Raw genomic sequence first — 57,671 nt, forward strand, 5'->3', positions numbered from 1 at the left:
CTTTTACGATTTCTAATGGTGGTGTATTTGGTAGTATGCTATCTACTCCAATCATTAATCCACCGCAAAGCGGTATTTTAGGAATGCATAATATTGTTGAGAGACCAGTTGCTATAGATGGACAAGTAGTAATAAGACCTATTATGTATGTTGCTTTATCTTATGATCATAGAATTATTGATGGTAAAGAAAGTGTAGGGTTTTTAGTAGCTGTAAAAGAAGCTTTAGAGAATCCTCAAGAATTATTAATGGATAATGACATTAAAAAAGCTTTAGAATTATAAAACATAAAATTTTAGATGATCAAAAAGGCGTAATTTAATTACGCCTTTTTTATTCATAATAAACTAACTAAAATATTAAAAGAAATTACAATTATAACAATTGTAATTAGTCCAATTAATAATACCTTGTTTTTTAAAGTATTTTTATCTTCCATTAATGGTTATATGCTGTTGAAAAATAACTACCAAAAAGAAAAAACCCCGAGCCCTACCTCAGGGTTTTTATATCCCTCTTTATTTAAAAGATAATTAATTAATAGCTATGTAAATATCATCATTAAAGTAATACCAAACAATACGTAGGGCTACGTATATGTTATTTTTTTAATTTTAAAGTATTGATAGTCAATTGTTTAAATTTTAGTTTTTTTTCAAAAAAACTAAAATTTAAGGTTTTATAGTATTAAATTTTTGAATAAGAGTTAAATTAAAGTATAAAACTAAAAGAAATCTTGATTTTCTTTTGCCCAAATAAGAAGTGTATTCGGTTTATGAGTAAGGTTTAATTTTTTTATAATATTACTTCTATGTTTTTCAATAGTTCTAATAGAAACTTCTTGAAGTTCTGCAATCTCTGCTGCAGTTTGGTTTTTAGAGATTAATTCTATTATCCTTTTTTCAGTTCCGGTTAAGAGCTCAAAACCTTTAGGGATGTTAAGGGATTCTAAATGTTTCATAAGCTCTGGACTAAAATAGGGGGTGTCTAATAATATAGATTTAATACATTTTTCAATTTCAACCAGTGCAAATTCTTTTAAAATATACCCATAAACTCCTAAATTGATAGCTTCATAATAAAGTTCAGCACTTTTCTCAAAAGTGATTACAGCAATTTTTGTATTAATGCCTTTTACTTTACAAGCTTTAGCTATTTCTAAACCGGTCATTAAAGGCATTCTAATATCAAGAATAGCAATATCTGGGCGGTGTTTTAATATGAGTTCGAAAGCAGCTTTACCATCTGTTGCGCTATCTATGATATCAAATTTTTTTTCGATTAGAAAATCATGGAGACCTTTTAAAATGAGAGGATGGTCATCCGCGATAATTATGGATGGTTGCATAGGGATGTATTAATTTGCTATTACGGCTTAAGATATAAATATTTTTTATGATAATCTATAATAGCCTTTCCTTTTTTTAAAATATCAGCTCCAATAATTCCATTAACAGAATCTGACCCGTGATTTGTTAGTGCTGTATTTACATGAACAAGATTAAATAAAACTAAAGTCACTTTTTCTTGTTTCCATTTACCAATAGTAATTTTGTTTTTTTTAGATACTTGCGTATGCATATCTGTAGCACCAGCTCCAGCAGCTTTAATTTTAGAATCTTGCACATTCAACTTAAAGTTTTCTATAGCTTCAAATCCAACACAAGAAGCAGAAGCTCCGGTATCTAATATAAAACGTCCTTTTGTACCATTGATAATAGCTTTTACTTCAAAATGATTGGTTTTAATAAGCTTTAATTTAATTCTAATATATCCTTTCTCAGATAGAAAATCTTTTAACACGATTAATTTTATTTTTTTCAAATATAGGAATCAAAGCTTACTTTTGCTAGATGATAATTACAGATACTCACACTCATTTATATAGTGAAGCTTTTGATGAAGATAGAGATAAGATAATGGCCCGTGCTATTAAAGAAAATATAACACGTTTTTTTATCCCTGCAATCGATTCGACATATACAGAAGCCATGATGCAGTTGGAAAAAGATTATCCGGATAATGTATTTTTAATGACTGGATTACACCCCACACATGTTAAAGAAAACTATGAAGAGGAATTACACCACGTAGAAAACTTATTGACTAAACGCTCATTTATTGGAATTGGAGAAATAGGAATAGATTTGTACTGGGATAAAACAACATTAGCAATCCAAAAAAGTGCATTTCGTCATCAAATACGATTAGCCAAAAAGTTTAAATTACCTATAGTTATACATTGTAGAAATGCTTTTGATGAAGTTTTTGAAGTGTTAGAGGAAGAAAAAGGAGAAGGGCTATTTGGGATTTTTCATTGTTTTACCGGAACAATTGAGCAAGCACATCAAGCAATCTCTTATAATATGAAACTAGGGATTGGAGGAGTAGTAACTTTTAAAAATGGAAAAATAGATCAATTTTTAAATCAAATTGATTTGAAGCATATCGTTTTAGAAACAGATTCACCTTATTTAGCTCCAGTTCCATATAGAGGGAAAAGAAATGAAAGTAGTTATATAATTAATGTGTTAGAAAAGTTGTCCTATATATATAATTGCTCTAAAGAAAAAATTGCCGAAATTACCACGGCAAATTCAAAAACTGTATTTGGAATTTAATTATGAGTAAATCAAACATCTTATTAATATATACTGGAGGTACTATTGGTATGATAAAAGATTCGGGAACAGGAGCTTTACGTTCTTTTGATTTTGATAATTTATTATTAAAAATTCCTGAGTTAAAACTTTTAGACTGTAACATTACAACGTTTTCGTTTAACGAGCCTATAGATTCTTCAAATATGAGCCCTGAATATTGGAAGGAGATAGCGGAAATTATTGAAAATAATTATAATACCAGTGATGGCTTTGTAGTTTTACACGGAAGTGATACGATGAGTTATACAGCTTCAGCATTAAGTTTTATGTTAGAAAACTTGGCTAAACCTGTTGTATTTACAGGATCTCAGTTGCCAATAGGAGATTTGCGTACCGATGCTAAAGAAAATTTAATTACATCTATACAAATAGCAGCATTACAGAAGAGAAATAAACCAGTTATTAGAGAAGTTGCTATATATTTTGAGTTTAAATTATATCGTGCGAATCGAACTACTAAAATAAATGCAGAACATTTTGAAGCATTTGCTTCACCTAATTACCCAGCTCTAGTTGAGTCAGGTGTGCATTTAAAGATAAATGAAGATTATCTTTTTAAACCAAATACTAGAAAGAAATTAAAAGTTCATAAAAAATTAAATACCAATATTGTTATTGTTAAGCTCTTTCCTGGAATTTCTGAAACAATTATAAAAGCAATACTATCAATGCCAAAATTAGAAGGAGTAGTTTTGGAAACTTTTGGAGCAGGTAATACAACAACAAGTAAATGGTTTGTAGATTTATTAAATAATGCTATAGAGAATGGTACACATATTGTGAATGTAACTCAATGTTCAGGAGGAAGTGTTATAATGGGGCAATATGAAACGAGTACGTTGTTAAAAAAAATAGGTGTAATTTCTGGAAATGATATTACTACTGAAGCAGCAATTACAAAATTGATGTACTTATTAAATGAGAATTTACCTAAAAAGACATTTAAAATTGCTTACGAAACAGCTCTAAGAGGAGAGTTGGGTTAAAATTAACAAACAAAATTTTAAGGATTAAACTTTTTTTTGTTAATTCCCCGTCTGTAAAAAAAATTAGATTTACAGAGAGGTGGCCGAGCGGTCGAAGGCGCACGCCTGGAAAGTGTGTATACGTTAAAAGCGTATCGAGGGTTCGAATCCCTTCCTCTCTGCTGAACATTTTGAGTTATAAATTATATTTTTTTTATATCTTTAACGCTTTAACTAATTAAAATTAAGATTAAGAACAATGAAAAGATTATTTTCTATTCTAGCCATCGCATTACTAATGGCATTCGGAAACGCAAATGCTACTAATGCGAACACAACTACAATTGTTAATACAGTTGTTAATACAACAATACAAGATGATGCTGCTCCAGCAGAATCTGTTGGATTTCATCAAGAATTAAAAAAGAGATTTATTGAAGGAGGTCCTGGATTTATGGGTATTGTATTGTTATGTTTAATTCTAGGTTTAGCAATTGCTATTGAAAGAATTATCTTTTTAAACTTATCAACTACAAACTCAAAAAAATTAACTCAAAATGTTGAAGACGCACTTTCTTCTGGAGGTGTTGAAGCAGCTAAAGAGGTTTGTAGAAATACAAAAGGTCCTGTAGCTTCTATTTTCTATCAAGGTTTAGATAGAGCAGAAGAAGATATTGATGCTGCCGAAAAAGCTGTTGTAGCTTATGGAGGTGTACAAATGGGACAATTAGAAAAGAATGTATCTTGGATATCATTGTTTATCGCATTAGCACCAATGTTAGGATTTATGGGAACAGTAATTGGTATGATCCAAGCATTCGATAAAATTGAAGCTGCAGGTGATATGCAACCTTCACTTGTTGCAGGTGGTATTAAAGTAGCACTTTTAACAACAGTATTTGGTTTAATTGTTGCAATTATTCTTCAAATATTTTATAACTATATCATTGCTAAAATTGATAGTATTGTAAATGATATGGAAGATGCATCTATTTCTTTGATGGATCTATTAGTAAAACACAAGAAGTAATAATTACACAATTTTAAATCATAAACGATTATGAAATTACAAAAAATATTAACCATAGTAGCTGCAATTGTAGGCGTTCTAGCTATAATCTTTCTAGTTAGAATAGTAGGAGCTGGTGATGATGCAATTGAAGCAGCTGCAGAAAATGGTGATACAAGTTTAATTAACCCATTTATGTTAATTGCTTATGTAGTATTAGGAATTACTTTAGCTGCTGTAGTACTATTTAGTTTAATAAATATAGTATCTAATACAGCATCACTTAAAAGTACATTAATTGGTGTAGGAGCTTTTGCTTTGATTGCATTAATATGTTATTTTGGTTTCGCTAAAGGTGTAGAAACACCGTTAAGAGATGGTGGTATATTAACAGTTGGACAATCTCAACTAATTGGAGCTGGTTTATACATGTTCTATGCGTTGGCAATTATTGCAGGAGGAGCCATGCTGTTTACAGGAGTTAAAAAAATGATTAAATAATTTAGATTATGGCAAGAAGAGGTTCACCAGAAGTAAATGCTGGTTCTATGGCAGATATAGCCTTCTTATTATTAATATTCTTCTTGGTTACAACAACTATTGAATCGGATTCAGGATTAAATAGGAAGTTACCACCAATAGATGAAACTGAACCGCCCGTTATTAAGCAGAAAAATATTTTCACTGTATTAATGAATGGTAATGATCAGTTATTTGTAGAAGATGAGTTGATGGAGATAAAAGATATTAGAGCTGCAGCTATCGAGTTTTTAGATAATGGAGCTGATGTTGATGCAGATGGAAACGCATGTGATTATTGTAAAGGAAAAAAAGACCCAACATCTTCAGATCACCCTAATAAGGCAATTATCTCTTTAAAAAATGAAAGAGAAACTAGTTACGGAGCTTTTATATCTGTTCAGAATGAACTTTATGCTGCTTATAATGAGTTAAGAAATAGAAGAGCTCAGGAACTTTATGGGGAATCATTTATTCAAATGGAAAAAAACTATAAAGATGTAAAATGGGTTGGGAATAAAGAAACTTTAAAAGAAAAAATTGAAAGGATAAAACTTGAATATCCTCAAAAGTTATCAGAAGTATTATAGTAATTTATAGAAAACAGATAAAATATGTCTAAATTTAAAAAGAAAAAAGGAGGAGAAATACCAGCAGTAAATACTGCATCCTTACCAGATATCGTTTTTATGTTGTTATTTTTCTTTATGGTTGCTACTGTGTTGAGAGAAGATACTCTTAAAATTGAAAATCAACTACCTTTTGCAGATCAGATTGAAAAACTAGATAAGAAAAATCCTGTAAGTTACATTTATATAGGAAAACCTAGTGAGAACTATAAACAATTTGGGAAAGAAGCTAGAATACAGCTTAATGATCAATTTGCTGCGGTAAAAGATGTTGTGCCATTTGTTAACGCAGAAAGAGCTTTGTTAAGAGAGGAATTAGTTCCATTTTTAACCATGTCTTTAAAAGTAGATCATAAATCTAATATGGGAATTGTAGGAGATGTAAAGCAAGAACTTAGAAAAGCTAACGCTTTAAAAATTAACTACACCACTAGACAAGGAGAATCTTCTAAAAATAATAATTAGAAAATTAATATTCGTCTTACATAAAAAGAAAAGAGCGTCCCCTAAGGATGCTCTTTTCTTTTTATAACCAATAATTAAATAAAATTAGTTGAGGAATAAATCCAATAAAAAAACCTATTATTAACTCTGCAGGAGTATGTGCTTTTAAATATAACCTAGAAGATGCTATTGCTCCTGATATTAAAAAAAGTAAAGCAATAACAAGATTACTGTTTTTACTAAAATGAATACTAATACCAATAAAAAACATTAGTACTCCAGAAATTGCAATCATATGAATACTTGCTTTAAATTTTGATAAAACTAAAACAAGGCATACAATTGTAGATAGGAATGCTCCTACAAAAAAGAAATAGAGTTCATAAAAATCATTAACGGTAAATATTCTTCTTAATATTAAAATTATTATAATAGCATTAAGGACTAAAGGGAAAATACGTTCTTGTGTAGTCTCTAAATTAATCGTTTTTACTTTATTTAAAGATTTTAGTAAGAAGTAAATAAGTATAGGCAATATAATTGTTAATAATACTAATGCTAATAATTTAGCTTTTATGACAGGATCAGGAAAATGCCTAGGTGTTTTTTTAAAATAATAAAGAGCCCCCAAAAGAGGCATAAATATAGGGTGAAAAATATACGATATACTCTTTAAAAGTGTATTCACGTTTAAATTTGTTTTCTAAGCCTAGCAACTGGAATATCTAATTGTTCTCTGTATTTAGCAACAGTTCTTCTGGCAATTGGATAGCCTTTTTCTTTTAATAAAGAAGCTAATTTCTCATCTGTTAAGGGTTTCTTTTTGTTTTCGTCTTCGATAACAGTTTCAAGAATCTTTTTTATTTCACGGGTAGAAACATCTTCACCTTGATCGTTTTTCATCGATTCACTAAAAAACTCCTTTATAAGTTTTGTACCGTATGGAGTATCTACATATTTACTATTTGCAACACGAGAAACTGTAGAAACATCCATCTCAATCTCATCAGCAATATCTTTTAAAATCATAGGCTTTAAATTTCTTTCATCACCAGATAAAAAATATTCTTTTTGATAATTCATAATGGAACTCATCGTTATGAATAAAGTTTGTTGCCTTTGTTTAATAGCTTCAATAAACCATTTGGCGCCATCCAATTTTTGCTTTATAAATAAAACAGCATCTTTTTGAGATTTAGACTTTTCTTTAGTCTCTTTATACCCCTTAAGCATATTGTTATACTCACGCGAAATATGTAACTCAGGTGCATTTCTACCATTAAGAATTAATTCCAATTTCCCTTCAACAATTTTAATAGTAAAATCAGGAACAATATGTTCAATAATTTTAGTGTTTCCAGAATAAGAACTTCCAGGTTTTGGATTTAAACGTTCAATTTCTAAAATGGCGTCTTTTAATTGAATTTCATTTACATCAAACTTTTGAAGCAACCTTTGATAATGTTTTTTTGTGAACTGTTCAAATGCTTTTTCAATAATTTCAATTGCAAGTTCAATATTTGAATTTTGAGATTTTCGCTGTAATTGAATAAGTAAACATTCTTGTAAATTTCTTGCTCCTACACCAGCTGGATCTAACTGTTGTACAATTTTTAAAATGCTTTCAATTTTTTCTTCAGTAGTAAATACATTTTGAGTAAATGCAAGATCATCCATAATATCAGTTAACGAACGTCTTATATAACCACTATTATCTACACTGCCAACTAAAAATTCTGCAATTTGAAATTCTTCTTTATCTAATATGTAAGTACTTAATTGATTTTTTAAATGTTGATTAAAAGAAACTCCAGAAGCATAAGGAATACTCTTATCTTCATCATCGATGCTATAGTTGTTAGCTTGCATGCGATACTCAGGGATTTCATCATCGCTTAAATAATCATCAACATTTATGTCTTCAGCATTTATAGATTCGTTATCGTTAAATTCATCTCCAGTATTATCAAAATCATCTTGAAACTCATCTCCTTTATCTTTACCACTTTCTAATGCTGGATTTTCTTCAAGTTCTTGTTTTAAACGTTGCTCAAAAGCTTGTGTAGGCAACTGTATTAGCTTCATCAACTGAATTTGTTGAGGTGATAGCTTTTGAGATAATTTAAATTGTAAATACTGTTTAAGCATTAATTACTTTTACTTTAGTTTATATATAAACAAACGAAAAAAAACAGTTTAGAGTTTTTTCAAGAATGAATGTAATTTACGATTTTTAAAATTCAGCATTTTGAGGTGTTCTAGGATAAGGGATAACATCTCTAATATTACTCATTCCTGTAGTAAACATAACTAAACGTTCAAACCCTAATCCAAAGCCAGAATGTATTGCTGTTCCATATTTGCGAAGATCTAAATACCACCATAACTCTTCTTCTGGGATGTTTAAATCGGCCATTTTTGATTTTAAAACATCTAGACGTTCTTCCCTTTGAGATCCTCCAACCATTTCTCCAATCCCAGGAAATAATATATCCATAGCTCGAACTGTCTTCCCATCTTCATTTAAACGCATATAAAATGCTTTAATATTTGCAGGGTAATCAAATAAAATCACAGGACATTTAAAATGCTTTTCTACTAAAAAACGCTCATGTTCACTTTGTAAGTCTGCGCCCCAAGCATCTATGGGGTATTTAAACTTTTTCTTTTTATTAGGTTTAGAATTTCGTAAAATATCTATTGCTTCAGTATAACTAACACGCTTAAAATTGTTGTCTACTACAAATCTTAGTTTTTCTGTTAGTGTCATTTCACTACGTTCTGCCTGTGGTTTGCCTTTGTCTTCTTGTATTAAACGACCTTCTAAAAATTGTAAATCGTCTTTATTATGTTCTAAAATATAATTAATAACATATTTCATAAAGCTTTCAGCTAAATCCATATTGCCATCCAAATCTAGAAAAGCAACTTCAGGTTCAATCATCCAAAACTCAGATAAATGCCGAGAAGTATTTGAGTTTTCTGCTCTAAAAGTTGGTCCAAATGTATAAACTTTACCAAGAGACATCGCAAAGGTTTCTGCTTCTAATTGTCCAGAAACAGTTAAGTTTGTTTCTTTACCAAAAAAATCTTGACTATAATCAATATCTCCATTATCTGTAAGCGGAGGGTTTTTTGCATCTAAAGAGCTTACACGAAACATTTCTCCTGCACCTTCAGCATCACTACCAGTAATAATTGGTGTATGCATATAGTAAAATCCATTTTGATTAAAATAACTGTGAATTGCAAAAGACAAAGAAGAACGTAAACGCATAACAGCACTAAATGTATTAGTGCGAGTGCGTAGATGTGCATTTTCTCTTAAAAATTCAAAAGAGTGTTTCTTGGGTTGAATTGGAAATGTTTCAGCATCTGAATCACCTAAAATCTCAATAAAATTTACTTGAATTTCTAATGATTGTCCTTTTCCTTGACTCTCTTCTAAAACTCCTTTTATATGAACTGCTGCTCCTGTAGTAATACGTTTTAAAATTGAAGGATCTGTATTCTCAAAATCAATAACACATTGTATATTATTTATAGTAGACCCATCGTTTAAAGCAATAAATCGATTCGCTCTAAATGTTCTTACCCATCCCTTTATTTCAACTTCTGTATGTGTTTTGCCTTGAGATAATAATTCAGCAATTGTACTATGCATTCTTAGATATTTAATTTAAGAATCAAAGATAATAGTTTCACTTTAATAAATTAGAATCACCTTTATCTTCTTCTGGGATAATTTTAAAGTTAGGCTCTTTTAAAACTTCTTTGTTTGCTATACTACGTTCTAAAGATAAAAGTAAAGATGGCAATAATAGTAAATTTGCTAACATTGCAAATAAAAGTGTTGCAGAAACTAAAGCTCCTAATGCTACTGTACCACCAAAACTTGAGATGATAAAAACTGAAAACCCAAAGAATAATACAATTGATGTATAAAACATGCTTACCCCAGTTTCTTTTAGAGCAGCGTACACAGATTTTTTTATTTTCCAGTTATTAGCTAGTAGTTCTTGCCTGTATTTAGCTAAGAAATGTATGGTATCGTCTACAGATATACCAAAAGCAATACTAAACACTAATATAGTTGATGGTTTTATGGGAACTCCTAAGTAACCCATTAATCCAGCTGTAATTAAAAGAGGTAATAGGTTAGGGATTAATGATACTATAATCATTTTAAATGACCGAAACATATAAGCCATAAATAATGATATTAATAGTATGGCTAATGATAGTGATAAAATCAAGTTATTAACTAAGTATTTGGTTCCTTTTTGAAATAAATAAGCTTTTCCGGTGAGAGATACTTCATAAGTATCGTTAGGTAGCACTTTTTCAATTTTATTTAAAAGTGTTTCCTCAATTCGATCCATGTTATCTGTACCAATATCTTTCATGAAAGTTGTTATTCTTGCATATTGCCCAGTAGAATCCACAAAGTTTTTAAGCAAATCAACATCAGAAGAAGAATTTCTTATATAGGAAGAAATGAATAAATTTTCCTGACTCGTAGGTAATTGATAGTATTTAGGATTTCCATTGGTATATGCTTGCTTAGAATATTTCACCAATCCTACCACAGAAATAGGTTTTGAAAGTTCAGGAATCTCTACTATTAGATCTTCAAGCTCATTCATACGCTTTAAAGTAGTTAGTTTTGTAACACCTTTTTTACGCTTGGTATCTATCATTATTTCTAATGGCATAATACCATTAAATTCTTTTTCGAAAAAACGAATATCTTTGAAGAATTCTGCATTTTGAGGCATATCTTCAATAAGGCTTCCAGATATTTTTATCTGATAAATACCTATAATACTACCTATTAAAAGAATTAAAGAAGTAATATATATAGTTATTTTTCTATGCTTTACCATACGTTCCATCCAATTTACAAAAGATGTAATCCAGCGTTTATTTAAATGTTCTAAATGTTTCTCTTTAGGCATTGGCATAAAACTGTAAATGATTGGAATAATAAGAATTGCTAAAATAAAAATAGCTAAGATGCTTAATGATGCTACGATTCCAAACTCTGTTAGAAGTTTACTCTCGGTAATTATAAATGTAGCAAATCCCGATGCAGTAGTAACATTAGTCATTAAAGTGGCATTTCCTATTTTTGAAATAACACGCTGTAGAGATTTTGCTTTATTACCATGTTGATTAACTTCATGTTGATATTTATTAATTAAGAAAATACAATTAGGTATTCCTATAACAATGATTAATGGGGGAATTAACGCTGTAAGCACAGTGATTTCATATTCTAATAACCCTAAAATCCCGAAAGTCCACATTACACCAATGCATACGACAATTAATGAAATAAATGTGGCGCGAAATGATCTAAAAAAGAAAAAGAAAATTAATGAAGTTATGAATAGTGCTGCTATTACAAATTGCCCAATTTCGTCGATAATATTTTGAGAATTTAATGTTCGTATGTATGGCATCCCAGAAACGTGAACATTTAGATTATATTTTTCTTCAAAAGTTTCAATTTTAGGGATAAGTATATCTGTAATAAAATCTTTTCTAGCAGAAGTATTAACAATATTCTTATCTAAATAAATTGCAGAGCGTATCGTTTTTGTTTTTGAATTAAATAGAAAATTATCATAAAATGGATATTTTTCGAATAATTGCTTTTGCAAAGTAATTAACTCACTTGTGGAACCAATAGAATCCTTAATAAATGGTTTTAAATCAAATCTTTCTTCAGTTTCATTTTTAACGAGTTCCTGAAGATTATTAATAGAGATTATAGTTTCAACTTCAGCGTAAGATTTAAACTTAGCAGAAAGAGTATTCCATGCATTCAACTTTTCAACAGTAAAAAGAGAAGAATCTTTAACTCCAAGAACAATTAAATTACCTTCTTCTCCAAAAGTTTCTAGAAAAGCATTATACTCTAAATTTACTTCGTGCTCATCAGGTAAAAGATTAGCTTCAGTATAAGTAAATCGCATTTTATCCCATTGCTGACCAAAGAAAAAAGTAGCAATAATTATGGCAATTATAATTCCAATCCTATTGCGGAGAATTAATCTTGCAACAGTTCCCCAAAATCCAGCTGTAAGTAATTTTGCCATATATAAAATTAATGGCGCAAAGGTAGGTAAATCAAAGAGATTATTAAATTAAATAAAAACACTTAACAACGATAAAAAAAGTAGAATGTGTATTTTTTAAACAGTCATTATTTCTTTTTCTTTTGCAGTAAAAACTTCATCAATTTTTTTCACAAAAGAATCTGTAATACCTTGAACGTCAACTTCAGAGTTTTTCTTTTGATCATCAGAAATGTCTTCTAGCTTTTTAATTTCGTTATTAGCATCTTTACGAGCATTTCTGACTCTTATCTTAGCTTCTTCAGCTTCAGCTTTCGCTTGTTTTGCAAGCTCACGACGCCTTTCTTCTGTAAGAGGTGGTACATTAATAATAATAGTTTCTCCGTTATTCATAGGGTTAAAACCAATATTAGCGATCATAATGCCTCTCTCTATTTCTTGAAGCATATTTTTTTCCCAAGGCTGAACTGTAATTGTTCTTCCATCTGGAGTATTAACATTAGCAACTTGACTTAATGGTGTTTGAGAACCATAATAATCTACAGTAACACTACCGAGCATTGCAGGACTAGCTTTTCCTGCTCTAATATTTACAAACTGTTTTTCTAAATGCGTAATAGCATTTTCCATAGCTTCTTTTGCAGTGTCAAAAATAAATTCTAAATCTTCCATTGTAAATTTTATTTAATATACTATAATTATTTAAGTCAAATATGTCCTTATAAGTTTACAGTTGTTCCTATGTTTTCTCCTTTAATTACTTTAAAAAGATTCCCTTGTGTATTCATGTCAAAAACGATGATCGGAAGTTTGTTTTCCTGGCTTAAAGTAAAAGCAGTAGTATCCATTACTTTTAGACCTTTTTTTAATACATCATCAAAGCTAATATGGTCAAATTTAACAGCATCAATATTTTTTTCTGGATCTGAAGTATAAATCCCATCTACACGAGTTCCTTTTAAAATAACATCGGCTTCAATTTCAATGGCTCTTAATACGGCTGCAGAATCTGTTGTAAAATATGGATTACCTGTTCCTCCACCGAAGATTACTACACGTCCTTTTTCGAGGTGACGCATCGCTTTTCTACGAATAAAAGGTTCTGCAACTTCATTAATTTTTATTGCAGTTTGTAGGCGTGTAGGTACATTAGCATCTTCTAAAGCACTCTGTAGTGCTAATCCATTTATTACAGTTGCTAACATTCCCATATGGTCTCCTTGTACACGATCCATGCCATTACTTGCTCCAGCAAGGCCTCTAAAAATATTTCCGCCTCCAATAACGATAGCTACTTCTACACCTAAACTAATAATTTCTTTAATATCTTGAGCATATTCAGCTAAACGATCAGGGTCAATCCCATATTGTCTATTCCCCATAAGGGCTTCTCCAGATAATTTTAAAAGAATTCTTTTATATTTCATTTATTGGTTTGTTCTTTTATTGGTAATTTATTATAATATTTCTATTTATGAAGAAACAAGAGTTTAGCAAAACTACATATTTTTTTGTGGTTTAACGAAAACCCATTTATCAAAATACACTTGTATAATAAATTTAAATTTTAGAGATAAAAAAAGCCTCTCAATTTTGAGAAGCTTTTTTAAATTTCTATTTATATAAAGGTGTTATCCTAAAGATACACGTTTAAACGCTGATATAGCAACATCTCCATAAGATGCTACATATTTAGCAACATTAATTTTGTCATCTTTTATAAACCCTTGATCTAATAGGCATTGCTCTAAATCCAATGTAGTATTGTCTGAAATGAAACGTTCCATTTTTCCAGGAAGAATTCTATCCCAGATCTGTTCTGGCTTACCTTCAGCTTTTAATTCTGCTTTGGCATCTTCTTCCGCTTGAACTAAAACTTCTGGAGTTAATTGAGACATAGAAATATATTTAGGAACATTTTTAAGAGTTTTCCCTAAACGACCTAATTCAATATTATCTTTTTCAATTACTGCAATCCTAGCTTCTGTTTCTGATGCTACGTATGCAGGATCAAAATCTTTATAAGATAAACTTGTAGCTCCCATAGATGCTATTTGCATTGATACGTCTTTTGCCAAAACATCAACATTATCTACTTTAGCAGATAAACCAACTAATGCAGCAATTTTGTTAATATGTACATATGTACCAACATAAGGTGCTTCTAATCTTGCAAAATCTTTAATTTCTAGTTTCTCTCCTACAACACCAGTTTGTTCAATTAGCTTTTCTGAAACTGACATTCCACCAAAATCTGCTGCTAAAAGCTCTTCTTTAGAATTATAGTTAAGGGCAATTTCAGCTAATTGGTTTGCTAGATTAACAAAATTTTCATTTTTCCCAACAAAATCAGTTTCACAACCTAAAACGATAGCGATACCTACAGTATTGTCAGCATTGATTTTTGAAACTGCCGCTCCTTCAGAAGAATCACGATCGGCTCTTTTTTCAGCTACTTTTTGACCTTTTTTACGTAATACGTCAATTGCTTTATCAAAATCTCCTTCTGCTTCTACTAGGGCTTTTTTACAGTCCATCATACCAGCACCAGTTGCTTGTCTTAGTTTGTTTACTTCTGCGGCTGTTACTTTTGTCATAATTTCTATGATTTATAAGTGTTATAAAATGAAAGTCGTTTAATTTTTTATAAGAAAAGAACTAAACGACTTAAATATGTTATATAATAAATTTGTTTATTCTTCTTCTTGAGATGCTACTACTGGAGCTGGAGCTTCAGCTTTTTTTGCAGCTGCTGCAGTAGTATCACTATCACTACCTTCAGCTTTAGCCTCTTTTCCTGCTTTACGATCTGCTAATCCTCCTGCAATAGAATTTGTAACATGAGTTAAAATCTTATCGATAGATTTAGAAGCATCATCATTTGCTGGAATAACATAATCTACCTGTCTTGGGTCAGAATTAGTGTCAACCATTGCAAAAATTGGAATGTTTAATTTTTGTGCTTCTTTAATTGCGATGTGCTCACGTTTAATATCTACAACAAATAATGCTCCTGGTAAGCGAGTCATATCAGAAATAGAACCTAAATTCTTTTCTAATTTTGCTCTTAAACGATCAACTTGTAAACGCTCTTTTTTAGAAAGTGTCATAAATGTTCCATCTTTCTTCATTCTATCAATAGAAGCCATTTTCTTAACAGCTTTCCTAATAGTAACAAAGTTAGTTAACATTCCACCTGGCCATCTTTCTGTGATGTAAGGCATATTTACATTTCCTGCTTTATCAGAAACAATGTCTTTTGCTTGTTTTTTGGTAGCTACGAATAATATTTTTCTACCTGAAGCTGCTATTTTGCTTAAAGCTTCTGAAGCTTCTTCTAATTTTGCAGCTGTTTTATAAAGGTTAATGATATGGATACCATTGCGCTCCATATAAATGTAAGGAGCCATATTTGGATCCCATTTTCTGGTAAGGTGACCGAAGTGTACACCTCCGTCAAGTAAATCTTTTACTTCTACTTTTGCCATTTTGTAATAGTTTACGTTCTGTTGAATTAGCAATGATTAAGTGGCGATTGTACGGCCTTAATCATTTAGATGCTAAACTAAATCCTAATTTTAAAAATTATGGACAACAATAACTGGTTTAAATTTTATTATTGAATAAGATTTGAATCTTAATAAAAGATAACAAACCAATAATATTCTGGATATTAACGTTTTGAGAATTGGAATTTTTTACGCGCTTTTTTCTGTCCGAATTTTTTACGCTCTACCATTCTTGGATCTCTTGTTAATAAACCTTCTGGTTTTAAGATGCCTCTGTTTTCTTCATTTAACTCGCACATAGCACGAGAAATTGCTAAACGTACAGCTTCTGCTTGACCTGTAACACCTCCTCCAAAAACATTTACTTTAATATCAAAGTTACCTTCATTGTTAGTTAGTGCTAACGGTTGGTTTACTTTGTATTGTAAAGTAGCAGTTGGAAAGTAAGTATTTACATCTTTTTTGTTCACTGTAATATTTCCTTTTCCTTCTGAAATATATACACGAGCAACAGCCGTTTTTCTACGACCAATTTTGTGAATCACTTCCATTATTTGAATTCGTTTAAGTTAATTGCTTTTGGCTTTTGAGCTTCGTGAGCATGCTCAGCACCTACAACAACATTTAAATTACGGAATAATGCTGCACCTAATTTGTTTTTAGGTAACATTCCTTTTACTGATTTTTCTACTAATCGTGCTGGATCTTTTCCAAACATTTCTGTAGCAGATAAAGTTCTTTGACCACCTGGATAACCGGTATGACGCACATAAGTTTTGTCGTTCCATTTGTTACCTGTTAAGTTGATTTTTTCTGCATTTATAACAATAACGTTATCTCCGCAATCAACGTGTGGTGTGAAGTTAGGTTTGTGTTTGCCTCTTAAAAGTATTGCTACTTTTGAAGCTAACCGACCTAAAGTTTGACCTTCAGCATCAACTAAAACCCACTGTTTATTTACAGTAGCTTTGTTTGCTGAAATCGTTTTGTAGCTTAATGTATCCACACTAAATTATTTTTCTAATTAAACATTCCTCTCTCAAAAAGAGTTTGCAAATTTACAATTATATATTTGATTAGCAAACAGTAGGCAATGTTTATTTTTGCGTCAAAATTTAGATGAATTTTAAACCTATATGAGATAAACACATAATATTTTCGATTTATTTTTTTAAACTAAAACGACGCACATATCCAAAACTAAGTTCGGTAAAATCGGCTTGACCAAGATTAGCATTAATATGTACTCCTATAAATAGATTATGTTTTGGAGCTTTATTATTTGATAGCATATAATATTTTAATCCTAATCTACTAGATATCGTACGTTTAATTTCAAAATATGAATCTAATTCACCTAAAACTACTACTGTTTCATTATTTGAATTTTGAAACGAGAATCCCTCAGTGAGTTGATAAGCAATTCTATAAAAAGGTTTGAAAATATTCACTCCAAGATCAAGTTCAAATCCAAAATGATCTATGAGTATTTCGGCAGTCCCAAAAACTCCATAATTAGTAGCATAATTATAAGGGTTATCTTCAAAAAAAGGAAATTGCTCTTGAACTAATGCTTCTCCGTTTCTAATGTAATCGTAATAATGTTCATAAAAACGATAGTAAATGCCACCTCCAAACTTAAAAGTCTTATTAATAATTTTCCCTGCTGAAATAGCAAGAGAATAAACTTCTTTTTTGTCATTAAAAATTTCAGAAAGTACGTTCTGTCCAACCCCAGTTCTGATAGAAAAATAAGTTTGTTTTGTATTTGATTTTTTAGATTCTTCTAATAAAAAACCTTTTTTTTCTTTATTTGAATTAATCTTAGTAGAAATACTTGCTAATAAAGAATTTAATCCTTGATTAGGTAATCGAGTATGCCCATTAGAGTGATGAATATAACCCAGCCCAAACCTCCAATCTATATTTCGATTTTTTAAAAAATCATAATAAATAAATGAACGAAAAGACCAGTTTATTTTTGTTGTTATAGCTCTATTAAATGGATTAGTGACCTCATCATTTTGTGTATCGATATATGAACCTCCTAAACCTACATGAAGATTTAAATTGCGATTATTTTTTTTAAATAATTCAAACTCCATAAAAGGCATAATAGTAAGTGCTTTACCTATTTTTTCAGTGTTACCAAAATCAATAACACCTAATGAAATACCAGTTTTTGGATAATTTAATTGCTTTGCCCATTCTTTGTCGTTAGTATTATTATGTTTTCCAATACTAATAAAGAATGCTTTTTGTAAACGAGTTTGAGGAAAGTCTGTGTTAGCTTTTAGGGTTTTCCCAATTAAAATTTCTGGAACGAAAAAGAAAGAAGCACTCCTTTTTTTATCTTGATTTTGTCCGTAACTTTTTAAAGCTACAACAAGTAGCCAAAGCACATAAATATATTTTTTCAATAGGTTAGTTTTTTGAAAAGCTTTAAATGCTGTATGTCATAAATATAGTTATAACATTTAGAATGAGGGGTAAATTTTTCAAAAATGAATTTTAAAATTTCAAAATAAAAATATGAGTAAGTTTAACTAATAAAAAAGAGTTACTAATGAGCTTCCAACCAATTAACTCCTGTATCTAGCTCAACATCTAAAGGAACACTTAGTTTATGAGCATTTTCCATTTCGGTTTTAATTAAAATTTTTACGTTATCAAGTTCTGGTTTGTAAACATCAAATACTAATTCATCATGCACTTGTAATAACATTTTAGTTTTATAACCCCCTTCAGAAAGCTTGTTATAAATATTAATCATTGCAACTTTAATAATATCTGCTGCACTACCTTGTATAGGTGCATTTACAGCATTCCGTTCTGCTCCACCACGTACGATTGCATTTCGTGAATTAATATCTTTTAAATAACGACGTCTACCTAAAATAGTCTCGACATAACCATTGTCTCTGGCAAAATCAACTTGATCACTAATAAAACTTCTAAGCTTAGGGTAAGTTGTGTAATAAGTATTGATTAACTCTTTGGCTTCACTCCTAGATAAATCTGTTTGATTACTTAACCCAAAAGCTGATACTCCATAAATAATTCCAAAATTAACAGTTTTGGCATTACTTCGTTGCTCTCGTGTAACTTCCTCTAAAGGAACATTAAATACTTTTGCAGCAGTAGATGCATGAATATCTTCTCCATTTTTAAATGCATTAATCATAGTTTCTTCATCACTTAAAGCAGCAATAATTCGAAGTTCAATTTGTGAATAATCTGCTGCGAGTAATATATAATCTTCATTTCTGGAAATAAATGCTTTACGTACTTGTCTACCACGCTCAGTTCGAATAGGGATATTCTGCAAATTTGGGTTGTTACTACTTAAACGCCCTGTTGCAGCAACGGTTTGCATATAATCTGTATGTACTCTTCCTGTAGTTTCTAAAACTTGTTCTGGTAAAGCATCAACATAAGTACTTTTAAGTTTTGCTAAACCACGATAATCTAATATGTTCTGTATAATTTCATGATCTTTTGCTAGATAAGAAAGGACATCTTCAGCAGTTGAATATTGCCCCGTTTTGGTTTTTTTTGGCTTATCAACTAGTTTTAATTTTTCAAACAAAATAACACCTAATTGCTTAGGTGATGCAATATTAAACTCTTCCCCCGCAGCTTTGTATATTTTTTGTTCTAAAGCATTGATATCTGAATTTAGATCTGATGAAAGAGATTTTAAGAATTCAGTATCCATATTAATGCCTTCTAATTCCATATGTGCTAATACTTTTACTAATGGAATCTCGATATCGTCAAATAAACGTTGTGTATTTGCAGCGGTTAATTCACTTTTAAAATGTTCTTTTAACTGAAGTGTTATATCTGCATCTTCAACAGCATATTCTGTTTGTTGTTGTAAAGGCACTTCTCGCATTGATAACTGATTTTTTCCTTTTTTACCAATGAGTTCTGTAATAGATATTGGAGTATAATTTAAATAAGTTTCTGAAAGAACATCCATATTATGCCTCATATCTGGATTAATGAGATAATGTGCAATCATTGTGTCAAATAATTTCCCCTTTACATCAATATCATATTTGGCTAAAACTTTAATATCGTATTTTAAATTCTGACCAACTTTTTCAATATGATCAGCCTCAAAAAAAGGACGTAACTGTTCTATAAGTTGTTGAGATTGATTTCTGTCTTCTGGAAATGGAATATAAAATCCTTTACCTATTTCCCAAGAGAATGCGATACCTACCAATTCTGCAACCAACGGATTAATACTTGTAGTTTCGGTATCAAAACATACAGATGTTTGTGCCATTAATTGCTTTACAAATAATTTGATGGCCATTCCGGGAGCTACACTCTGATAAAAATGAGATGTAGATTTAATAGTGTTCCTACTTGTTTGTACTATAGTTTCTCCAGAAGATTCGTTAGAAACCTCTCCACCAAATAAAGAAAATTGTCCAGCTCCAGCCGAAATCTCTTTTTTAGAAATAGTTTTGGTTTCAGGGTTAACTTCATTAGTTTTAGGTGTAGATTCTTGTGGAGCAAATGTTTTTGTAAAATTGTCAATAAGACGTCTAAATTCTAACTCTTCAAAAATGGTTTTAACACCTTCTACGTCTGGATCAGACATTTTAAAATCTTCTGCATTAAACTCAACAGGAACGTCTAATATGATCTTAGCAAGCTCTTTAGATAATAAACCTAGTTCTTTAGAAGCTTCTACTTTTTCTTTCATTTTTCCTTTTAGCTCATGAGTATTAGCTAATAAACCTTCCATGCTACCATAAGCAGCAAGGAATTTTTTAGCTGTTTTTTCTCCTACACCAGGCAATCCAGGAATATTATCTGCTGAATCCCCCATCATCCCTAAAAAATCAATTACTTGTTCCGGGCGTTCCACTTCAAATTTTTTCTGAACCTCAGGGATTCCCCAAGTTTCATAACCACCTCCAAATACAGGGCGATACATAAAAATATTGTCACTCACCAGTTGAGCAAAATCTTTATCTGGAGTCACCATATAGGTTTGATATCCTTCTTTTTCTGCTTTTTTGGCTAAAGTTCCTATAACATCATCGGCTTCAAATCCTTCTTTTACCATTATAGGAATATACATTGCCTTTAAAATTTCATAAATATACGGAACCGCAATTTTTATAGCTTCTGGTGTTGCATCACGATTGGCTTTGTATTCAGGAAATAATTCATTCCTGCTAACGCTTCCTCCTTTATCGAAACAAACAGCTAAGTGATCTGGGCGTTCACGTTTAATAACATCTAATAAAGAATTAGTAAATCCTAAAATAGCAGAAGTATCTGTACCTTTTGAGTTAATTCTTGGATTTTTTATAAAAGCGTAATACCCACGAAAAATAAGAGCATAGGCATCAATAAGGAAAAGGCGTTTTTGATCTGACATTTAAATAAAAATTAAAGATTATAAAACTACGAAACTTATCTGGCGAATTGAAATGCAATTTGTAATTTTAAATAATAGAAATTTTAAAATTAATGAGCTTAGATATTTGGTCTATATTAATTATAGTAATTGCATTCCAAGGATTATTTTTATTAACTGTTCTGTTTTCTTCAAAGGAGAGGAAAAAGAAGAAAAGTAGTCAATACTTGATTTTTATTATTTTAACCCTAATTTGGTTTTTAGCAGAGTTCTTTGCTATAAGAAATAAAATAAACGTAAATCTTAATATATTTTATGGTACACGATATGGCTCTTGGTTTTTATTAGGACCGATAACTTATTTTTATTTTAAATCTATAACAGATTTAACTTGGAAATTTTCAAAACAGTATTGGTTACATTTCCTTCCATTTATAACTTTTGTAATAATTATTCCTTTTATGTCTTACAGGACATTAAATAATAGTCAAATAGATTATGGAATGCTATCCGTTTTTGATCATAGGGAACGTGCTACTAACATTATTGAATATACATATTCTATTGTTTTTATAATACAATTTGTACATCTAGGATATTTTTTAATTCAAAATTTAAAGTTGATTAATCGTTACTCAAAAGGATTAATTGCAGAATACTCTACTATAGAGATTAAAATAAAATGGCTTAGAAATTTTAATGTAGTATTGATTATACTGCTAACACTTTCAGCAATATTTCTTTATATATTATTATTAACAGATGTTTATAGACGGCATATGGATTATATTTATGTACTGCCTATAGGGATACTATTTTATTTTATCAGCTTTAAATTTATGCGTGCCGATTGGAAACCAATTGATAAAACGATTAATAAATATGCAGGAAGTACTTTAAATAATGAACAGATTCCAAAATATGTAATTCAACTCGATCAATTAATGGAGAGCGAAAAAATATATTTAAATCATAATTTAAGGTTGAATGATTTATCTGAAAGAATGAATATTAATAAACATCATTTATCACAAATTTTGAATCAACATTATCAACTCTCTTTTTATGATTTTATTAATCGATTTAGAATTGAGGAAGCAAAGATGATTATTCAGAATACACCAGAGCACACCTTAGTTCAAATTGCATATGATGCAGGTTTTAATAATAAAACCTCTTTTGTTAATTCTTTTAAAAAGTTTGAAAATATAACTCCTTCAAAGTTTAGAGAAGTAAATCAGTATTCTTAATTTTTTCATAAAGTAGAGCAACTTTTATAAATGTTGTCGCTAATACAACGACGCTATAGTATTATTGAAGAGTAGTTGTTTTAAATCTAAAATTTTCAAAAATGAGATTATTAACTTTATTCATTATACTACCCATAGTCCTCAACGCTCAAATAAAAGCTTACCCTATTGATTCTTGGCATTCTAGAATTGAGTTTAATGTTAAATTTAGTGGCTTACTTCCAGTAAAAGGACAATTTACTGCGTTTGAAGGCACAGTTTTATTGAATGAAAAAGATATGACAAAAACTTCTGCTACTTTATTAATTGATGGAAACTCAATAGATACGGGAGTTAATTTAAGAGATAATCATTTGAAAGGAGAAGATTTTTTTGAAGTAGAAAAATACCCTCAGATTGTTTTTTCTAGTAAAAGAGTTGTTCATAAAGAAGGTCAATTTATAATGATAGGAGATCTTAATATGCATAATGTTACTAGAGAAGTGGAGGTTCCTATACAATTACTTCACGGAGAACAATTAGATACTTGGAAAAATTTTAGAATTACCCTTAAAGGAAAATTTCAAATTAATCGTTCAGATTTTGATATTGGAAATAATCAACCAACAATTGGTCAAATGGTCACTATTGAATTTATAATATCTGCCAGAATTTTTAATACAGAGACCATAGCACTGTTTAATCGTCCTTTTGGAAAGAAAATGATTAAAGCCATTTTAGAAGAAGGGAAAGAAAAAGCTTATTCTCAATATAAAGAATTAGTTAAAAATAAAGATGAAGATACTTCAAAAGCATCTAGTTTTGAACACTTATACCAATACTTGAGGCAAAATAATCATTTAAAAGCTAGTATAGAAATAACTAAATTGTTTACAGAGATTTTTCCTAAAGAACCTCAAGCCTATAGCTTGTTAGGTGATGCTTATTTTCAAAATAACTTATATAAAGAAGCGAAATTGGCTTTTGAGAAAGCTATTAGCTATGATGATAAAAATACTTTAGCTTATGAAATGTTAAAGCTATTAGATTGATTCTATATAGATAATGGAAGAGTTGCCAATGAGAATTATATTTAATTAAGGGCTATCAAAATGAAAAGAAACCCATATGTTGTATTTATAAGAATCTTAATTTTTTCATAAAACAAAGCAATAATTATAAAGGTTGTCACGAAAGTAGTTTAGTAATAGTAGTATTGATATTTAATATTAAAACTAAACTTTATGAAAACTAAACTTACAATTACATTTATTGCAATTTTGTGCTTGTCACAAATTAATGCTCAAAATTATAAGATTGATGCTGGGCATAGTACTGTACAAATACAAATAGAACGTTTTGGAGTTGTAGATGTAGTAGGAAGATTTAAATCTGTTGAAGGCACTATCTCATACAATAACGAAGATATCTTTAAAACAAAAGCAGAATCTTTTATTAAAGTAGATAGTTATGATGCTAATAATAAAGGAGGTGAAGATGCGGTAAAGAGTGCTGCTTTTCTTGATGTAGCTAAATATCCAGAAATTATATTTAAAGGGACTAAAGTTGTTAAAAAAAATAATGCTAATTATTTAATAGGAGATTTAACTATTCACGGAGTAACTAATGTAATCGAACTGCCATTTACAATTAAAGGGCCATTGTTAGATTTGCCTACACAAAAACAATCTATTGCGTTTAATGCTTCGATTACTATAAATAGACAAGATTACGAGCTTAATTTTGACAGAAAACTTCCAACAGGAATTAAACTTGTGGGAGATGATGTAAAAATCACATTAATTATTTTGGCACTTGAAGAGTAATGATTTAATATATAAAATAGTGAAGAAGACACTATTTATTTTAATAGTGTTTCCTTCATTATGCATATCTCAAAACAAAGTTTATAACATTGATACTGAAAAATCAAAAATTGATTTTAAAATAGCTCATATGGGCGTTTTGACGATTAATGGCACATTTCATGATTTTTCAGGTAAATTAACTCTGAATAAAAATAACATTAAAAAAATTGAAAGTAAAATAGTAGTTAAAAGCATCGATACTAAAGATAAAACCAGAGATAAATCTTTAATTGATGAAGCTTATTTAAATGATAAAAAATACCCTTATATCTATTTTATTTCGAATAGAGTTAAAGCAATTGGAAATTCAAACACAGTAACTGGAATTTTAAAAATTAAAGGAATCGAAAAAGAAATAATTATCCTTTTTGAAAAAAAACGAACAAATAATGAAAGTGAAATTAATTTAAGAGGATCAACTAATATTAAAAGGCGAGATTTTAATTTGAATTTTGGAGCTTTAAATGCTTTAGTAGGAGATTATATTACTATTAGTTTAAATATAATTTATAACTCTCTTTAAGTTAAATGAATTGTGATGTAAAATAAAAAGGAGATTTGTATTTACAAATCTCCTTTTAAAATATCTATATATTATAAATTAACACACTACTGTTTCTTTACGTTTTAACTGTAAACTTCTTATATAAGATTTAATACTAATTAATTCGTTACTCTTTTTATGGTTAAAATTGTTACTCTGTACTTTTGGATTAGCACTTATAGGTTCAATCTTTTTAATTGATATTTCTATTTTAGAAATAGAAGTAACAGTTTCAATTTTATTTTTAGTAGTATTAGTTTGAGCTTGACCAATAACTATACTTGGAGCAATTAATAAAACTAATATTATTATCATCTTGTACATAACAAAACTATTTGTAGGTTTCGAGTACAAATAAAAAGCATATAATAAATGATCATAAAAATATTTGATAAAATACACTAAAAAGTAGTTTACTAGAGTAAATTAACTTAAAATATCGATGAAATGCATGGTTATTTGATTGATAAAAATACTGTATATGAGTCAAATAGGACTGTTTTTTTTAATTTCCATTAATTTTTTGTGTAAACTTAGAAAGTAAATTGTTTGCAGCATCCCTATAAATATTATGACTTCCGTTTCCTCTAATTTCTTTACCAGCTTGTTCATTCATTCCATTAGGAGTAGCAGCATGGTTGGCCAGTTCTTCAAAACTAATAACTTTAGCGTTTTGAGCAGCATAAGCTAAAGATTGAAATAAATCTGAAACATATTTATTAGAAACCTCTTTAGACACCCCATTCTCTTGAGTCCAATCACTTAATTCTCCCATTAAATTATATAAAGGAGTTATTAGGCCAGTTAAAGTCCATATACTATGTAGTTCTTTTTCATTTTTAACTACTAAAGGTTGACCTATATAATTAAAGATCTCCAATATCGTTTCATTAGGATTAAATATAGGAATTGGACAGTTGTGATTTATAACAGTTGGTAATGGAATAGCCCTACTTACATGATTTGCAGGCTTTACAATTTTATGAAGCTCAGAAGAAAGGAGATAAGGAATTAAAGAAATAACGATATGATGTTTGTTAAATCGAAGGTTTTCTAACTCTCTTTTTGCATCTAATGGCCTTAATGTAATAAAAATAATATCAGAAGTATTTATAACTTCTTGATTAGAACTCATTTTTTTAACATTTGAAAACTTAGATGCTAGTGCAGAGCTATTTCTACTGTTTCTTGGGGAAAGATGAATAAAAACATTTTCAATTTTAGATGTGCAAAGCCCTTCCACAACAGCACTGGCAATTTTACCAACACCTATAAAACCTATTTTACGCATTAATTTTAATTTTAAATGTAAAGTATTGTGTTTAAGAAACTGAAGCCTCAGGTTTATAATAAAACCCCGGTTTTACATTTACATTTTCACCATTTTGATATTTCATATAAGTAAACCCTTCATGAATGCAATAAGAACCTACTTCTCCAGCTTTGTTTATTGCGATATAAGCAATCTGAAAATCTTTATGGCGATCATTTTTTGTAACAATTCTATGTATAGCTTCTTCACATGCTTCTTGAGGGCTCATACCATTACGCATAAGCTCTACTATTAAAAAACTGCCTACTGTTTTCATGACTTCCTCACCCATGCCCGTAGCTACAGCACCTCCAACTTCATTATCCAAAAATAAACCTGATCCAATTATGGGAGAATCTCCAATACGACCTTTCATTTTATAAGATAACCCAGATGTAGTACATGCTCCTGCAATATCTCCATCTTTATCAATAGTTAACATTCCAATAGTATCGTGGTTTTCGATATTTATGATAGGTTTATATTCTGGTGATTTTTTCCATTCTTCCCAAGCTAATCTTGATTCTTCTGTCAATAAATTTTCTTTTTCAAATCCTTGAGTATATCCAAATTCTTCAGCACCTTCACCTGCAAGCATTACATGAGGAGTTTCTTCCATTACTTTTCTGGCTAAAGCAGCAACATTGGTAATTGTATTTACATATACTACAGCGCCACAATCGCCTTCAGGATTCATTACACAAGCATCTAAAGTAACATTGCCTTCTCGATCTGGAGCACCTCCTTTACCTACTGTGGTATTTTTTAAGTTCTCTTCTTCTACTTCTACACCAGAAATAACAGCATCTAATGCGGGTTTTCCTTTGGCTAATTCTTCTCCAGCTTTATCATTAGCAGCTGTAAAAGCCCAAGTGCAAATGGCAATTGGAAATTTTGTTTTATCTATTATCATTTTGTTTTTTTCTTCTATTAGTGGTACTGGTTTTCCTGCTGTAGGATCCCCACAACTTGTTAGAGTACTCCCTACAGTTAAACCAACTCCAGTTAATGAAGCGTTTTTAATAAAGTGTCTACGTTCCATAAATATGTTATCTTATTTAATTGATATTTCATCCATAAATACCCAGCTTTTCCCATCATAAGCATGGCCAATATGCCACTCAGGAATATCGCCTAAAGTTTTGGCAATAACTTTAATGTATCTTGCTTTTTGAGGAGAAATTTTAGCAGTAATGCGCTCTACTTTTGCACTTTGTGATGCAGTAACTTTTGGAAGTTTAATATGTTTAGCGACTTTAAAACTTTTGCCATCTGTCGAACTTAAATAAGTTACTTCTGTTGGAAGAAATATCCAAGGTCCTTGATCATTTAAAAAACCAGTTTCTATTTCGCTAATTGTTTTTTCATTACCTAAATCGATAGTAACTATAACATCTCTGTTGTGATAGCCTTGCCATATACCAGTTCTATAATCTGTACCACCTCTAATACCATCAATTAATGCATTGTCGCCACCACCATTATAGCGTTGAGCATATTCCGTTTCTAAATTGATGCTTATGTTAGGATCAATTTTATAAAACTGAGTTTCGATAATATTGCTTTTAATACCATTTTTTTCGGCATAAGTAGCTAACATAGACGGATTGTTTAATTGAATCGGACCTTCATATTTTTTAAACTCAGAATCATCTAATTGATAAAAAATATCTGTATCCGCTTCTGCATTACTAAGTGTAATTTCTGTATTTCCTTTAAAGGCAATATCTCCTTTTTGTATATATGGAGCAACGACAATAGGGTGTTCTTCGATAATTGTCATAGGTTCTTGCCCCTCTTTAGTACCCCAAGTTGCTGGATTATCAGTCATTTCAAATATTAAAGAACCACCGTTAATAATCTCATCATGATTTAAATAAGTTCTATTTAATTTTTTACCATTTAAATAGGCATACTCTATGTACTTATTTTTTGACGATATATTTTTAGCTTCTATTGTAAACGATTCTCCATTTTCTAAATTAATAGTAGCTTTATTGAACAGGGGTGTTCCAATAATGTATTGATTTGAACCCGGAGTCACAGAATAAAAACCCATAGAACTTAACACATACCAAGCACTCATTTGCCCACAATCTTCATTTCCTGATATGCCATCTGGCTCATTTGTATATAACTCGGTAAGGATTTGATATACTTTTTCTTGTGTTTTATGTGGTTTGTTTACAAAATTATAAAGATATGCCATATGATGACTTGGTTCATTACCATGTGCATATTGACCAATTAAACCTGTAATATCTACTTGATTCCCCCCGTGTAGCTCATTTTTAGCGCTAAATAAGGCATCTAATTGTTCTTCTAAACCCCTTTTCCCACCTAAAAGATTAATAAATCCGTTAATATCTTGAGGAACATAAAAACTGTATTGCCATGAATTAGCTTCGGTATAATTAAAGTTTACTTCATAAGGATCAAAAGGAGTAAACCAAGTATTTCGAAGCCTCCCTCTCATAAATTTTGTTTGAGGATCAAATACATTTTTATAAGATTGTGCTCGTTGAATATAAGTTTTATAATCTTCTGTTTTACCCATAGATTTAGCCATTTGTGCAATAGTCCAGTCGTCAAATGCATATTCTAATGTTTTAGAAACCGATTCACTTTCTTCTTCGACAGGAATGTACCCCTGAACTTTATATGATGCTAAACCTAATTTATCTCGAGTGGCACTATGTTTCATTGCTTCAAAAGCTTTTTCAGTATCAAATCCTGTAATACCTTTTAAATAAGCATCGGCTATTACTGGTACTGCATGATACCCAATCATACAATGTGTATAATTTCCTGCTAAATCCCAAATAGGCATAATACCACCTTCGTCGTATTTACTTAAAAACGTATTAATAAAATCGTTAGTGCGACCTTGTTCTATTACAGTATATAAAGGGTGAGCTCCTCTATAAGTATCCCAAAGAGAAAACACTGTATAATAGTCAAAATCATTAGTTTGATGAATATTTAAATCGATACCTCTATAACGACCATCAACATCTTGATATAAGTTTGGTGCAAGCATAGTGTGATAAAGCGCAGAATAAAAATTAGTTTTGTTATTTATATCATTAGTTTCAATAACTATTTTCTCTAGTTGCTTTTCCCAGATTAGCTGAGCATTGATTTTAATATCTTCGAATGTTTTATTACCTATTTCTGTTTCAAGATTTTGTTTAGCACCAATCTCATCTACTGCAGAGATACCAACAGAAACAAAAATTGGATCATTGTTAGGGTTATCAAATTCAAAGGCCATTTTTTCAGGGTTTTTGCCCTTTGACCCTGGAGTGTTTTTAAATGGTTTCGAAAATTTTATGTGATAAAAAAGACGTTGATCTTCAGCCCAAGCTTTAGAATGACGATATCCTGAAATTTCTTGATTGGATATAATATTTATATTATGATCTAGAACCTGATCTCTATGAGCTAAATCTAAAATAACAATTTGATTTTTTGCTGAAGAGAACTGATATTTATGCATTCCGCTTCTTGGAGTTACAGTAAGTTCAACATCAATGTTAGTATTATCTAAATGTACACTATAAAACCCAGGTTGAGCGATTTCATTTTGATGAGAAAAATGATCGCGATACCCTACTTTACCATCTGCACCATTGTTAAAATTTATTGCATTGGTTGGCATTAACAAAATATCTCCATAATCTGAGATTCCTGTACCACTTAAATGAGTATGCGAAAACCCATAAATATATTCATCATCATAATGATATCCTGAACAACCATCCCAACCTTCTAATCGTGTATCTGGGCTTAATTGCATCATTCCAAATGGCATTGTTGCTCCAGGATATGTATGACCATGACCTCCAGTTCCTATAAATGGGTTTACATAAGAAATTAAAGGATTATCTTTTTTTGCAACTTCTATGTTAAAATTTGAGTTATTCGAACAATTAAATAAAAAAAGAAAACACAGTATGTAAAAAAAGGAAAATCTCATTTTATTATTTTTTAGAAGTCGAAAGATAATAAATTCTTAAGTTACAACTAAGTTAATTTTAGAGCGTTTGTCCGACTATCTAAAGGTACATTTATAAAAACTTGTCATGACTCGTTGGATTATATTTATAGTTGTTTGTGGTATTATTGATTTTTATGCATTTCAAGCATTTAAAACAGTAATAAAATCATCATGGATAACAGGAATATATAGTATCGTTTCCGTTTTTATTTTAGCTAATTTTAGTTATCAATTATTTACTTTTAACAGAGCAATTGGCATAGACTCTGGATTAGCATCAGCATCAGCACTCTTTATTTTAATATATGTTCCTAAGCTAGTTCTTATAACAACACTTTTTGTCGAAGATATTTTTAGATTATTTGAAACAATATTCAATTATTTTTCTCGAAATGAAATTTTAAATGAGAGTAGTTATGCCCCCTCTCGTAGAAGCTTTATAAGTAAAATAGCATTAGGATTAGCAGCGATACCATTTGGTTCTATACTTTATGGTATTTTTAAAGGAAAATATAACTTTAAAGTTTTGAAGTATTCTCTTTATTTCGAAGATTTACCAGAAGCTTTTGATGGATATAAATTAACTCAAATAAGTGATGTACATTCAGGAAGTTTTGATAATGTAAAGAAAGTAGAATATGCTATAGATCTTATTAATAAACAACAAAGTGATGTGTTATTGTTTACAGGTGATTTAGTAAACAATAAAGCTGAAGAAATGCATCCTTATATTAATGCCTTTAAGAAATTGAATGCTAAAGATGGAATGTTCTCTGTTTTAGGAAATCACGATTATGGAGATTACGTAAACTGGAATACTGATATTGAAAAATCACAAAACCTTGAAGATTTAAAAAGTCTTCAAAAAGAAATAGGTTTTGATCTATTACTAAATGAAAATCGTTTTATAGAAAAAAATGGAGAGCGTATTGCATTAATTGGAGTTGAGAACTGGGGGAAGGGATTTAAACAAAAAGGAGATTTAAAAAAAGCATCTCAAAATGTTGATATTAATGATTTTAAAATCTTAATGAGTCATGACCCTTCTCATTGGGAAGAAGAAGTTGTTAATGATAAATATCATTATCATTTAACATTAAGTGGTCATACTCATGGTATGCAATTTGGTATAGAAATTCCAGGATGGTTTAAATGGAGCCCTGTGAAATGGAGGTATAAGCACTGGGCAGGAATATATAAAGAATTAGGGCAATATATAAATGTTAATCGTGGATTTGGATATTTAGCTTTTCCTGGACGTGTTGGAATTTGGCCAGAAATAACTGTAATCGAGCTTAAAAAAGGTTCGAATAATACATAATTGCAAGGAAATGTTATATTTGTAACTGCATATTTGATTTAAAACTTTAAATGATGTCAAAATTTGGAGAACTTATAGATGTTAATATTCCTGTTTTGTTAGATTTTTTTACAGAATGGAATGAGCAATCTACAATGATGCATGCTGTCTTGAGAGATGTTGCTGCCGCTCTTGGTGATAAAGCTAAGGTTATAAAAATTGATGTTGATAAAAACAAAGATTTAGCTGAAGCACTTCGTATAAAAGGGTTACCAACTTTAATTATCTATAAAAACGGTGAAATGAAGTGGCGCCAAAGCGGTGAACAAGACGCAAACACACTTATAGGTCTTATTCAAGAATACGTTTAAAAATAAATCCTTTTTCACTAAAATACTCCAATACTTTTGGTAAGGCATATCGTAAGTTTTTTGATGCTTTTATACTATCATGAAATACTACAATATCTCCCGAAACTGTATTTTTAATCACATTGTTTAAACATTTTTCTTCAGATATTTTATTACTCCAATCTATGGATAAAACTCTCCACATTATAATTTTATAACCCCTTTTTAGAAGTTGTTTTGCTTGCTTAGATTTAATTTGACCATAAGGTGGGCGAAATAAACTGGTTTTAAAATTAAAAGAATTGAAAGCCTTTTCTGTAGACTCTATGTTATGTAGATATGTTTTTGTTTTTGTTTTCCAGCCTTTTAAATGATTATAAGTGTGATTGCCTATAGAATGTTTTTCATGTAAAATTCGCTTAAAAATTTCAGGGTTTGTTTCAATATTTTTTCCAATACAAAAAAAAGTAGCTTTAGCATTATATTTATTTAAAATATCTAAAACCCAATCTGTTATCTCTGGAGTAGGGCCATCATCAAAAGTTAAATAAATCACTTTATTTTGAGAAGGATATTCCCAAATCAAACTTGGAAATATCCTTTTAATAAATTTAGATGTTTTTACTGGAGTAAAATTCACAATTAATTTTCAGGATCAATACTGGAAGAATCATTTGTTGGAAGATCTTTATCTGAAGGCGATGGTTTTTCTTCTGGTCTTAAAAGTTCTTCGGTTTCTCCTGTAAAAACTTGAATATAATTATTGTATTTCTGCATTTCAGAAGTTACAAAAGCATCATCTTCATAAGTAACTAATACATCTATTAATCCTCTATAACGTGCTAAATCAGTAGAAATTTCTTGAAATACTTGGTTTTGTTCTTCATCACTAAGGCTGATGTAGTAGTCTAGGTTTTCTTGATATTTCTTAGAAACTTCTTTAAATAGGTTACGTCCTTTTTCGTTAGCTTCAACTTGATAATAAGCTCCGATATAAGGCTCTAAAAGAGTATAGAAATTAAATATATCTACTGGCATTTTTTCCATAGCTAAATCCGCTATTTCTTCTGCTTCTTTAAGTTTTTCGTCATTAATTAAGCTTTCGATTAAACGGGCAAGATTACCCCTGTAGGTTATTCCGTTTTTGCGAGTTTCTACATCATGATATATGTCACTACCGCTATTACCCCAGTCCCACTTTTTTACTAAGTCGTACATTAAATCAGGATCAACTCTCCCCATATCAAAAGGATTAGCACGATCAACGGGTGTTTTAATAGGAACTAATTTATAACACAAACCATCTAATTGTAAATAATCTTTCATCCAAATATAATCATCATCCCCAAACGATCCACCAGTAAAATAAATAGGGCGCTCCCAATTATTGTTTGCAATAATATCTAGCATTAATAAACGATTTTTATATAATGCGCTTCCAGATATTTTAAAATCTACAAAATCTACTATTTTATCAGCATCTTTAGGTTTTACAACACCATTTTTTAGAACAGAGTTTTTGTCTACAGGAACTCTTATATGTTCTGCTGGAAAATAACTGCGATTGAGTTCTTGGGTTGGAAATCTTCTGATATCCCTTCCTTCTTGTTGAAATATAAATTTCATTTTGGTACGTTCATCATCACTAGCTATAAAGTCAATTAATTCTTTAATGAGTAGGGTATCTTTTTTAATTAAGCTTTTTACAATGTCATTGTCAGCTTGATTAATAACAATATCTCTAGTGCCATACCTGTATTTCTCATGTATTAATTGAGAAGGTATTGGATCGCTTTCATAAGCTTTACGTTTCATTTGATCTATATACCAATCAGTTTGAAATAAGCTTGTATTCACAACTTTAACATCAGTACGCACACCTTCTATTTCTTGAAGGTACCATAGTGGAAAAGAATCGTTATCTCCAATAGTAAATAGTATAGCATTAGGTGCACAAGATTCTAAATATGTTCTAGCCATTGAGTTAGCAGTTCTTTTTCCAGAACGATCATGATCATCCCAATTGTTAGCAGCTAAAATACTTGGAACTAAAATTAAGCAAACTACAGTTAATGCAGGAGCTAAAAATTTATGCCTGCTGAACTTACTTATAATATTATATAGGGCATAGACCCCAAAACCTATCCATATGGCGAACACATAAAACGAACCTACTACTGAATAATCACGTTCCCTAGGTTCAAAGGGACGAACATTAGTATATACTTGTATTGCTATTCCTGTAAATAAAAAGAATACGAGCATTGTCCAAAATAACTTTTTATTGGTATTGAATAAAAAGAAAAGACCTATTAAGCCTAAAATAAAAGGTAAAAAATAATACGTATTTCGTGCTTTATTATTTAAAACATCACTAGGTAAATTATTTTGCGATATGCCTAAATGTGCTTCATCAATAAAGCTTATACCACTTATCCAATTACCATGAGAATCATATCTCCCTTGAATATCATCTTGGCGTCCTGTAAAATTCCACATAAAATAACGCCAATACATATAGCCAAGTTGGAATTCAAACATATAAAGAATATTGTCTATAAATGATGGTTTTTCAATATCTAAAAATTGTGAATTCTGCCTTAAAAAAGTATTATAATCTTCATAATCTACACGCCCCTCATTAACTTGACCTATAAAACTAGAAACAGCACTTCTTATTTGATTTAATCTACCATTAGCATACTGACTGGCTTCATCTTCAGGGTAGCCTCCATTGCGTGCAGAAGTATAAAAATCAGAAATTAGATCAGGTTTTATTTTAAAATCCAAATACCCAGTAAAAAGCATATAATTTTCTGCATGCTCTCTACTCCACATTCTAGGTAGTATTGAGGCATGTTCAGAATTATAATTTTGATCAGCATTTTTATAATCGTTTACAATAATATACTTACCTTTCTCTACATCTTTTTCGTATTTAGGTTTAGCATCAACATAAGGGTTATTTTCATCTAATCCAGAGTATTGTTCAGTAAATTGAGGTCCATAAAACAAGCGTGTTTTGGGATATTGTTCTAAATTATAATAAGCTAATAACTCTCTTGCACTAGAAGGATTATTCTCATTAATAATCACATTAGCATTGGCACGAATTGGAAGCATCATCCAAGATGAGAACCCAATAAAAATAAATAGTAAACAAAGTACTAAAGTGTTAATGTGTTTATATTGTTTTTTTCTTGTATAGTTAAGGCCAAAATAAAAAGCAGTAATAACAAGTAAACCAGCGAAAATTGAACCTGAGTTAAAAGGTAGTCCTAAAGTATTTACGAAAAACAACTCTACAGAACTAAAAAATTTAAGTGAGTTGGGCAATAAGAGTTTAAAAATAAATAACAAAATACCCACAACCACTATATTAGCAATAATGAAATTTTTAACAGTAACTTTTTTGTAATTTTTAAAGAAATAAATCAATCCTATTGCAGGAATAGTTAATAAGCCCATAAAATGTACCCCAAAAGAAAGTCCAGTAATAAATGCGATTAATATTAACCATTTATTACCTCTAGGCTTACCCATATCTTGCTCCCATCGTAAACCTAAATAAAACATGACAGCCATAATAAGAGTGGCCATAGCATAAACTTCAGTTTCAACGGCGTTAAACCAAAAAGAATCTGTAAACGTAAAAGCTAAACTCCCTACTAAAGCACTTCCAAGAATAGCCTGCTTTTTTGAATTTGAAATAGTTTCAGAGTTCCCAGCCAATTTGCGAAGTAATAAAGTGATTGACCAAAACATAAACAAAATCGTAAATGCACTAGCAACTGCACTCATCATGTTAAGCATTAATCCAATTTGAGATGAATCTGTAGCGAATACCGAGAAAAAAGCACCTATCATCTGAAATAAAGGTGCTCCTGGTGGGTGACCTACTTGTAGTTTAGATGATGTTAAAATATATTCGCCAGCATCCCAGAAACTAACTGTAGGTTCTACAGTTAAACTATATGTTATTAAGGCGATTAAGAAGGCTAACCAACCCAAAATGGTATTCCATTTTTTAAAGTTGAAATGTGTCATAATTGTTTAGTATTGCTAACGGCGAATTTAATAATAAATAAACAACGCAAGAAAGTTTTTAAGTAAACGTTAAGGGATTCGTATTATTTTGTCTAAAAATATTTGCACAAATAAAACTTTGTACTAAATTTGCAAACTCATTTGAGGAATGGTCCATGGTGTAACTGGCAACACGTCTGTTTTTGGTATAGAAGAGTCTAGGTTCGAGCCCTAGTGGACCAACAAAGTAATTAAATCCTAACTTGATTGAGTTGGGATTTATTATTTTACAGAATATCGAAGAGATTTAAAACATGAGTTTATCTCTTTTAAAGATCGATATAATGTTGTATATTTGCAGCGCTGTAAGAAAAATTGATACAAAAATGAGGGGACTGAAGTCCCCTCTTTTTATACTAAAGAATGTTTAAAAAAATAGTAAAATCATTATTAGATACTTGCTTAGAAAGTCGACAAGATTTGTTCTTAATCGATTTTGATGTGCTAGCAGATAACACTATAAAAGTAGTTATTGATGGTGATAAAGGTGTATTGGTTGAAGATTGTATGCTTGTAAGTCGAGCTATTGAACATAATTTAGATAGAGAAGATCAAGATTTTTCTCTTGAAGTAACATCGGCAGGAGCAGCATCTCCTTTAATAAATTCAAGACAGTATAAAAAGAATATTGGTCGCACATTAAGTGTAAAGGCAATAGATAATCAAGAATTTGAAGCTGTGTTAGCTTTAGTAGATGACGAAGGTGTTACACTAAAATGGAAAGCTAGAGAACCTAAACCCATTGGTAAAGGAAAAATTACAGTTCAGAAAGAACAAAAAGTATTATATAACGATATAGTAGAAGCAAAAGTTAAGATAAAATTTTAATCCAAAAGAGAATTATGGAAAATCTTGCGTTAATTGACTCATTTTCAGAATTTAAGGACGATAAGCTAATAGATCGTGTTACCTTAATGGCTATTTTAGAAGATGTATTTAGAAATGCATTAAAAAAGAAGTTTGGTGATGACGATAACTTTGATATTATTATTAATCCAGATAAAGGTGATTTAGAGATCTGGAGAAATAGAATTGTAGTAGCAGATGGTGATGTAATGGACCCTAATGAAGAAATCTCATTGACAGAAGCTCGTAAAATTGAAGACGATTTTGAAGTTGGTGAAGATGTATCTCAAGAGGTGAAGCTTATCGATTTAGGTCGTAGAGCAATTTTAGCATTACGTCAGAATCTAATTGCTAAAATTCATGAACATGACAATACAAATATATATAAGCAATTTAAAGATTTAATAGGAGAAATTTATACTGCTGAAGTACATCATATTCGTCATAGAGCAATTATCTTGTTAGACGATGAAGGCAACGAAATTATTTTACCAAAAGAGAAGCAGATTCCTTCAGATTTCTTTAGAAAAGGAGATAATGTACGTGGTGTTATTGAAAGTGTAGAGCTTAAAGGAAATAAACCAGCAATTATTTTATCTAGAACTGCACCAGTATTTTTAGAAAAATTATTTGAGCAAGAGATTCCGGAAGTATTCGATGGTTTAATTACGGTTAAAAACGTGGTAAGAATTCCTGGAGAAAAGGCAAAAGTAGCAGTAGATTCTTATGATGATAGAATTGATCCAGTTGGAGCTTGTGTTGGTATGAAAGGGTCGAGAATTCATGGTATCGTTAGAGAATTAGGAAATGAGAATATAGATGTGATTAACTACACAAATAATCTTAATCTATATATAACTAGAGCATTAAGTCCAGCAAGAGTAACGTCTATTAAAATAGATGAAGAAGCAAAGCGTGCTGAGGTTATTTTAAAACCAGAAGAAGTAAGTAAAGCGATTGGCCGTGGCGGGCATAACATTCGTTTAGCAGGCCAGCTAACAGGCTATGAAATAGATGTATTTAGAGAAGGTGTTGAAGAAGACGTTGAGTTATCTGAATTCTCTGATGAAATCGATGCTTGGATTATTGAAGAATTAGCAAAAGTAGGATTAGATACAGCGAAAAGTGTTTTAGAACAAGATGCTGCTGATTTAGTGAAGCGTACCGACTTAGAAGAAGAAACAATTAATGAAGTTATTAGAATTCTTAAAGAAGAATTTGAATAAAACATATATTTGACATATTTTAAAGGCAATTTATGGCTGAAACAATTAGATTAAATAAAGTATTGCGGGAGTTAAACATCTCTTTAGATCGTGCTGTGGAATATTTAGATTCCAAAGGTGTTGAGATAGAGAAGCGTCCGACTACAAAAATTTCTGAAGAAACATATCAGATTCTTTCAGATGAATTTCAAACAGATGCTAGTAAAAAAGTAGCATCTAAAGAAGTTAGCGAAGCAAAACTAAAAGAAAAAGAAGCGTTACGTGAACAGCGTGAACGTGAAATTGAAGAGAAAATTCAAAAAGAATCTACTCAAGCTGAAATTGTTAAAGCTAAAACAACTTTAAAAGGTCCAAAACAAATTGGTAAAATTGATTTAGATGGATCTAAAAAAGAGGAGCCTAAAGAAAAAGTTTCTGAAACTGTGATCGAAGCAAAGGCTATTCAAAAAGAAGCAGTAGCTGAGGAAGAAGTTAAAACTCCTGTAAAACAGGAAGTAAAATCAAAACCTGAACCTGTTGCTAAAAAAGAAATAGTAAAACCTGAACCTGTTAAAGAAACAAAAATAGAGAAACCTAAAGCTAGAAAAACTGTTGAAAAGCCAGTTAAAGAAGCTAAAACAATTTCTAAACCACTTCTTGAAGGTGAAAGACCTGAAGTAGAAGAAAAGGTTACTACACAATATCAAAAACTTTCTGGACCAAAATCAACAGGAGAGAAAATAGATTTATCTCAATTTAATAAACCTAAGAAAAAAGTTGAGCATAAAAAACCTGATAATGCGGCAGATGCTAAAAAGAAACGTCGTCGTATAAGTAAACCAGGCGGAGGTGCTCCAGGTGCTGGAAATAATAATCAACGAGGAGGAACAGCTCAAAGAGGTAATTTTAATAAAGGAAGGGGTAATCAACAAAGGCGTCCGCAAACTGTTAAAGAAGAGCCTAGTGCAGAAGAAGTACAAAAACAAGTACGAGAAACCTTAGAAAAACTTCAAGGAAAATCAAGTAAAGGTAAAGGAGCTAAATATCGTCGAGATAAGAGAGATCAACATCGTCAGAAATCTGAAGATGAAATTGCACAGCAAGCGGCAGAAAATAAGTTACTTAAAGTAACAGAATTTGTAACTGCTAATGAAGTAGCAACAATGATGGATGTTCAAGTAACTCAAATTATATCAGCATGTATGTCGCTAGGTATGATGGTAACAATGAATCAACGATTAGATGCAGAAACCTTATCTATCGTTGCGGAAGAGTTTGGATATGAAGTAGAATTTGTGACTGCAGATATTGAAGAATCAATAGAAGAAACTCAAGATAACCCAGAAGATTTAGTATCTCGTGCTCCAATTGTAACAGTAATGGGTCACGTAGATCACGGTAAAACATCGCTTTTAGATTACATTCGTAAAGAAAATGTGATTGCTGGAGAATCTGGAGGTATTACACAACATATAGGTGCTTATGGAGTAACTTTAGATTCAGGTCAAAAAATAGCTTTTTTAGATACACCAGGTCACGAAGCGTTTACAGCAATGCGTGCACGTGGAGCTCAAGTTACAGATTTAGCAATTATTGTAATTGCAGCAGATGATGACATAATGCCGCAAACAAAAGAGGCCATTTCGCATGCACAAGCAGCAGGAGTGCCAATTGTATTTGCAATCAATAAAATAGATAGGCCTACAGCTAATCCTGATAAGATTAAAGAAGGATTGGCAGCGATGAACCTATTAGTAGAAGATTGGGGAGGTAAAATTCAATCCCATGATATTTCTGCTAAAACTGGTTTAGGGATTAAAGAGTTGTTAGAAAAGGTATTGTTAGAAGCCGAGTTATTAGAGCTTAAAGCAAATCCAAGTAAGCCAGCAGTAGGAACTGTAGTAGAGGCCTTTTTAGATAAAGGTCGAGGGTATGTGTCTACAATTTTAGTTCAAGCAGGAACTTTAAGAATTGGGGATTATGTATTAGCAGGAAAAAATAGTGGTAAAATAAAAGCAATGCATGATGAGCGCGGAAAAGATGTTTTAGAAGCAGGACCATCAACACCAATTTCAATTTTAGGATTGGACGGTGCTCCACAAGCTGGAGATAAATTTAATGTATTTGCAGACGAACGTGAAGCAAAACAAATAGCTGCTAAACGTACACAATTACAACGTGAGCAATCGGTGAGAACACAACGTCATATTACACTTGATGAGATAGGTCGTCGTATTGCGCTTGGAGATTTTAAAGAATTGAATATTATCCTTAAAGGAGATGTTGATGGATCGGTTGAAGCATTAACAGATTCATTCCAAAAATTATCTACAGAAGAAATTCAAGTTAATATTATACATAAAGGTGTTGGAGCCATTACTGAAAGTGATGTGCTTTTAGCATCGGCATCAGATGCAATTATTATCGGATTTAATGTGCGCCCAATGGGTAATGCACGTCAAATAGCAGATAAAGAAGAAATCGATATCAGAATGTACTCTATTATTTATGATGCAATTAACGATTTAAAAGATGCGATGGAAGGTATGCTTTCACCAGAATTTAAAGAGGAAATAACAGGTAGTGCAGAAATTAGAGAAATTTTTAAAGTTTCTAAAATTGGTAGCATTGCAGGATGTATGGTAATTAATGGTAAAATATTCAGAACATCTAGTGTGCGTTTAATTCGCGAAGGTGTTGTTATTTATACAGGAGAATTAGCGTCACTTAAACGCTTTAAAGATGATGTAAAAGAAGTATCTAAAGGATATGATTGTGGTATGCAAATCAAAAACTATAATGACATTAAAGAAAATGATGTTATTGAAGCATTCCAACAAGTCGAAATTAAAAAGAAACTTAAATAAGTTATATAACAACTTAAGTTTAAATATAATAAAGAGTGATCAATTTTGATCACTCTTTTTATGTAAAATTTATAAAGTTTTTCTCTTTATAACTACAAATAAAAAAAATCTATATGCTATGAAAAAAACAATTACACTTTTATTTTTTATTACACTATTAAGTTTTAATAAAGCAGCTAATGCACAAGGTACGCTTTTAGGCGAAATTAAAATGTTTGCGGGTACTTTTGCCCCAGCTGGATATGCTTTTTGTAACGGTCAAGTTTTACCAATATCTGGAAATGATGCATTGTTTTCTCTTATAGGAACTACTTATGGCGGAGATGGACGTACTACATTTGCTTTACCAGATTTAAGAGGAAGAGCGCCAATACACTCAGGAGACAATAGTGCAGGGCCAGGTTTAACAGCTAGAAGACTTGGCCAGACAGTAGGTAGCGAAACAAATACATTAACAGTAAATAACCTGCCTGCTCATTCGCATACAGTAAATGCAATTATAGAAGATGGTGATCAATCCTCACCAACAGGAAACTTTCCTGCAGGCACAAAATTATTAGATGGTGAATACGCGTCTAATGGAACTTCTACGACAATGAATTCCGGAATGGTTAGTAATACAGGTACAGGAGCTTCAGTTAATAATATGCAACCCTCTTTAGCGATAAATTTTATTATTGCAATAGATAGTGGAGTATTTCCTTTCCCAGCTCGAAATTAATAGAATATGAAAAGTATTAATCAAATATTAATATTGTTTTTTATATTGATTTATAGCAGTATTAATGCTCAAATTACTTTCAACGCTTGTAATTCACTATTAGAGAATCAGGATTATACGTTTAATCAGATAAGTACAGATGCTACTGGTAGAAATGTGTTTGAAACGAATCCAGTAGATGGAAATCAACCTTGCGGAGGTATTGGAGTTTGTGAATTTAGAATTGCTTGGAATGATACAGAAAGCCGTTGGGAGATTTTTGCAGATGATGGTAATGGCACATTTACAGATACTTTTATTTTGTATACTAATACAGAAGCATCTTCACCTAATCCCCCAGATTTAACTTTAGGAACTTGGATTGAAAACACTTCTGTAACACAATCGCTGTGTGGAGGAATATCAACTTTAATTGGTGATGTGCAAGGTGAAACATTAAGTACATCTGATGCAGATTTTAATAATCAGATAGAAATTTTTCCAAACCCAGCATCACAATTTATTACGATAAATGGTAATAGAAATCAGGTTGACGAGATCATCTTTTATGATATACACGGAAGATTAATTTTTAGTGAAAACTATAATAATGAAGCTTTAGATATATCAAGATTAACTCCTGGATTGTATTTTGCTAGATTTGTTAGTGATGAACGAGAGCTTGTAAAAAAACTAATTGTGCAATAAAAAAAGCGACTCATTGAGTCGTTTTTTTATATATACTATGAAAAAGAAGGTGTTAAGGTTCTATTTTTTCTTTTTTGGGTTTTAAAATAAAAGCTGCATTATACTTCCTTTTTATTTTAACTAAAGCACGGTCGGCTTCTAATCGAGTTTTAAAGTTGCCAACCCAAATTTTACGATTATTTGGAGGGTCAAATTTTATAGTAGAACTCCAATCTGTAAAATCTTCTCTAAACTCGCTCTGAACTTTTACAGCGTTATTAGCATTACCTTTATAAATCTGAATAGTATAGTTAAATTGAGATTTATTAACGCTTTTTTTTAGAGCCAATAAGCGATCGATATCGTTATCTTGATTAACAGTAACAACACCTTGAGCATTAGCATCTACAATACTTATACTTAAAAAAAGTACAGCTAATGCGATGATTTTAAATAAGTTTTTAATCATTTCAAATTTAATTTAGTGCAAATGTAAAATATATAAACTTAAACATTGTGTTTTTTATTATTTAGAATCCTTATAAATTAGAAATTAACGTATATCTAACATTTCTAAAATGGACTATAAGTATTACTTTTGTGCGAGATTTTTAGAACCGAATATTTTCTATTTGTATATGAAAAAATCGTACCAAAGTTTGGAAGACAATTCTACTAACGATATGAAACAGGTGATACACCGCAATTTAACCTCAAGAATTCTATTTTTAGGTTTTATTTTTATAACTTCTTTATCTACATCATTATTTGCTCAAGATGGCGATCCTGTAGCTGGAAAAGCATTGTTTAATGCAAATTGTGCAGCTTGTCATAAGCTAGATAAAAAAATGACTGGACCTGCATTGCGTAATGTAGAGCAACGTTTAGCAGATGATGAAGGATTAGATAGAGAGTGGATTTATGCATGGATTAAAAACAGCCCGGCAGTTATTAAATCTGGAGATGCTTATGCTAGTAAGATTTATAGCGAATATAATAATTCACCAATGACTCCTTTTCCTCAATTATCTAATGAGGAAATCGACAATATATTAGCATATACTGCATTTGTTCCAGAAGGAGGAGACGATAAAACCCCACTTCCACCTACACCAACTGATGAAGGAGGAATCTCAAAAGAATTACTATTAGGAGCATTAGCTATCCTTTTTGGCTTATTAGCTGTAGGTTTAGTTATTGTGAACAGAACATTACGTCGTTTTGCAAATGCTAACGGGGTAGAAATAGAAGAGAAAGAAAAAGGAACTTCTCTTTGGAAAGCATTTGTTAAGAACCAATTTTTAATGTTGGTTACTGCAATCTTCTTTTTATTAGCAAGTGGTTATTTTGTATACGGATACTTTATGCAAGTAGGTGTGGATCAGGGGTACCAACCAGTACAACCAATACATTTCTCACATAAAATTCACGCAGGAGATAATAAAATAGATTGTAAATACTGTCACTCTTCAGCAAGAGTAAGTAAAACATCAGGGATTCCATCACTAAATGTGTGTATGAACTGTCATAAATCTATTTATGAATATACTGGTGAAACTACTGCAGAATATTCTAAAGAATTTTACGATGGTGAGATTAAAAAATTATACGAAGCAGTAGGTTGGAACGATGCAGAACAAACATATACTGGAGAGACAAAACCTGTAAAATGGGTGCGTATTCATAATCTTCCAGATTTTGCATATTTTAACCACTCACAACACGTTACAGTTGGAGGTATAGAATGTCAAACATGCCATGGTCCTATCGAGGAAATGGAAATTGTAGAGCAATTTGCACCACTTACAATGGGATGGTGTATTAACTGCCATAGAGATACAAATGTTAAAACAGAAGGTAATGAGTACTATACTAAGATACACGAGCAGTTATCTAAAAAGTACGGTGTAGATAAACTAACCGTTGCTATGCAAGGTGGTTTAGAATGTGGAAAATGTCATTACTAATTTATTAAGAAGCATAATTCAATTATAATATGTCATCAAACAAGAAATATTGGAAAAGTGTTGAAGAGCTAAACGAAAAAAATAGTTTAGTTGTTGAATCTTTTAAGCAAAAAGAGTTTGTTGAAGAAATTCCAACGGATGAGTTCTTAGGAGATAAAGAGACTCTTGAATCTTCTAGCACAACACGTCGTGATTTCTTAAAATATGTTGGTTTTAGTACTGCAGCAGCATCTTTAGCAGCTTGTGAAGGACCTGTAGTAAAATCCATTCCTTATGTTGTACAGCCAGATCAAATTATTCCTGGAGTAGCTAACTACTATGCAACATCTATTGCTAACGGATATGATTTTGCAAGTATATTGGTTAAAACTCGTGAGGGAAGACCGATAAAAATTGAAAATAATAATCTGGCTACTACAAATGGTAGTGCTAATGCTAGAGTTAATGCTTCAGTTTTAGATTTATATGACAGCTTAAGAATTAAAGAACCCGAAAAAGCAGGCGAAATAATTTCTTGGGATGCATTTGATACTGAGATAAAAAGAGAATTAAATAGATTGTCTGGTGGAACTAAAGATATTGTGTTATTAACACAAACTTTTGCAAGTCCATCTACATCTAGATTGATTTCAGAATTTAAAGAAAAATATGGCAATGTTCGTCATGTAGCTTATGATGCAATATCAGAATCTGCAGCGATTGAAGCATTCCAAAATAAATATAACGAACGCGGTTTAGCAAACTACGATTTCTCTAAAGCAGAGACTATTGTTTCTTTTGGAGCAGATTTCTTAGGAGATTGGCAAGGTGGAGGATTCGATTCTGGATACTCTAAAAGTCGTGTGCCTCATCATGGTAAAATGTCACGTCATATTCAGTTTGAATCTAATATGAGTCTTACTGGAGCAAATGCAGACAAACGTATACCGTTAACACCAAGTCAACAAAAAGTAGCATTAGCTAAATTATATGGTAAAGTATTTGGAACATCTGTTTCAGGAAGCTTACCGGCAAATATTGAAGAAGCAGTAAATAAAGCAGCTTCAGAATTATCAGAAGCTGGACATAATGGCGTTGTAGTTACTGGGATTTCAGATGTAAATGCACAAAGCTTAGTACTTGCAATTAATGAAAAAATTGGTAGCACTGTGTTTGATGCTACTACACCTATAAAAACAAGACAAGGAGATGATAAAGCAGTAAATCAATTAATTTCGGATATGAAATCTGGAAACATTGGAGCTGTTATAATGAGTGGTGTTAACCCTGCTTATACATTACCTAATGCTTCAGATTTTAATGAAGGATTAAAAAATGTTGATTTATCTGTAGCGTTTTCGATGAAAGAAGATGAAACATCATCTTTAACACAGTATATTGCTGCAGCACCTCATTATTTAGAATCTTGGGGAGATGTAGAATTAAAGAAAGGACATTTTGGATTAGCGCAACCAGCTATTCGTCCATTATTCAATACAAGACAATTTCAAGATGCTTTATTAATATGGAACGATAACGCTTCTACGTATCATGACTATATTAAAAGTAATTGGAACGAAAATATATTAAACGGCTCATCTTGGAATCAAGCATTGCATGATGGTACTTTTGTTGGAACTACAAGTTTAACAGAAGAAACTACAAATGCAGAAACAGAATCATCTACAATTAATGTAGATGCTGCTGCAAGAACCTTAGCCTCTGCTTCATCAAACGGATATGAGCTAACATTGTATCCTAAAACAGGAATGGGAGATGGACAACAAGCTAATAACCCTTGGTTGCAGGAGTTTCCAGACCCGTTAACCAGAACAACTTGGGATAATTACTTAACCATGTCTGAAGCTGATGCTAAAGAATTAGGCTTTTATTTAGAAGAAAGTACATTCTTTTCTCAAGAAAGACACGATGCTACAGGAGGACTTAATGGTAAATATGCTAACCTTACTGCAAATGGAGTTACTGTAAAAGTTCCAGTAATGATTCAACCAGGGCAAGCTAAAGGCTCTTTTGGAATGTCATTTGGTTACGGTCGTAGTTTAGGTTTAAAAGCAGAAATGCAAACAGGTGTTAATGCGTATCCATTATATAAAGATTTTAATACGATCCAAAATGTAACAATCGAAGCAACTTCTGGAAAGCATGAGTTTGCTTGTGTACAGTTACAAAATACTTTAATGGGTCGTGGTGATATTATTAGAGAAACAACTTTAGAAGTTTTCAATTCTAAAGATAAAGAGTATTGGAACCCAATTCCTGTAGTATCATTAAATCACGAAGAAACTCCAGTAACATCTCCAGAAGTAGACTTATGGGATGAGTTTGATCGTTCAATAGGACATCACTTTAACTTGTCTATCGATTTAAATGCTTGTACAGGATGTGGTGCTTGTGTTATTGCTTGTCACGCTGAAAATAATGTGCCAGTAGTTGGTAAAGAGGAAATTCGTCGTAGCCGTGATATGCATTGGTTACGTATTGATAGATATTACTCTTCAGAAGATACTTTTGAACAGGATGATACTAAAAAGGATGAGTTCTCTGGATTATCAGGAGATAAAGGATCTTTAAGCGGATTTGGAGAATTAGAAGATCCAGCAGCTAACCCGCAAGTAGCATTCCAACCAATAATGTGTCAGCACTGTAATCACGCACCTTGTGAAACAGTATGTCCAGTAGCAGCAACATCTCATGGTCGTCAAGGTCAAAACCATATGGCGTATAACCGTTGTGTTGGTACACGCTATTGTGCAAATAACTGTCCTTATAAAGTACGTCGTTTTAACTGGTTCTTATACAATGGGAATGATGAATTTGATTTCCATATGAACGATGATTTAGGACGTATGGTAATCAATCCAGATGTGACAGTTCGTTCTCGAGGGGTAATGGAAAAATGTTCTATGTGTATTCAAATGACACAAAAAACAATTCTTGATGCGAAGCGTGACGGAAGAAAAGTTAAACCTAACGAATTTAAAACAGCTTGTTCTGCAGCTTGTAGTAGTGGAGCAATGATGTTTGGAGATATAAACGATAAGCATAGTGATATTACTGCGCTTAAAGATGATAATAGAGCGTATCACTTACTTGAGAGTGTTGGTACAAAACCAAATGTGGTGTATCAAACTAAAGTAAGAAATACAAAAGAAGCATAATAAATTAATCAAGAAATAATTAGATAAGGATTATGGCGTCTCATTACGAAGCACCTATTAGAAGACCTTTAGTAACAGGAGAAAAATCATACCACGACGTAACTGTTGATGTGGCTGCCCCTGTAGAAGGACGAGCAAATAAACAGTGGTGGATTGTTTTTTCTATTGCTTTAGTAGCTTTCCTTTGGGGAATAGGTTGTATAATTTATACAATATCAACAGGTATTGGTACTTGGGGATTAAACAAAACCGTAGGCTGGGCTTGGGATATTACTAACTTCGTTTGGTGGGTTGGTATTGGTCACGCAGGAACGCTTATTTCTGCAGTACTCTTATTATTCCGTCAAAAATGGAGAATGGCAATTAACCGTTCTGCAGAAGCGATGACAATTTTCTCAGTAGTTCAAGCTGGACTATTCCCAATCATACACATGGGCCGTCCTTGGCTAGGATACTGGGTATTACCTATTCCAAATCAATTTGGATCATTGTGGGTAAACTTTAACTCACCACTACTTTGGGATGTATTTGCAATTTCTACATATTTATCTGTATCGTTAGTATTCTGGTGGACAGGATTACTTCCAGATTTTGCAATGATTAGAGACAGAGCTGTAAAACCTTTCCAGAAAAAAATATATAGCTTATTAAGTTTTGGATGGTCTGGCCGTGCAAAAGATTGGCAACGTTTTGAAGAAGTATCTTTAGTACTTGCAGGTTTAGCAACACCATTAGTACTTTCTGTACATACTATTGTATCGTTTGACTTTGCTACTTCGGTAATTCCGGGTTGGCATACAACAATATTTCCGCCATACTTTGTAGCAGGAGCAATTTTCTCAGGATTTGCAATGGTAAATACACTTCTTATCATCATGAGAAAAGTGTGTAATTTAGAAGATTATATTACTGTACAGCACATCGAATTAATGAACATAGTCATTATGATTACAGGTTCTATTGTTGGTGTGGCTTATATTACAGAGCTGTTTATCGCATGGTATTCAGGAGTAGAATTCGAACAATATGCATTCTTAAACAGAGCAACAGGACCTTATGCTTGGGCATATTGGGCAATGATGACATGTAATGTGTTCTCCCCACAATTTATGTGGTTTAAGAAATTAAGAACAAGTATTATGTTCTCTTTCTTTATTTCGATTGTAGTAAATATAGGGATGTGGTTTGAACGTTTTGTAATTATCGTAACTTCATTACATAGAGATTACCTACCATCATCTTGGACAATGTTCTCTCCTACATTTGTAGATATCGGAATATTTATAGGAACAATAGGATTCTTCTTTGTATTATTCTTATTATACTCTAGAACGTTCCCAGTAATTGCACAAGCAGAAGTAAAAACGATCTTAAAGTCGTCTGGGCAACGTTATAAAAAAATAAGAGAAGCAGGACAGAGTTTAGTAGGAACAGGAGCTGATAAAAGAACTTCTAAAGAAGGACCTTCAGAAGCAAGTACAGAACAACAAACAAACAACGAGTAGCATATGGAAACTTCAAAAGTAATTCACGCTATTTATACGGATGATGATGTGTTAATGGCAGCAGTTAAAAAAGTAAAAGCTGAAAAACATCATATAGAAGAGATATATACACCTTTCCCTGTACACGGGTTAGACAAAGCTATGGGACTAGCACCTACACGAATTGCAATTACAGCATTTATGTATGGATGCGTTGGCTTAACAGTGGCGATTGTAATGATGAATTTTATTATGATTAAAGATTGGCCTCAGAATATTGGAGGAAAACCAAGCTTTAGTTATATCGAAAATATGCCTGCATTTGTTCCAATTATGTTTGAATTAACAGTATTTTTTGCAGCCCATTTAATGGTAATTACATTTTATTTACGTAGTAGAATGTGGCCATTTAAAAAAGCTGAAAACCCAGATCCAAGAACAACAGATGATCACTTTTTAATGGAAATTCCTTTACACGGAAATCAAACAGAATTAGAAGGATTATTAAAGGAAACTGGAGCAGTAGAAATTAATATAGTAGATAAAGAAGAAGCACACTAATAATTATGAAGAGCTTAATAAAAATATCAATATTAGCGGTAGTTTTAATAACCATAGTATCATGTCAAAAAGATACAAGACCAAACTACCAATTTATGCCTAACATGTATGTGTCTGCAGGGTATGAAACGTATAGTGAGTCAGCTGCATTTGCTAATGGAGTAGAAGCACAATTACCAGTTGAAGGCACTATAGCAAGAGGATATTCATTATTCGAATATGGTAATAGTAATGATGAGTATAATAGAGCAAAAACAGATCTTACAAGTCCTTTAGATTCTACTCATGTAGATTTAAAAAGAGGAAAAGAATTATACGATGTGTATTGTGGTATTTGCCATGGTAATAGAGGAGATGGACAAGGTAATTTAGTGAAAAGAGAAAAGATTTTAGGAATCCCTAGTTATGACGATGCAGGTAGAGCTATCACAGAAGGGAGTATTTATCATGTAATTTATTATGGTAAAAATACAATGGGTTCTTACGCCAATCAACTTAATGAAGAAGAACGTTGGCAAGTAACTGCTTATGTTCTATCATTAAAAGAAGCATTAACAAAATAGATTAGATAAAGTTATATATCAACAATATGTATACGTTTTCAAATAGATTAAAAATATTTTCTGTAGCACTTATAGTTATAGGTTTAATAGGATATATCACTAGTTATGTTTCTGCACAAGGAACGTCATTAGATGATGTTAAAGAAATACTAGCAGAGGAAGCATCACATGGTGGTGGTCATGGTGAAGCATCGGATCACAGTACAACATCTGTAGAAGAGCGTGGTGAGACTGCAAATCATTCTGAAGAAACCAGTGAACATGGCGAAGATGTTTCTCATAATGAAGGTGAAAACGCAGAACATTCTCAAGGAGAGCATACAGAAGAAGTTAAAGAAGAAAGTCATTCAGGTGAAACAGGCGAGCATGTTATGAAAACTGAAGGCGGTCACGGAGATGAAATGGGTCATGGAGACCCAAATGCTCATGCAGAGCATGTAATGCATCAAATACATAACAGACCTTACTCAGCATTATATGTAGCAGCATTTTTCTTTTTTATGATAGCATTAGGAGTGTTGGCATTCTACGGAATTCAGTATGCAGCACAAGCAGGTTGGTCACCAGTACTCTTTAGAGTTATGGAAGGAATCACGTATTATGTACTACCAGGAGGTTTAATTGTATTAGCAATTGCATTTTGGGCTGGAGATCATATCTTTATTTGGATGGATCCAGAAGTAGTGGCACATGACGAATTAATACAAGGTAAACAAGGATGGTTAAACCAAGCAGGGTTTTTTATTAGAGGATTCATCTTTCTTGGAGGATGGAGTTTATATCGTTTCTTCTCTAGAAAATTTTCAATTGCTCAAGATAGCGCAGATGATAACAGAAACTTTAAGAAAAACTTCCGTATTTCAGCAGCATTTTTAGTGTTCTATATTTATACAGAATCAATGATGTCTTGGGATTGGATCATGAGTGTAGATCCACATTGGTTTAGTACACTATTTGGCTGGTATGTGTTTGCAAGTATGTTTGTAAGTGGTATTACAGTAATAGCATTAATCACAATCTACTTAAAATCGAGAGGATATTTACCATTTGTTAATGATAGTCATTTACACGATTTAGCAAAGTTTATGTTTGCAATAAGTATTTTCTGGACATACCTATGGTTCTCTCAATTTATGCTTATTTGGTATGCAGACATCCCGGAAGAAGTTACATATTTTGCAACACGAATAGCAGATTATAAATTACCGTTCTTCGGAATGTTAGTGATGAACTTTATATTTCCATTCTTGGTATTGATGAATAGTGATTACAAACGTATTCCTTGGTTTATTGTAATGGCTGGTATTATAATTTTAGCTGGACATTATATAGATGTGTTTAACATGATTATGCCTGCAACGGTTGGTGACCGTTGGGGAATTGGCTTAGCAGAAATTAGTGCAGTGATGCTATTTGCAGGATTGTTTATGCTATTAGTATTCTATGCAATATCTAAAGAATCATTACTAGCAAAAGGAAATCCATTTATTAAGGAAAGCGAACATTTCCATTATTAATTAAATTAAATAAAGAAGAAAGACAACAATGACTGCTTTATTAACAATAATAGTTTTAGTATTTATTACAGTTGCAATTTGGCAAATGGTTAAGATCTTTGATTTAGCACAAGCTAAAAGAGATAATACAGAGATTGCTAATGATAAAGATAATAGAATCAATGGTTATTTAATGATAGGATTCTTAATCTTCATTTATGTTATTACAATTGTTTGTATGGTAAAATGGGGAGACCTACCATTAATGTCTAACTCTGCATCAGAACACGGTCCTGATATCGATAATTTAATGATTATCTCAATGGTCATTATTTTTATAGTGCAAACTATTACTCAGTTTTTACTACACTATTTCGCATTTAAATACAAAGGTGAGAAAGGAAGAAAAGCATTATTTTTTGCAGATAATGATAAATTAGAAATTATTTGGACATCGATTCCTATTGTTGTTTTAGCAGGGTTAATTATTTATGGATTATTCACTTGGTCAGAAATTATGAATGTTAGTGAAGATGACGACCCTATAGTAATTGAATTATATGCACAACAATTTAACTGGAAGGCTAGATATTCTGGACAAGACAATACTTTAGGTCAAGCTAATGTTAGATTGATTAACTTAGATAATGCAAACATATTAGGAATAGATGAATCAGATCCTAATGCTCAAGATGATATTATTACTACAGAACTACATTTACCTGTAGGGAAGAAAATATTATTTAAAATGCGTTCTCAAGATGTATTGCATTCTGCATATATGCCTCACTTTAGAGCACAAATGAATTGTGTCCCTGGGATGATCACTCAATTTGGATTTACACCTACTGTAACTACGGAAGAGATGAGGCAAACTCCTCAAATGATAGAGAAAGTTCAAAGAATTAATAAAATTAGAGCAGAGAATAGTAAGAAATTAATTGCTAAAGGAGAAGAAGCTCTTGAACGATACGAGTTTGACTATTTATTACTTTGTAATAAGATTTGTGGAAAATCACATTACAATATGCAGATGAAAATTATTGTTGAGTCTGAAGAAGAATACAATGCTTGGTTAAAAGAGCAAAAATTATTCAAAAACTCGTTGGTAAAAAACTAATTAAGAACAACTAAGATTTAAAAATAAAGATAGATTATGTCAGCACACGCAGATACTCACGCACACGACGACGACCATGGACATCATCATAAAGAAACCTTTGTAACTAAATATATATTTAGTCAAGATCATAAAATGATTGCAAAGCAATACCTAATTACAGGTACAATTATGGGAGTTATAGGTGTTTTAATGTCTATGATGTTTCGTATGCAAATCGCTTGGCCAGAAGAACCAAATGTGCTTTTTGAAGCATTATTAGGGAAATGGGCACCAGATGGTGTTATGGACGCCGATATCTATTTAGCTTTAGTAACTATTCATGGTACTATAATGGTATTCTTTGTGTTAACAGCAGGATTGAGTGGTACGTTTAGTAACTTATTAATTCCGTTACAGATTGGGGCGCGAGATATGGCTTCAGGATTTCTTAACATGGTTTCTTATTGGTTATTCTTTTTATCTAGTATAATAATGGTAATTTCATTATTTGTACAAGCTGGACCAGCAGCAGCAGGTTGGACAATATATCCACCTTTAAGTGCATTGCCATTAGCACAAGGAGGATCAGGTATGGGAATGACTTTATGGTTAGTTTCTATGGCTATATTTATTGCATCTTCTTTATTAGGATCGCTAAATTATATCGTAACGGTTTTAAATTTAAGAACAAAAGGAATGTCTATGACGCGTTTACCGCTTACCATTTGGGCATTTTTTGTAACGGCTGTAATTGGTGTAGTATCGTTCCCGGTTTTATTATCTGCAGCATTGTTATTGATAATGGATAGAAGTTTTGGAACTTCATTTTTCTTATCAGATATATTTATTCAAGGTGAAGTATTGCATTATCAAGGAGGATCTCCTGTATTATTCGAACATCTATTTTGGTTCTTAGGACATCCTGAGGTATATATTGTATTACTTCCAGCATTAGGAATTACTTCCGAAATTATAGCCACAAATTCACGTAAACCAATTTTTGGTTACCGTGCCATGATCATGTCAATTCTAGCAATTGCATTTTTATCGACTATTGTTTGGGGCCACCATATGTTTATTTCAGGAATGAATCCATTCCTTGGATCTGTATTTACATTTACAACATTATTAATTGCGATACCGTCAGCAGTAAAAGCATTTAATTATATTACTACGCTCTGGAAAGGTAACCTCCAGTTTAACCCGGCTATGTTGTTTTCAATTGGTTTAGTATCAACATTTATTACAGGAGGTTTAACAGGAATTATTTTAGGAGATAGTGCTTTAGATATTAATGTACACGATACGTATTTCGTAGTAGCTCACTTCCATTTAGTAATGGGTATCTCTGCATTGTATGGTATGTTTGCAGGAATCTATCATTGGTTCCCTAAAATGTTTGGACGCATGCTTAATAAAAACCTAGGATATATTCATTTTTGGGTAACTGCAATATGTGCTTATGGTGTATTCTTCCCAATGCACTTTATTGGTATGGCAGGATTGCCAAGACGTTATTATACAAATAGTAACTTCCCGTTATTTGACGATTTATCAAATGTAAATGTGATTATTACCATATTCGCATTAATAGGAGGAATTTTTCAATTGGTATTCTTATGGAACTTCTTTTACAGTATCTTTTACGGAAAGAAAACAGTTCAAAACCCATGGAAATCTAATACATTAGAATGGACAGCTCCAATTAAACATATTCACGGAAACTGGGAAGGAGAGATTCCTCATGTTCACCGTTGGCCATATGACTATAGTAAGCCAGGTCATGATGAGGATTTTGTACCTCAAAATATTCCATTAAAAGATGGAGAAGAAGAGTTGAATCACTAATATTAGATATATAATATATTAAAAAGCCTTTCTATTTTTAGAAAGGCTTTTTGCATTTGTTTAATAGAGTTCTTTTATTAACCTATTATCCTGGGCATTCATTTGGATTATAATTACAGAAATTATTTGTAACTGTTCCGTAACATGTTATAAAAGGATCTTCAGTATTTGGATATGCACAACAATCTCCTGGACCTGTAAAATAAAGAGCAGAACCAAACACACAAGCATTTCTTGTGATACCTCCATTAATTGCTTTTTGTTCATTTTTGTTTAGGGATTTACCTAATTTTGATAGATTTTTCATAATAATAAGATTTAATAATTATTTAAATCTGTGATCATTTAAAGACACTCACAGTTTGTGTCTATTGCCTCGCGAGAGAATATTTTCTAATTATTAAACACACTTTTAAGTTGGGAGAAGAAGCGCTGAATAAGGCGCAGATCTTCAGTAATAATTTCAGCACTCCCATTCATTTCATGTTTAAAAGGAATTTCTTTTTTATAAGAGGTGATCAGTGTTTTAGGTAACGAAGTATTTACCAGATACAACCCTTCCTCATCAGGAAATAAAGCAATACTTTCAATATATCCCTGAAGCGTTCCAAACTCAGTATCAGGATAGTTTTGTAATTTAATATTTACCCTTTGTCCAACCTTTAACTTTCCTGAGTTTTGAGCAGGTGTTTTTAATTTAGCGATATAGGCAGAGTTCTCCTTAGGGATAATGGTAAAAAGCAGATCCCCTTGATTAACAGTTTGATTTACCGTCCATGTATTTAAAAAAGAGACCTTTCCATCAATATTAGACTGTAAGACATAACGCAGCTCCCAATCTTTAATAGCGCGTTTTAATTGATTAAAAGATTGAACTGCCGTTTTAAATAACAGTACCTCTTCTGTAGATTTATTAATTGTAGTGGTTTTAGATGCTTTATTAGCATTACTAATGGCCTCTCTGGTTTGAGAGATAGAATTGCTAATACTTGTTAAATTACTTTCAGCTCGAATATAATTAGCCTCTTCTCTCTCATAAGCTTGAGCAGCAATAAGACCTTTACTAAACATATCCTTATTACGATCAAGATCTTTTTTTTGAAGAGCTAGTTCAGCTTTACCAGATTCGTATTGTGCTTTTTGTACTTGTAGTCTAAAGATGAGTTCTTTTTTAGAGATGAGATTTGCATTTTCTTCGTTAGAGAAAGGTTGATATTTTTTGTTATTGATATATCTTAAGAAATCAAGTTCAAAGGCGGCATAGTTTTGTTGAATATCTCCTAGGTTTAAAACAGGGATGGAAGCAATGGGGAACTCAAAGGATTTATTATTAACTGCAATAGTATCTATAATAGACTTAAGAAGAAAGACATCATTGTAGTTAGCTGTGTTCTCTAGAATGGCAAGAGGAGTTCCAGAGCTTACTGTGTCATTATCAGAGATCAGAATAGATGCTATTTTACCATTTATTGTGGCATATTCTTTTTGAGGAGGGATTATAGTTGTGATTAGTGCTTGGGATGCAATGATATCTGGATATTTTACAAACCAGGAGATAAAGAGGAGCATTACAATTAGAGATAATACTAAGATGTTCCCCCAACGGATCATCCAAGAAGGAGTGGCTTCAAGAATCTCTTGGACTTCTTCACTACGAAGTTCTATGTGTTGATTATTTTCTGGCATAACTAATATTTTGATTTAATAAGAGCACAGGAATAATTTCCTGTACTCAAAAAAGCAATTGAACTTCACAATAGAATTAAAAAGGGTTGCACGGTTCTAACCCTAGTACATCAAGACAATGGGATTCGCTTAAAGCATTAAAACACATTCCTGCAAAACTGCAAGCAAAACCATTTGATCCTCCATTAATAGCTTTTTGCTCAATTTTGTTTAGGGCTTTCCCTAGATTTTTTAAATTTTTCATGATTTAAATATTTTATAGTTAAATAAACTGTGAGTATTTATAAAACACCCACAGTTTGTATCTATTTAGTAATAAAAAGATTAGAAATATTTCTAATCTTTTTGCTTGCAACCGAGGAGTTTAGAAGAAAATACCTTGGCATGCTCCATGTGTAGGAAGAACACATAAGCCTCTACAACATACATGATCTGGTCCAGCAATATTCAATGGGTCATTGCAGAAAAAAGCATTAGGTGTAGGACAAAGTGGTTGATCATCTTCTCCTGGGAAACCAAAATCTCCTCCATTAATAGCTTTTTGTTGTTGCTTGTTTAGGGTTTTTCCTAAGTTTTTTAAATTTTTCATAATTAAAATATTTAATAATTGTTTAAAAAACTGTGAACCATTTAAAGACACTCACAGCTTGTGTCTACTCTTCGCGAGAGAATATTTTAGAGTTTTGATTGATAACTTTACAGATTTAAAACAGAGCAAGTTTTTAAACTTGCTCTGTTTATTAATGATTAAACACAAGCTATTACACAGGTGCTAGTAAATTCATCACATACTAGAGGAATGACACTACCTTCACAATCTCTATCATTTCTACAAGCATCTGGATTAGATCCTCCATTAATAGCTTTTTGCTCAATTTTGTTTAGGGCTTTTCCTAAGTTTTTTAAATTTTTCATAATTAAAATATTTAATAATTGTTTAAAACCCTTGATCATTTAAAGACATTCAAGGCTTCTGTCTAATCTTCGCGAAAGATTTATTTATAATTATACGCAAAGAGGAACACCACCATCATCACATAACTCCCCCGCGTTTACATTATAAGTAAAAGGGAAATTTTCAATACATACATAATTACTTCCTTGATGAGACCCACCATTAATCATTTCTTGTTGATTTTTGTTTAGGGTTTTCCCTAAGTTTTTCAAATTTTTCATGATTTAAAATTTTAATAATTTAATAAACCTGTGAACATTTAAAGACACTCACAGTTTGTGTCTACTCCTTGCAAGAGAATATTTTAATCACCCAGCTCTAATTGATTTTTGACCAGGTTGTAATAGTTTCCTTTTAGTTTAATGAGCTGTTGATGATTTCCAATTTCTACGATCTTTCCTCCATCAAGCACTACGATCTGATGTGCGTTTTTTACCGTACTTAATCGGTGTGCAATCACTACAGCCGTTTTATCTTTAAAAAAAGTATTTAGTTTTTTCATGATCACCGTTTCATTATTCGCATCCAATGCCGAGGTGGCTTCATCAAAGAATAGAAATCTCGGATTTTTATAGACTGCTCTAGCAATAAGCAAACGCTGTTTTTGTCCAGTACTAAGACCTGTTCCTTCAGTTCCTATTTTAGTATTC

Annotated in this window: 52 protein-coding genes and 2 tRNA genes (2 of these 54 only partly in view); 28 read left to right on the forward strand and 26 right to left on the reverse strand. The window is 31.4% G+C overall.

The annotated features are described in order from the left end of the window. Window positions 1-284, forward strand: partial view of a 2-oxoglutarate dehydrogenase complex dihydrolipoyllysine-residue succinyltransferase gene (locus D1817_02970; GenBank protein AXT18865.1) — the end only. The gene continues 931 nt to the left of window position 1, outside the view; the window shows 284 of its 1,215 coding nt (coding positions 932-1,215); its start codon lies off the left edge, out of view; the stop codon is at window positions 282-284. Window positions 285-724: 440 nt separating this feature from the next. On the opposite strand, the gene D1817_02975 is transcribed toward D1817_02970, so the two are convergent. Then, window positions 725-1,348 carry a DNA-binding response regulator gene (locus tag D1817_02975; GenBank protein AXT18866.1) on the reverse strand — a complete coding sequence of 208 codons (624 nt, stop codon included), beginning with the start codon at window positions 1,346-1,348 and terminating at the stop codon, window positions 725-727. Window positions 1,349-1,368: 20 nt separating this feature from the next. After that, entirely contained in the window at window positions 1,369-1,806 is a 438-nt protein-coding gene (locus tag D1817_02980) for an acid protease (protein ID AXT21214.1), read from the reverse strand. 47 nt (window positions 1,807-1,853) lie between these two features. Here D1817_02980 and D1817_02985 point away from each other — a divergent pair, with 47 nt between their 5' ends. The 7 genes from D1817_02985 (at window position 1,854) to D1817_03015 (ending at window position 6,250) form a co-directional block, all read left to right on the forward strand. Next, on the forward strand, window positions 1,854-2,621 hold the full coding sequence (locus D1817_02985) for a TatD family deoxyribonuclease (GenBank protein AXT18867.1): 768 nt from the start codon (window positions 1,854-1,856) through the stop codon (window positions 2,619-2,621). A 2-nt stretch (window positions 2,622-2,623) separates the two neighbouring features. Beyond that, a complete protein-coding gene (locus D1817_02990) occupies window positions 2,624-3,649 on the forward strand; it encodes an asparaginase (GenBank protein AXT18868.1) in 1,026 nt (341 codons plus the stop codon). A gap of 73 nt (window positions 3,650-3,722) precedes the next feature. Next, window positions 3,723-3,810: transfer RNA gene (locus tag D1817_02995), tRNA-Ser, on the forward strand. Window positions 3,811-3,887: 77 nt separating this feature from the next. After that, complete coding sequence (locus tag D1817_03000; GenBank protein ID AXT18869.1) at window positions 3,888-4,658, forward strand: MotA/TolQ/ExbB proton channel family protein; 771 nt, start codon at window positions 3,888-3,890, stop codon at window positions 4,656-4,658. A gap of 30 nt (window positions 4,659-4,688) precedes the next feature. Then, window positions 4,689-5,138 (forward strand): hypothetical protein, encoded by a 450-nt coding sequence (locus D1817_03005; protein ID AXT18870.1) that lies wholly within the window; start codon window positions 4,689-4,691, stop codon window positions 5,136-5,138. Between the two features lie 8 nt (window positions 5,139-5,146). Further along, on the forward strand, window positions 5,147-5,746 hold the full coding sequence (locus tag D1817_03010) for a biopolymer transporter ExbD (GenBank protein AXT18871.1): 600 nt from the start codon (window positions 5,147-5,149) through the stop codon (window positions 5,744-5,746). A gap of 24 nt (window positions 5,747-5,770) precedes the next feature. Beyond that, entirely contained in the window at window positions 5,771-6,250 is a 480-nt protein-coding gene (locus D1817_03015) for a biopolymer transporter ExbD (protein AXT18872.1), read from the forward strand. A gap of 61 nt (window positions 6,251-6,311) precedes the next feature. Here D1817_03015 and D1817_03020 read toward each other — a convergent pair whose 3' ends face one another. From D1817_03020 to D1817_03075, 12 genes are all read right to left on the reverse strand, one after another. Continuing rightward, window positions 6,312-6,869, reverse strand: a complete 558-nt coding sequence (locus D1817_03020; GenBank protein ID AXT18873.1) for a hypothetical protein — start codon at window positions 6,867-6,869, stop codon at window positions 6,312-6,314. 50 nt (window positions 6,870-6,919) lie between these two features. Beyond that, window positions 6,920-8,377 carry an RNA polymerase sigma-54 factor gene (rpoN, locus tag D1817_03025; protein AXT18874.1) on the reverse strand — a complete coding sequence of 486 codons (1,458 nt, stop codon included), beginning with the start codon at window positions 8,375-8,377 and terminating at the stop codon, window positions 6,920-6,922. An 85-nt stretch (window positions 8,378-8,462) separates the two neighbouring features. Continuing rightward, window positions 8,463-9,893 carry an asparagine--tRNA ligase gene (locus tag D1817_03030; GenBank protein AXT18875.1) on the reverse strand — a complete coding sequence of 477 codons (1,431 nt, stop codon included), beginning with the start codon at window positions 9,891-9,893 and terminating at the stop codon, window positions 8,463-8,465. Window positions 9,894-9,930: 37 nt separating this feature from the next. Next, complete coding sequence (locus tag D1817_03035) at window positions 9,931-12,333, reverse strand: RND family transporter (GenBank protein AXT18876.1); 2,403 nt, start codon at window positions 12,331-12,333, stop codon at window positions 9,931-9,933. 96 nt (window positions 12,334-12,429) lie between these two features. Beyond that, window positions 12,430-12,984: a ribosome recycling factor gene (locus D1817_03040; protein AXT18877.1), complete on the reverse strand. Its 555-nt coding sequence runs from the start codon at window positions 12,982-12,984 to the stop codon at window positions 12,430-12,432. A gap of 47 nt (window positions 12,985-13,031) precedes the next feature. Beyond that, the gene (locus D1817_03045; GenBank protein AXT18878.1) at window positions 13,032-13,739 is read right to left on the reverse strand and encodes a UMP kinase; all 708 of its coding nucleotides are present in this window, start codon (window positions 13,737-13,739) and stop codon (window positions 13,032-13,034) included. A 204-nt stretch (window positions 13,740-13,943) separates the two neighbouring features. Beyond that, window positions 13,944-14,909, reverse strand: coding sequence for an elongation factor Ts (locus D1817_03050; protein AXT18879.1), 966 nt, complete (start codon window positions 14,907-14,909; stop codon window positions 13,944-13,946). A 96-nt stretch (window positions 14,910-15,005) separates the two neighbouring features. Further along, entirely contained in the window at window positions 15,006-15,800 is a 795-nt protein-coding gene (gene rpsB / locus D1817_03055; protein ID AXT18880.1) for a 30S ribosomal protein S2, read from the reverse strand. 185 nt (window positions 15,801-15,985) lie between these two features. After that, window positions 15,986-16,372: a 30S ribosomal protein S9 gene (locus D1817_03060; protein AXT18881.1), complete on the reverse strand. Its 387-nt coding sequence runs from the start codon at window positions 16,370-16,372 to the stop codon at window positions 15,986-15,988. Continuing rightward, window positions 16,372-16,827 (reverse strand): 50S ribosomal protein L13, encoded by a 456-nt coding sequence (locus D1817_03065; protein ID AXT18882.1) that lies wholly within the window; start codon window positions 16,825-16,827, stop codon window positions 16,372-16,374. Before D1817_03065 ends, D1817_03060 begins: the two co-directional genes overlap by 1 nt. A 157-nt stretch (window positions 16,828-16,984) precedes the next feature. Next, window positions 16,985-18,241, reverse strand: coding sequence for a deacylase (locus D1817_03070; GenBank protein AXT18883.1), 1,257 nt, complete (start codon window positions 18,239-18,241; stop codon window positions 16,985-16,987). 143 nt (window positions 18,242-18,384) lie between these two features. After that, on the reverse strand, window positions 18,385-21,228 hold the full coding sequence (locus D1817_03075) for a DNA polymerase I (protein AXT18884.1): 2,844 nt from the start codon (window positions 21,226-21,228) through the stop codon (window positions 18,385-18,387). 92 nt (window positions 21,229-21,320) lie between these two features. Here D1817_03075 and D1817_03080 point away from each other — a divergent pair, with 92 nt between their 5' ends. From D1817_03080 to D1817_03095, 4 genes are all read left to right on the forward strand, one after another. Next, window positions 21,321-22,457: an AraC family transcriptional regulator gene (locus tag D1817_03080; GenBank protein AXT18885.1), complete on the forward strand. Its 1,137-nt coding sequence runs from the start codon at window positions 21,321-21,323 to the stop codon at window positions 22,455-22,457. A gap of 101 nt (window positions 22,458-22,558) precedes the next feature. After that, the gene (locus tag D1817_03085; protein AXT18886.1) at window positions 22,559-23,488 is read left to right on the forward strand and encodes a hypothetical protein; all 930 of its coding nucleotides are present in this window, start codon (window positions 22,559-22,561) and stop codon (window positions 23,486-23,488) included. Window positions 23,489-23,680: 192 nt separating this feature from the next. Then, complete coding sequence (locus D1817_03090; protein ID AXT18887.1) at window positions 23,681-24,262, forward strand: polyisoprenoid-binding protein; 582 nt, start codon at window positions 23,681-23,683, stop codon at window positions 24,260-24,262. After that, window positions 24,252-24,827 carry a YceI family protein gene (locus D1817_03095; GenBank protein ID AXT18888.1) on the forward strand — a complete coding sequence of 192 codons (576 nt, stop codon included), beginning with the start codon at window positions 24,252-24,254 and terminating at the stop codon, window positions 24,825-24,827. Before D1817_03090 ends, D1817_03095 begins: the two co-directional genes overlap by 11 nt. A gap of 78 nt (window positions 24,828-24,905) precedes the next feature. On the opposite strand, the gene D1817_03100 is transcribed toward D1817_03095, so the two are convergent. The 4 genes from D1817_03100 to D1817_03115 all read right to left on the reverse strand — a co-directional run bounded on the left by D1817_03100 (window position 24,906) and on the right by D1817_03115 (window position 30,139). Further along, entirely contained in the window at window positions 24,906-25,163 is a 258-nt protein-coding gene (locus tag D1817_03100; protein AXT18889.1) for a hypothetical protein, read from the reverse strand. 190 nt (window positions 25,164-25,353) lie between these two features. Beyond that, window positions 25,354-26,139, reverse strand: coding sequence for a hypothetical protein (locus D1817_03105; protein ID AXT18890.1), 786 nt, complete (start codon window positions 26,137-26,139; stop codon window positions 25,354-25,356). A gap of 31 nt (window positions 26,140-26,170) precedes the next feature. After that, window positions 26,171-27,202: a glycosylasparaginase gene (locus D1817_03110; protein ID AXT18891.1), complete on the reverse strand. Its 1,032-nt coding sequence runs from the start codon at window positions 27,200-27,202 to the stop codon at window positions 26,171-26,173. 12 nt (window positions 27,203-27,214) lie between these two features. Next, window positions 27,215-30,139, reverse strand: coding sequence for a glycoside hydrolase family 92 protein (locus D1817_03115; protein ID AXT18892.1), 2,925 nt, complete (start codon window positions 30,137-30,139; stop codon window positions 27,215-27,217). A gap of 106 nt (window positions 30,140-30,245) precedes the next feature. On the opposite strand from D1817_03115, the gene D1817_03120 reads away from it, so the two are divergent. Together D1817_03120 and D1817_03125 are read left to right on the forward strand one after the other, a co-directional pair. Next, the gene (locus D1817_03120; protein ID AXT18893.1) at window positions 30,246-31,481 is read left to right on the forward strand and encodes a metallophosphoesterase; all 1,236 of its coding nucleotides are present in this window, start codon (window positions 30,246-30,248) and stop codon (window positions 31,479-31,481) included. 53 nt (window positions 31,482-31,534) lie between these two features. Beyond that, complete coding sequence (locus D1817_03125; protein ID AXT18894.1) at window positions 31,535-31,831, forward strand: thioredoxin; 297 nt, start codon at window positions 31,535-31,537, stop codon at window positions 31,829-31,831. Here D1817_03125 and D1817_03130 read toward each other — a convergent pair. Continuing rightward, complete coding sequence (locus D1817_03130; GenBank protein AXT18895.1) at window positions 31,812-32,450, reverse strand: polysaccharide deacetylase family protein; 639 nt, start codon at window positions 32,448-32,450, stop codon at window positions 31,812-31,814. The genes D1817_03125 and D1817_03130 overlap by 20 nt on opposite strands. A 2-nt stretch (window positions 32,451-32,452) precedes the next feature. Further along, the gene (locus D1817_03135; protein ID AXT18896.1) at window positions 32,453-35,857 is read right to left on the reverse strand and encodes a DUF2723 domain-containing protein; all 3,405 of its coding nucleotides are present in this window, start codon (window positions 35,855-35,857) and stop codon (window positions 32,453-32,455) included. 149 nt (window positions 35,858-36,006) lie between these two features. Here D1817_03135 and D1817_03140 point away from each other — a divergent pair. From D1817_03140 to D1817_03165, 6 genes are all read left to right on the forward strand, one after another. After that, window positions 36,007-36,082 (forward strand) — tRNA-Gln (locus D1817_03140). 177 nt (window positions 36,083-36,259) lie between these two features. Next, window positions 36,260-36,724 carry a ribosome assembly cofactor RimP gene (gene rimP / locus D1817_03145; protein ID AXT18897.1) on the forward strand — a complete coding sequence of 155 codons (465 nt, stop codon included), beginning with the start codon at window positions 36,260-36,262 and terminating at the stop codon, window positions 36,722-36,724. Window positions 36,725-36,738: 14 nt separating this feature from the next. Then, window positions 36,739-37,968 carry a transcription termination/antitermination protein NusA gene (nusA, locus tag D1817_03150; protein ID AXT18898.1) on the forward strand — a complete coding sequence of 410 codons (1,230 nt, stop codon included), beginning with the start codon at window positions 36,739-36,741 and terminating at the stop codon, window positions 37,966-37,968. Between the two features lie 32 nt (window positions 37,969-38,000). Beyond that, window positions 38,001-40,814 carry a translation initiation factor IF-2 gene (locus D1817_03155; protein AXT18899.1) on the forward strand — a complete coding sequence of 938 codons (2,814 nt, stop codon included), beginning with the start codon at window positions 38,001-38,003 and terminating at the stop codon, window positions 40,812-40,814. A 211-nt stretch (window positions 40,815-41,025) separates the two neighbouring features. Continuing rightward, the gene (locus tag D1817_03160) at window positions 41,026-41,535 is read left to right on the forward strand and encodes a phage tail protein (protein AXT21215.1); all 510 of its coding nucleotides are present in this window, start codon (window positions 41,026-41,028) and stop codon (window positions 41,533-41,535) included. A 6-nt stretch (window positions 41,536-41,541) separates the two neighbouring features. Then, window positions 41,542-42,222, forward strand: a complete 681-nt coding sequence (locus tag D1817_03165; protein ID AXT18900.1) for a T9SS C-terminal target domain-containing protein — start codon at window positions 41,542-41,544, stop codon at window positions 42,220-42,222. 52 nt (window positions 42,223-42,274) lie between these two features. On the opposite strand, the gene D1817_03170 is transcribed toward D1817_03165, so the two are convergent. After that, window positions 42,275-42,670, reverse strand: coding sequence for an SPOR domain-containing protein (locus D1817_03170; GenBank protein AXT18901.1), 396 nt, complete (start codon window positions 42,668-42,670; stop codon window positions 42,275-42,277). A gap of 214 nt (window positions 42,671-42,884) precedes the next feature. Here D1817_03170 and D1817_03175 point away from each other — a divergent pair, with 214 nt between their 5' ends. From D1817_03175 to D1817_03210, 8 genes are all read left to right on the forward strand, one after another. After that, the gene (locus tag D1817_03175) at window positions 42,885-44,168 is read left to right on the forward strand and encodes a cytochrome C (GenBank protein AXT21216.1); all 1,284 of its coding nucleotides are present in this window, start codon (window positions 42,885-42,887) and stop codon (window positions 44,166-44,168) included. A gap of 29 nt (window positions 44,169-44,197) precedes the next feature. After that, the gene (locus D1817_03180; GenBank protein ID AXT18902.1) at window positions 44,198-47,326 is read left to right on the forward strand and encodes a 4Fe-4S dicluster domain-containing protein; all 3,129 of its coding nucleotides are present in this window, start codon (window positions 44,198-44,200) and stop codon (window positions 47,324-47,326) included. A 32-nt stretch (window positions 47,327-47,358) separates the two neighbouring features. After that, on the forward strand, window positions 47,359-48,831 hold the full coding sequence (locus D1817_03185; protein AXT18903.1) for a hydrogenase: 1,473 nt from the start codon (window positions 47,359-47,361) through the stop codon (window positions 48,829-48,831). 3 nt (window positions 48,832-48,834) lie between these two features. Further along, the gene (locus tag D1817_03190) at window positions 48,835-49,371 is read left to right on the forward strand and encodes a DUF3341 domain-containing protein (protein ID AXT18904.1); all 537 of its coding nucleotides are present in this window, start codon (window positions 48,835-48,837) and stop codon (window positions 49,369-49,371) included. 95 nt (window positions 49,372-49,466) lie between these two features. Next, window positions 49,467-49,934 carry a cytochrome c gene (locus tag D1817_03195; GenBank protein AXT21217.1) on the forward strand — a complete coding sequence of 156 codons (468 nt, stop codon included), beginning with the start codon at window positions 49,467-49,469 and terminating at the stop codon, window positions 49,932-49,934. Between the two features lie 26 nt (window positions 49,935-49,960). Further along, window positions 49,961-51,451, forward strand: a complete 1,491-nt coding sequence (locus D1817_03200) for a quinol:cytochrome C oxidoreductase (protein AXT18905.1) — start codon at window positions 49,961-49,963, stop codon at window positions 51,449-51,451. 28 nt (window positions 51,452-51,479) lie between these two features. Beyond that, complete coding sequence (locus D1817_03205) at window positions 51,480-52,550, forward strand: cytochrome c oxidase subunit II (protein ID AXT18906.1); 1,071 nt, start codon at window positions 51,480-51,482, stop codon at window positions 52,548-52,550. A gap of 36 nt (window positions 52,551-52,586) precedes the next feature. Further along, window positions 52,587-54,380: a cytochrome c oxidase subunit I gene (locus tag D1817_03210; GenBank protein ID AXT18907.1), complete on the forward strand. Its 1,794-nt coding sequence runs from the start codon at window positions 52,587-52,589 to the stop codon at window positions 54,378-54,380. A gap of 85 nt (window positions 54,381-54,465) precedes the next feature. On the opposite strand, the gene D1817_03215 is transcribed toward D1817_03210, so the two are convergent. The 5 genes from D1817_03215 to D1817_03235 all read right to left on the reverse strand — a co-directional run. Next, window positions 54,466-54,687 carry a hypothetical protein gene (locus D1817_03215; protein AXT18908.1) on the reverse strand — a complete coding sequence of 74 codons (222 nt, stop codon included), beginning with the start codon at window positions 54,685-54,687 and terminating at the stop codon, window positions 54,466-54,468. Window positions 54,688-54,773: 86 nt separating this feature from the next. Continuing rightward, window positions 54,774-56,066 carry an HlyD family efflux transporter periplasmic adaptor subunit gene (locus D1817_03220; protein AXT18909.1) on the reverse strand — a complete coding sequence of 431 codons (1,293 nt, stop codon included), beginning with the start codon at window positions 56,064-56,066 and terminating at the stop codon, window positions 54,774-54,776. 364 nt (window positions 56,067-56,430) lie between these two features. Then, a complete protein-coding gene (locus tag D1817_03225) occupies window positions 56,431-56,706 on the reverse strand; it encodes a hypothetical protein (GenBank protein AXT18910.1) in 276 nt (91 codons plus the stop codon). 107 nt (window positions 56,707-56,813) lie between these two features. Next, complete coding sequence (locus tag D1817_03230) at window positions 56,814-57,020, reverse strand: hypothetical protein (protein ID AXT18911.1); 207 nt, start codon at window positions 57,018-57,020, stop codon at window positions 56,814-56,816. Between the two features lie 305 nt (window positions 57,021-57,325). Next, window positions 57,326-57,671, reverse strand: the final stretch of a protein-coding gene (locus D1817_03235; GenBank protein ID AXT18912.1) for a peptidase domain-containing ABC transporter. The gene runs 1,847 nt beyond the window's last position; 346 of the gene's 2,193 nt are visible here — the last part of the coding sequence; its start codon lies off the right edge, out of view; its stop codon occupies window positions 57,326-57,328.

This window comes from Flavobacteriaceae bacterium (assembly GCA_003443635.1).
In the GTDB taxonomy this organism is placed as follows: domain Bacteria; phylum Bacteroidota; class Bacteroidia; order Flavobacteriales; family Flavobacteriaceae; genus AU392.

Bases quoted from the DNA above. Each gene is read 5' to 3' on its own strand.
- D1817_02975 (AXT18866.1), bottom strand. From the start codon at position 1,348: ATGCAACCATCCATAATTATCGCGGATGACCATCCTCTCATTTTAAAA.
- D1817_02985 (AXT18867.1), top strand. From the start codon at position 1,854: ATGATAATTACAGATACTCACACTCATTTATATAGTGAAGCTTTTGAT.
- D1817_02990 (AXT18868.1), top strand. From the start codon at position 2,624: ATGAGTAAATCAAACATCTTATTAATATATACTGGAGGTACTATTGGT.
- D1817_03000 (AXT18869.1), top strand. From the start codon at position 3,888: ATGAAAAGATTATTTTCTATTCTAGCCATCGCATTACTAATGGCATTC.
- D1817_03005 (AXT18870.1), top strand. From the start codon at position 4,689: ATGAAATTACAAAAAATATTAACCATAGTAGCTGCAATTGTAGGCGTT.
- D1817_03010 (AXT18871.1), top strand. From the start codon at position 5,147: ATGGCAAGAAGAGGTTCACCAGAAGTAAATGCTGGTTCTATGGCAGAT.
- D1817_03015 (AXT18872.1), top strand. From the start codon at position 5,771: ATGTCTAAATTTAAAAAGAAAAAAGGAGGAGAAATACCAGCAGTAAAT.
- D1817_03020 (AXT18873.1), bottom strand. From the start codon at position 6,869: ATGCCTCTTTTGGGGGCTCTTTATTATTTTAAAAAAACACCTAGGCAT.
- rpoN (AXT18874.1), bottom strand. From the start codon at position 8,377: ATGCTTAAACAGTATTTACAATTTAAATTATCTCAAAAGCTATCACCT.
- D1817_03030 (AXT18875.1), bottom strand. From the start codon at position 9,893: ATGCATAGTACAATTGCTGAATTATTATCTCAAGGCAAAACACATACA.
- D1817_03035 (AXT18876.1), bottom strand. From the start codon at position 12,333: ATGGCAAAATTACTTACAGCTGGATTTTGGGGAACTGTTGCAAGATTA.
- D1817_03040 (AXT18877.1), bottom strand. From the start codon at position 12,984: ATGGAAGATTTAGAATTTATTTTTGACACTGCAAAAGAAGCTATGGAA.
- D1817_03045 (AXT18878.1), bottom strand. From the start codon at position 13,739: ATGAAATATAAAAGAATTCTTTTAAAATTATCTGGAGAAGCCCTTATG.
- D1817_03050 (AXT18879.1), bottom strand. From the start codon at position 14,909: ATGACAAAAGTAACAGCCGCAGAAGTAAACAAACTAAGACAAGCAACT.
- rpsB (AXT18880.1), bottom strand. From the start codon at position 15,800: ATGGCAAAAGTAGAAGTAAAAGATTTACTTGACGGAGGTGTACACTTC.
- D1817_03060 (AXT18881.1), bottom strand. From the start codon at position 16,372: ATGGAAGTGATTCACAAAATTGGTCGTAGAAAAACGGCTGTTGCTCGT.
- D1817_03075 (AXT18884.1), bottom strand. From the start codon at position 21,228: ATGTCAGATCAAAAACGCCTTTTCCTTATTGATGCCTATGCTCTTATT.
- D1817_03080 (AXT18885.1), top strand. From the start codon at position 21,321: ATGAGCTTAGATATTTGGTCTATATTAATTATAGTAATTGCATTCCAA.
- D1817_03085 (AXT18886.1), top strand. From the start codon at position 22,559: ATGAGATTATTAACTTTATTCATTATACTACCCATAGTCCTCAACGCT.
- D1817_03090 (AXT18887.1), top strand. From the start codon at position 23,681: ATGAAAACTAAACTTACAATTACATTTATTGCAATTTTGTGCTTGTCA.
- D1817_03100 (AXT18889.1), bottom strand. From the start codon at position 25,163: ATGATAATAATATTAGTTTTATTAATTGCTCCAAGTATAGTTATTGGT.
- D1817_03105 (AXT18890.1), bottom strand. From the start codon at position 26,139: ATGCGTAAAATAGGTTTTATAGGTGTTGGTAAAATTGCCAGTGCTGTT.
- D1817_03110 (AXT18891.1), bottom strand. From the start codon at position 27,202: ATGGAACGTAGACACTTTATTAAAAACGCTTCATTAACTGGAGTTGGT.
- D1817_03115 (AXT18892.1), bottom strand. From the start codon at position 30,139: ATGAGATTTTCCTTTTTTTACATACTGTGTTTTCTTTTTTTATTTAAT.
- D1817_03120 (AXT18893.1), top strand. From the start codon at position 30,246: ATGACTCGTTGGATTATATTTATAGTTGTTTGTGGTATTATTGATTTT.
- D1817_03125 (AXT18894.1), top strand. From the start codon at position 31,535: ATGTCAAAATTTGGAGAACTTATAGATGTTAATATTCCTGTTTTGTTA.
- D1817_03135 (AXT18896.1), bottom strand. From the start codon at position 35,857: ATGACACATTTCAACTTTAAAAAATGGAATACCATTTTGGGTTGGTTA.
- rimP (AXT18897.1), top strand. From the start codon at position 36,260: ATGTTTAAAAAAATAGTAAAATCATTATTAGATACTTGCTTAGAAAGT.
- nusA (AXT18898.1), top strand. From the start codon at position 36,739: ATGGAAAATCTTGCGTTAATTGACTCATTTTCAGAATTTAAGGACGAT.
- D1817_03155 (AXT18899.1), top strand. From the start codon at position 38,001: ATGGCTGAAACAATTAGATTAAATAAAGTATTGCGGGAGTTAAACATC.
- D1817_03160 (AXT21215.1), top strand. From the start codon at position 41,026: ATGTTTGCGGGTACTTTTGCCCCAGCTGGATATGCTTTTTGTAACGGT.
- D1817_03165 (AXT18900.1), top strand. From the start codon at position 41,542: ATGAAAAGTATTAATCAAATATTAATATTGTTTTTTATATTGATTTAT.
- D1817_03170 (AXT18901.1), bottom strand. From the start codon at position 42,670: ATGATTAAAAACTTATTTAAAATCATCGCATTAGCTGTACTTTTTTTA.
- D1817_03175 (AXT21216.1), top strand. From the start codon at position 42,885: ATGAAACAGGTGATACACCGCAATTTAACCTCAAGAATTCTATTTTTA.
- D1817_03180 (AXT18902.1), top strand. From the start codon at position 44,198: ATGTCATCAAACAAGAAATATTGGAAAAGTGTTGAAGAGCTAAACGAA.
- D1817_03185 (AXT18903.1), top strand. From the start codon at position 47,359: ATGGCGTCTCATTACGAAGCACCTATTAGAAGACCTTTAGTAACAGGA.
- D1817_03190 (AXT18904.1), top strand. From the start codon at position 48,835: ATGGAAACTTCAAAAGTAATTCACGCTATTTATACGGATGATGATGTG.
- D1817_03195 (AXT21217.1), top strand. From the start codon at position 49,467: ATGCCTAACATGTATGTGTCTGCAGGGTATGAAACGTATAGTGAGTCA.
- D1817_03200 (AXT18905.1), top strand. From the start codon at position 49,961: ATGTATACGTTTTCAAATAGATTAAAAATATTTTCTGTAGCACTTATA.
- D1817_03205 (AXT18906.1), top strand. From the start codon at position 51,480: ATGACTGCTTTATTAACAATAATAGTTTTAGTATTTATTACAGTTGCA.
- D1817_03210 (AXT18907.1), top strand. From the start codon at position 52,587: ATGTCAGCACACGCAGATACTCACGCACACGACGACGACCATGGACAT.
- D1817_03215 (AXT18908.1), bottom strand. From the start codon at position 54,687: ATGAAAAATCTATCAAAATTAGGTAAATCCCTAAACAAAAATGAACAA.
- D1817_03220 (AXT18909.1), bottom strand. From the start codon at position 56,066: ATGCCAGAAAATAATCAACACATAGAACTTCGTAGTGAAGAAGTCCAA.
- D1817_03230 (AXT18911.1), bottom strand. From the start codon at position 57,020: ATGATCAAGGGTTTTAAACAATTATTAAATATTTTAATTATGAAAAAT.